Annotated in this window: 54 protein-coding genes (1 of these 54 running past the window's edge); 35 read left to right on the forward strand and 19 right to left on the reverse strand. The window is 31.8% G+C overall.

From position 1 onward, the window contains the following. Nucleotides 1-97 precede the first annotated feature (97 nt). From RMN92_RS13250 to RMN92_RS13275, 6 genes are all read right to left on the reverse strand, one after another. Nucleotides 98-634, reverse strand: a complete 537-nt coding sequence (locus tag RMN92_RS13250) for a hypothetical protein (protein WP_309609912.1) — start codon at nt 632-634, stop codon at nt 98-100. Then, a complete protein-coding gene (locus RMN92_RS13255; RefSeq protein WP_309609913.1) occupies nt 621-1766 on the reverse strand; it encodes a site-specific integrase in 1146 nt (381 codons plus the stop codon). Before RMN92_RS13255 ends, RMN92_RS13250 begins: the two co-directional genes overlap by 14 nt. A 6-nt stretch (nt 1767-1772) precedes the next feature. After that, complete coding sequence (locus tag RMN92_RS13260; protein WP_309609914.1) at nt 1773-2207, reverse strand: helix-turn-helix domain-containing protein; 435 nt, start codon at nt 2205-2207, stop codon at nt 1773-1775. A 368-nt stretch (nt 2208-2575) separates the two neighbouring features. After that, complete coding sequence (gene mnmE / locus RMN92_RS13265; RefSeq protein WP_309609915.1) at nt 2576-3967, reverse strand: tRNA uridine-5-carboxymethylaminomethyl(34) synthesis GTPase MnmE; 1392 nt, start codon at nt 3965-3967, stop codon at nt 2576-2578. 195 nt (nt 3968-4162) lie between these two features. Continuing rightward, nucleotides 4163-4927, reverse strand: coding sequence for a TIGR02757 family protein (locus tag RMN92_RS13270; protein WP_309609916.1), 765 nt, complete (start codon nt 4925-4927; stop codon nt 4163-4165). A gap of 4 nt (nt 4928-4931) precedes the next feature. After that, a complete protein-coding gene (locus tag RMN92_RS13275) occupies nt 4932-5627 on the reverse strand; it encodes an ABC transporter ATP-binding protein (RefSeq protein ID WP_309609917.1) in 696 nt (231 codons plus the stop codon). A gap of 228 nt (nt 5628-5855) precedes the next feature. Between RMN92_RS13275 and msrA the strand changes: the two genes are divergently transcribed. Genes msrA through RMN92_RS13290 form a run of 3 tightly spaced genes read left to right on the forward strand, consistent with a single transcriptional unit; the run spans nt 5856 to nt 7432 of the window. Continuing rightward, nucleotides 5856-6404 (forward strand): peptide-methionine (S)-S-oxide reductase MsrA, encoded by a 549-nt coding sequence (gene msrA, locus RMN92_RS13280; RefSeq protein WP_309609990.1) that lies wholly within the window; start codon nt 5856-5858, stop codon nt 6402-6404. A 2-nt stretch (nt 6405-6406) separates the two neighbouring features. Beyond that, nucleotides 6407-7078 carry a GTP cyclohydrolase I FolE gene (folE, locus tag RMN92_RS13285; protein ID WP_309609918.1) on the forward strand — a complete coding sequence of 224 codons (672 nt, stop codon included), beginning with the start codon at nt 6407-6409 and terminating at the stop codon, nt 7076-7078. A 51-nt stretch (nt 7079-7129) separates the two neighbouring features. Continuing rightward, nucleotides 7130-7432, forward strand: a complete 303-nt coding sequence (locus tag RMN92_RS13290) for a hypothetical protein (protein WP_309609919.1) — start codon at nt 7130-7132, stop codon at nt 7430-7432. A 40-nt stretch (nt 7433-7472) separates the two neighbouring features. On the opposite strand, the gene RMN92_RS13295 is transcribed toward RMN92_RS13290, so the two are convergent. Genes RMN92_RS13295 through RMN92_RS13305 form a run of 3 tightly spaced genes read right to left on the reverse strand, consistent with a single transcriptional unit; the run spans nt 7473 to nt 13189 of the window. Continuing rightward, nucleotides 7473-10205 carry a DNA gyrase/topoisomerase IV subunit A gene (locus tag RMN92_RS13295; protein WP_309609920.1) on the reverse strand — a complete coding sequence of 911 codons (2733 nt, stop codon included), beginning with the start codon at nt 10203-10205 and terminating at the stop codon, nt 7473-7475. Further along, a complete protein-coding gene (locus RMN92_RS13300; RefSeq protein ID WP_309609921.1) occupies nt 10206-11312 on the reverse strand; it encodes a PDDEXK nuclease domain-containing protein in 1107 nt (368 codons plus the stop codon). It lies immediately after the preceding gene. A gap of 20 nt (nt 11313-11332) precedes the next feature. After that, the gene (locus RMN92_RS13305) at nt 11333-13189 is read right to left on the reverse strand and encodes a DNA topoisomerase IV subunit B (protein ID WP_309609922.1); all 1857 of its coding nucleotides are present in this window, start codon (nt 13187-13189) and stop codon (nt 11333-11335) included. A gap of 486 nt (nt 13190-13675) precedes the next feature. Between RMN92_RS13305 and RMN92_RS13310 the strand changes: the two genes are divergently transcribed. Both RMN92_RS13310 and RMN92_RS13315 read left to right on the forward strand, forming a co-directional pair. After that, nucleotides 13676-16444 (forward strand): TonB-dependent receptor, encoded by a 2769-nt coding sequence (locus RMN92_RS13310; RefSeq protein ID WP_309609923.1) that lies wholly within the window; start codon nt 13676-13678, stop codon nt 16442-16444. A gap of 75 nt (nt 16445-16519) precedes the next feature. Then, the gene (locus RMN92_RS13315) at nt 16520-17260 is read left to right on the forward strand and encodes a class I SAM-dependent methyltransferase (RefSeq protein ID WP_309609924.1); all 741 of its coding nucleotides are present in this window, start codon (nt 16520-16522) and stop codon (nt 17258-17260) included. Nucleotides 17261-17298: 38 nt separating this feature from the next. Here RMN92_RS13315 and RMN92_RS13320 read toward each other — a convergent pair whose 3' ends face one another. The 3 genes from RMN92_RS13320 to RMN92_RS13330 form a co-directional block, all read right to left on the reverse strand. Continuing rightward, nucleotides 17299-17985, reverse strand: a complete 687-nt coding sequence (locus tag RMN92_RS13320) for a TIGR02117 family protein (protein ID WP_309609925.1) — start codon at nt 17983-17985, stop codon at nt 17299-17301. 294 nt (nt 17986-18279) lie between these two features. Then, nucleotides 18280-19374: a redox-regulated ATPase YchF gene (gene ychF / locus RMN92_RS13325; RefSeq protein ID WP_309609926.1), complete on the reverse strand. Its 1095-nt coding sequence runs from the start codon at nt 19372-19374 to the stop codon at nt 18280-18282. Nucleotides 19375-19541: 167 nt separating this feature from the next. Beyond that, the gene (locus RMN92_RS13330) at nt 19542-20969 is read right to left on the reverse strand and encodes an L-serine ammonia-lyase (protein WP_309609991.1); all 1428 of its coding nucleotides are present in this window, start codon (nt 20967-20969) and stop codon (nt 19542-19544) included. 253 nt (nt 20970-21222) lie between these two features. Here RMN92_RS13330 and RMN92_RS13335 point away from each other — a divergent pair, with 253 nt between their 5' ends. Next, the gene (locus tag RMN92_RS13335; protein WP_309609927.1) at nt 21223-21504 is read left to right on the forward strand and encodes a hypothetical protein; all 282 of its coding nucleotides are present in this window, start codon (nt 21223-21225) and stop codon (nt 21502-21504) included. Nucleotides 21505-21554: 50 nt separating this feature from the next. Here the strand turns inward: RMN92_RS13335 and purL are convergent, their stop codons facing one another. The 4 genes from purL to RMN92_RS13355 form a co-directional block, all read right to left on the reverse strand. Then, nucleotides 21555-25229, reverse strand: coding sequence for a phosphoribosylformylglycinamidine synthase (gene purL, locus RMN92_RS13340; protein WP_309609928.1), 3675 nt, complete (start codon nt 25227-25229; stop codon nt 21555-21557). Between the two features lie 145 nt (nt 25230-25374). Next, nucleotides 25375-26550, reverse strand: a complete 1176-nt coding sequence (locus RMN92_RS13345) for an endonuclease (protein ID WP_309609929.1) — start codon at nt 26548-26550, stop codon at nt 25375-25377. Between the two features lie 235 nt (nt 26551-26785). Next, on the reverse strand, nt 26786-27892 hold the full coding sequence (locus RMN92_RS13350) for an endonuclease (RefSeq protein WP_309609930.1): 1107 nt from the start codon (nt 27890-27892) through the stop codon (nt 26786-26788). A gap of 11 nt (nt 27893-27903) precedes the next feature. After that, complete coding sequence (locus RMN92_RS13355) at nt 27904-29118, reverse strand: methyltransferase domain-containing protein (RefSeq protein ID WP_309609931.1); 1215 nt, start codon at nt 29116-29118, stop codon at nt 27904-27906. Nucleotides 29119-29397: 279 nt separating this feature from the next. Here RMN92_RS13355 and lpdA point away from each other — a divergent pair, with 279 nt between their 5' ends. The 4 genes from lpdA (at nt 29398) to RMN92_RS13375 (ending at nt 32493) form a co-directional block, all read left to right on the forward strand. Then, nucleotides 29398-30786, forward strand: a complete 1389-nt coding sequence (gene lpdA, locus RMN92_RS13360) for a dihydrolipoyl dehydrogenase (RefSeq protein ID WP_309609932.1) — start codon at nt 29398-29400, stop codon at nt 30784-30786. 25 nt (nt 30787-30811) lie between these two features. Further along, complete coding sequence (locus RMN92_RS13365; protein ID WP_309609933.1) at nt 30812-31201, forward strand: hypothetical protein; 390 nt, start codon at nt 30812-30814, stop codon at nt 31199-31201. Nucleotides 31202-31301: 100 nt separating this feature from the next. Then, nucleotides 31302-31886, forward strand: coding sequence for a hypothetical protein (locus RMN92_RS13370; protein WP_309609934.1), 585 nt, complete (start codon nt 31302-31304; stop codon nt 31884-31886). 55 nt (nt 31887-31941) lie between these two features. Next, nucleotides 31942-32493 carry a hypothetical protein gene (locus RMN92_RS13375; protein ID WP_309609935.1) on the forward strand — a complete coding sequence of 184 codons (552 nt, stop codon included), beginning with the start codon at nt 31942-31944 and terminating at the stop codon, nt 32491-32493. 79 nt (nt 32494-32572) lie between these two features. Here the strand turns inward: RMN92_RS13375 and RMN92_RS13380 are convergent, their stop codons facing one another. From RMN92_RS13380 to RMN92_RS13390, 3 genes are read right to left on the reverse strand one after another with little or no spacing between them, the layout of a single operon-like run. Next, entirely contained in the window at nt 32573-32851 is a 279-nt protein-coding gene (locus tag RMN92_RS13380) for a hypothetical protein (RefSeq protein ID WP_309609936.1), read from the reverse strand. 1 nt (nt 32852) lies between these two features. Next, complete coding sequence (locus RMN92_RS13385; RefSeq protein WP_309609937.1) at nt 32853-33095, reverse strand: hypothetical protein; 243 nt, start codon at nt 33093-33095, stop codon at nt 32853-32855. Nucleotides 33096-33112: 17 nt separating this feature from the next. Continuing rightward, entirely contained in the window at nt 33113-34549 is a 1437-nt protein-coding gene (locus tag RMN92_RS13390) for an NADP-dependent isocitrate dehydrogenase (protein ID WP_309609938.1), read from the reverse strand. Nucleotides 34550-34641: 92 nt separating this feature from the next. Here RMN92_RS13390 and RMN92_RS13395 point away from each other — a divergent pair, with 92 nt between their 5' ends. From RMN92_RS13395 to RMN92_RS13515, 25 genes are all read left to right on the forward strand, one after another. Beyond that, nucleotides 34642-35565, forward strand: a complete 924-nt coding sequence (locus tag RMN92_RS13395; RefSeq protein ID WP_309609939.1) for a LysR family transcriptional regulator — start codon at nt 34642-34644, stop codon at nt 35563-35565. A gap of 91 nt (nt 35566-35656) precedes the next feature. Further along, nucleotides 35657-36493 (forward strand): serine acetyltransferase, encoded by an 837-nt coding sequence (locus RMN92_RS13400; RefSeq protein WP_309609940.1) that lies wholly within the window; start codon nt 35657-35659, stop codon nt 36491-36493. 3 nt (nt 36494-36496) lie between these two features. Then, nucleotides 36497-37411: a cysteine synthase A gene (gene cysK / locus RMN92_RS13405; protein ID WP_309609941.1), complete on the forward strand. Its 915-nt coding sequence runs from the start codon at nt 36497-36499 to the stop codon at nt 37409-37411. Between the two features lie 185 nt (nt 37412-37596). Further along, on the forward strand, nt 37597-40272 hold the full coding sequence (locus RMN92_RS13410) for a T9SS type A sorting domain-containing protein (RefSeq protein WP_309609942.1): 2676 nt from the start codon (nt 37597-37599) through the stop codon (nt 40270-40272). Between the two features lie 525 nt (nt 40273-40797). Then, nucleotides 40798-41607 (forward strand): outer membrane beta-barrel protein, encoded by an 810-nt coding sequence (locus tag RMN92_RS13415; RefSeq protein WP_309609943.1) that lies wholly within the window; start codon nt 40798-40800, stop codon nt 41605-41607. A 530-nt stretch (nt 41608-42137) separates the two neighbouring features. Further along, nucleotides 42138-43601 carry an OmpA family protein gene (locus tag RMN92_RS13420; protein WP_309609944.1) on the forward strand — a complete coding sequence of 488 codons (1464 nt, stop codon included), beginning with the start codon at nt 42138-42140 and terminating at the stop codon, nt 43599-43601. 171 nt (nt 43602-43772) lie between these two features. Further along, nucleotides 43773-44828: a pesticidal protein Cry7Aa gene (locus RMN92_RS13425; RefSeq protein ID WP_309609945.1), complete on the forward strand. Its 1056-nt coding sequence runs from the start codon at nt 43773-43775 to the stop codon at nt 44826-44828. Next, the gene (locus tag RMN92_RS13430; RefSeq protein WP_309609946.1) at nt 44818-47205 is read left to right on the forward strand and encodes a glycosyltransferase; all 2388 of its coding nucleotides are present in this window, start codon (nt 44818-44820) and stop codon (nt 47203-47205) included. The genes RMN92_RS13425 and RMN92_RS13430 overlap by 11 nt, the downstream gene beginning before the upstream one ends. A gap of 74 nt (nt 47206-47279) precedes the next feature. Then, on the forward strand, nt 47280-47420 hold the full coding sequence (locus tag RMN92_RS13435) for a hypothetical protein (RefSeq protein ID WP_309609947.1): 141 nt from the start codon (nt 47280-47282) through the stop codon (nt 47418-47420). Between the two features lie 23 nt (nt 47421-47443). Beyond that, nucleotides 47444-47944, forward strand: coding sequence for a response regulator (locus tag RMN92_RS13440; RefSeq protein WP_309609948.1), 501 nt, complete (start codon nt 47444-47446; stop codon nt 47942-47944). Between the two features lie 103 nt (nt 47945-48047). Next, nucleotides 48048-48257 (forward strand): BON domain-containing protein, encoded by a 210-nt coding sequence (locus tag RMN92_RS13445; protein ID WP_309609949.1) that lies wholly within the window; start codon nt 48048-48050, stop codon nt 48255-48257. 167 nt (nt 48258-48424) lie between these two features. Continuing rightward, nucleotides 48425-48697, forward strand: a complete 273-nt coding sequence (locus RMN92_RS13450) for a DUF892 family protein (RefSeq protein ID WP_309609950.1) — start codon at nt 48425-48427, stop codon at nt 48695-48697. Between the two features lie 97 nt (nt 48698-48794). Further along, the gene (locus RMN92_RS13455) at nt 48795-49268 is read left to right on the forward strand and encodes a DNA starvation/stationary phase protection protein (protein ID WP_309609951.1); all 474 of its coding nucleotides are present in this window, start codon (nt 48795-48797) and stop codon (nt 49266-49268) included. Nucleotides 49269-49408: 140 nt separating this feature from the next. Further along, nucleotides 49409-49822, forward strand: a complete 414-nt coding sequence (locus RMN92_RS13460) for an OsmC family protein (protein ID WP_309609952.1) — start codon at nt 49409-49411, stop codon at nt 49820-49822. A 179-nt stretch (nt 49823-50001) separates the two neighbouring features. Next, nucleotides 50002-50223, forward strand: coding sequence for an SHOCT domain-containing protein (locus tag RMN92_RS13465; protein WP_309609953.1), 222 nt, complete (start codon nt 50002-50004; stop codon nt 50221-50223). A 175-nt stretch (nt 50224-50398) separates the two neighbouring features. Then, complete coding sequence (locus tag RMN92_RS13470; protein WP_309609954.1) at nt 50399-50755, forward strand: hypothetical protein; 357 nt, start codon at nt 50399-50401, stop codon at nt 50753-50755. Between the two features lie 268 nt (nt 50756-51023). Then, the gene (locus RMN92_RS13475) at nt 51024-51533 is read left to right on the forward strand and encodes a pyridoxamine 5'-phosphate oxidase family protein (protein WP_309609955.1); all 510 of its coding nucleotides are present in this window, start codon (nt 51024-51026) and stop codon (nt 51531-51533) included. Nucleotides 51534-51561: 28 nt separating this feature from the next. Then, nucleotides 51562-52266, forward strand: a complete 705-nt coding sequence (locus tag RMN92_RS13480; RefSeq protein ID WP_309609956.1) for a type 1 glutamine amidotransferase domain-containing protein — start codon at nt 51562-51564, stop codon at nt 52264-52266. A gap of 131 nt (nt 52267-52397) precedes the next feature. Next, nucleotides 52398-52970 carry an NAD(P)H-dependent oxidoreductase gene (locus tag RMN92_RS13485; protein WP_309609957.1) on the forward strand — a complete coding sequence of 191 codons (573 nt, stop codon included), beginning with the start codon at nt 52398-52400 and terminating at the stop codon, nt 52968-52970. Beyond that, the gene (locus RMN92_RS13490) at nt 52967-53356 is read left to right on the forward strand and encodes a hypothetical protein (RefSeq protein ID WP_309609958.1); all 390 of its coding nucleotides are present in this window, start codon (nt 52967-52969) and stop codon (nt 53354-53356) included. Before RMN92_RS13485 ends, RMN92_RS13490 begins: the two co-directional genes overlap by 4 nt. A 330-nt stretch (nt 53357-53686) precedes the next feature. Beyond that, the gene (locus tag RMN92_RS13495; protein ID WP_309609959.1) at nt 53687-54781 is read left to right on the forward strand and encodes an AI-2E family transporter; all 1095 of its coding nucleotides are present in this window, start codon (nt 53687-53689) and stop codon (nt 54779-54781) included. Nucleotides 54782-54808: 27 nt separating this feature from the next. After that, nucleotides 54809-55723 carry a YihY/virulence factor BrkB family protein gene (locus tag RMN92_RS13500; protein WP_309609960.1) on the forward strand — a complete coding sequence of 305 codons (915 nt, stop codon included), beginning with the start codon at nt 54809-54811 and terminating at the stop codon, nt 55721-55723. 191 nt (nt 55724-55914) lie between these two features. Next, nucleotides 55915-56385 (forward strand): PA2169 family four-helix-bundle protein, encoded by a 471-nt coding sequence (locus tag RMN92_RS13505; RefSeq protein ID WP_309609961.1) that lies wholly within the window; start codon nt 55915-55917, stop codon nt 56383-56385. Nucleotides 56386-56510: 125 nt separating this feature from the next. Then, a complete protein-coding gene (locus RMN92_RS13510; RefSeq protein WP_309609962.1) occupies nt 56511-57002 on the forward strand; it encodes a TspO/MBR family protein in 492 nt (163 codons plus the stop codon). A gap of 23 nt (nt 57003-57025) precedes the next feature. Next, nucleotides 57026-57671, forward strand: the 5' portion of a protein-coding gene (locus RMN92_RS13515) for an ABC transporter permease (RefSeq protein WP_309609963.1). Its footprint extends 113 nt past the window's final position; the window shows 646 of its 759 coding nt (coding positions 1-646); it begins with the start codon at nt 57026-57028; the stop codon falls past the right edge of the window.

Below are 57671 nucleotides of genomic sequence, written 5' to 3' on the forward strand. Positions count from 1 at the left end.
AGTTTTTCTGGATTTTTTCCCAACATATTTGCAAGGTTTTAAAGCTCTAAAATACAAAATTCTGCAAGAAAAAACAAATAAATTAATCATTAAATAATTAACAATCAATGCGATAAGTATGGTTTAAGGAGCAACTAATTAACAAATCGATATAAACTTTTGAATCTCTAAAATCAATAGGGTAGTAGTCTTTAATTTCAAACAAATCTAAATAATCATTATCATACATCATTTTAAATAAATCAGAATGATTACTGAATAATCTTGAAAATTCATTTATTGCATTACGTATAGCTAATTCTTTTATGAATGATTCATAGGAATAATTATTTTGAATATCTAAAGAAAGTTTTAAAAAACCTTTTTTCACTTCGTTTTTTAATGCTAATTCAATTTCATTTTTTGAATAATTGCGCAAAGAATTTTGATAAACATGTTTGAGTTCAGAAAGTTGATGTTCCTTATTAATTGAAAAATTTTTTTCAAAATTTTCAATCAATTCTCGTATAATATTGAAAGCTTTGCCAAAGGATAAAGTTTCTTTGCTAAATTGGATTAATTTATGTTTTAAAAAACTTTCTCCAATTCTATATGCCTTATTGTAATTTGAATTATAAATATTAAGATAATCCATCCAGTTCAATGTTTATTCGATTAGCAGCTTCAATTTTATTTTTGTCCATTACTTTGGTATAAATCTGTGTTGTAGAAACGTTTTTATGACCTAACAATTTTGATACGGTATATATGTCTGTTCCATTTGCAAGTTGTAAGGTTGCGTAACTATGTCTAAAATTATGAAATGAAATTTTCTTTTTAATACCTGATTTTTTTATCCATTCTTTCAAAGGTCTGGTTATTTGATGATATTGAACTCCTCCAAATACAAGTCCAACATCAGTTTTTTGTGTTTTTAATATATTATATGCAGTATCAGAAATAGGATGATTTTTTATTGATTTTGTTTTCTCTTCTTTTAATGATATGTAATAGCCTTGATGTATGTCTTTAAATAGGTTTTCCCAATTAAGATTATTTATATCTACAAAACGTAAACCACTCAAAGCTGAAAATACTGCCATATATTTAACTTTTTCAATTTTAATTTCAGTTTTCCATAACAAAGAAATTTCTTCTTCGGTTAAGTACTCTCTATGTGTTTCCTCTTCTTTAATATATTCTGCATCTTCAGCTAAATTTTTTTCGATCAAATTTTGTTTATATGCAATCTTTAATACAGAGATAAAATTTTTAAAATAAGATGAAGCAGTATTTTTTGTTATCTTTTTCTCAACTTTTGAATTTCGTGTGCTTTTTGCGTTTAAAAGATAAGTTCTGTACTTTTTTATATAATCGAGAGTTAAATTATTAGTTAGTATTGTACCTCCACTAAAATTTTCTAAATGATTTAAAGAAGCTTTCCACGAATTGTGATTTGATTTACTGCCAGTATTAAAATACTCGTTAACCACATTTTTATAAAGAGTTATAAAATTAACATTCAACACTACATTATCTTTAAAACCAAATTCTTTATTTTTAAGTTGGACGTTTCTTTTGGATCTGATTATTTCTGCAAGGTCAAAATTTTCTTTGTTGTGCTTTTTTTCTTCTGCTGTTTTTGGATTGTCAAATAAATATAACTTTAAAAATTCTCTACGGCTTTCGGTTCCATTTTTAGGATTTATGATAGGAGGGTAGTAGTCTAAATAAAGACTTATTTTTCCAGTATTCAATATTTTTTCTCTTAATGTTACTTTGCTCATAATTGATTATTGAAAAATTTTATTTAAATCTTCCTTTTTTACTAATGTATATTTTCCATATTTCTTTTTTGGAATATTATGTCTTTTAATAATGTTATATAATGCACCATTTGAAATATTAAATTTTTCAATAGCTTCATTAATGGTATAAGAATTATTTGGGTTGATTTCACTTTCTCTATTAGGGTTCACATAATCAGGACTTATCAAATTATTTTCAAAATAACTATCAATATCTTTTCTCCTGATTAATGTTTTTCTAACGGAAAAGTTGAAAGCATTTAATTCCTTTTGTTCTATTAATCTATAAACAGTTTTGGAAGACATATTTAGTAATATTGATGCTTCTTTAACGGTTAAAAAATCTTTTGAATTTACATCAACTACGTAATTAGAAACTTTTAATTTTGTTTCTTTATCGCTTGCATCAATTTTTTTCATTTTTTGATTTAACTTATAATCTTTTTTATTACAAGTTCGTGAGCAATATTTAGTTTTTGTTGTTTTGGCATCAAAGACATTTTTGCAATAATCACAGATTCTTTTCACGATAATATTTGAACTCATATTATTCAGGTATTAAAAAGTTATAAGATGACTTAAGTAGAAATAAAGGTAAATAAGAGACATAATTTCTCTTTAAATTTCAAATATATAAAAAATATATTTATGAAGTACAAAAATGGTACAAAAAGTAACGAAAAATAACAAAATATCGCAAATTGAAATCTTGTTAAAAATATCTACATCCTTTATTTAAAAGGTTTTGTTATATTATTTTTTGTTTTGATTTGTGATGTTTTAGTGAACTACTTCCCGATACAAAAATTCGCAAAAATATTACCCAGCAATTCATCATTAGTTACTTGACCTGTAATTTCTCCAAAATAATAGAGCGCTTGTTTAATATCTATAGACATCAAATCCGAAGACAAATTGGTTTGCATTCCAAATTTTACTTTTTGAATTTCTTCTAATGCTTTAAGCAATGAATCATAATGTCTGGTATTTGTTACAATGGTTTCATTATTCCGCAAGGCACCAGTATTTACAAATGAAAGTAATTTATTTTTTAAATCCTCCACACCGTTATTATTTTTGGCAGAAATTAATAAAATGTTTGGAATTTTAGATTCTAAATCCAGAATTTCTATTTTAGACAATAAATCTTTTTTATTCCCAATAATGACCAATGGCTTCAATGGAAATTGATTTTTAATTTTTTCAATTTCAATATTTACAGTTTCTAAATTAGTTCTTGAACATTGAACACTATCAACTAAAAATAAAACTACTTGCGCTTGTTCAATTTTCTCAAAGGTTTTTTTAATTCCAATACTTTCTATTACATCTTTTGTTTCTCGTATTCCGGCCGTATCTATAAAACGAAAACCAATACCACCAATAACTATTTCATCTTCAATAGTATCACGTGTTGTTCCAGCAATTTCAGATACAATGGCACGTTCTTCATTTAGTAAAGCATTCAATAAAGTCGATTTTCCAACATTGGGCTCTCCAACAATAGCTATTGGAATTCCGTTTTTAATCACGTTTCCAACAGCAAAGGAATCAATCAATCGTTTGAGTACAAATTCTATTCTATTCAATAAGTCTTTAAATTGTGTTCTATCTGCAAATTCAACATCTTCTTCAGCAAAATCAAGTTCCAACTCAATAAGGGAAGCAAAATTCAAAAGTTCTTCACGAAGTTTAGCTATTTCGTTGCTAAAACCGCCACGCATTTGTTGCATCGCAATTTGATGTGCGGCTTCATTGTCTGACGAAATCAAATCGGCAACAGCTTCAGCTTGCGACAAATCCATTTTACCATTCAAGAAAGAACGCAAGGTAAATTCTCCTGGCTGAGCAGTTCTACATCCTTTTCGGAGAGTTAATTGTATAATTTGCTGCTGAATATATGTGGAACCATGGCATGAAATCTCAATAGTATTTTCGCCAGTGTATGAATTTTTCCCCTTAAAAATAGATAGTAAAACTTGGTCTAAAATTTTATCATCATCTACAATATGACCCAAATGAAGTGTGTGTGACTTTTGTTTGGAAATATCTTTTCCTGATACCGATTGAAACATGGAAGCAGCAATCGTGATGGCTTCTGAACCAGAAATCCTAATCACAGCAATGGCTCCAGCACCAGATGGTGAAGCTAAAGCTACAATTGTATCGTTATATATCATGAATTTATTTTGGAAGTTTAAATGTTGCAAAGTTACAAAGTTTTTTTACAAAGTTTGAAAATGTAATTATCAGTTGTGAGTTGTCCGTTGTGGGTTGTGAGTTGCGAATTGTAAGTTGTTAGTTTGATGACATATTTTTGATTATTGGTTTTATAGAAGATTAAAGCATTAATTTTTAAAACCTATAACCCATAACTAGAATCCTTCAAAAACGCCCAATCCAAACAATGCAAAATCATATTTTACAGGATCTTCTGGATCAAACAGTCTAAGATTATTGTCTAATTCCTGTAATGCTTTTGCATCATTTTGCTTTCTGATTAATAAATTCAATTTTCGGGCTACATTTCCAGAATGTACATCAAGCGGACAAGATAGGGCAGAGGCTGGAATGGTTTTCCAGATTCCAAAATCGACACCTTTATTATCCTGTCGAACCATCCAACGCAGAAACATATTGATTCTTTTGGCAGCAGAACCATTCATTGGATCAGAAATGTGTTTTTGTGTTCTTTGAGAATCACTTACTTCAAAAAATATTTTTTTAAAAGCCGAAATACTGCTTTGGGTTGAATTGGATGTTATATTTTTTGAAAAAACATTTTCCAACCCACCATTATTTTTATAGATATGTTGTAGACTTTTTATAAACTGACTAAAATCTTGACCATTAAAAGTTCGATGAACAAAATTTTCTAAAGTTTCCAATTGTGTTTCGGTATGCGACATGACAAAATCAAAAGGTGAATTCCCCATAAGATGCATCATTTTATGAGAATTTTGAATAATCATTTTTCTATTTCCCCAAGCAATGGTAGCACTCAAGAAACCAGCAATTTCAATATCTTCCTTTGTCGAAAACAAATGTGGAATCTGAATAGGATCAGTTTCTATAAAATTGGGATTGTTATAAATTTCAACTTTTTGATCGAGAAAAGATTTGATTTCTTCAGGATTCATAAATTTAAAGTCTTACCTCCAAATCATTCGCGTTCACTAGCGAATCTATATTTCCATCTACCATAATTAATTTTCGATCGGCCATATTAGCCAATTCTTCGTTGTGGGTAACTATAACAAAAGTTTGATTAAACTCATCTCGAAGTTTGAAAAACAATTGGTGCAAATTTTCTGCCGTGTGCGTATCCAAATTCCCCGAAGGCTCATCGGCAAAAATAATAGCTGGTTTGTTTATCATGGCTCTTGCAACGGCTACACGCTGTTGTTCTCCACCTGAAAGTTCATTTGGTTTGTGGTTTATTCTATGAGAAAGCCCTAAATAAGTGAGCAATTTTTCTGCTTCAATTTCTGTATCATGTTTGTTTTTATTTGCAATAAATGCAGGAATACAAACATTTTCAAGTGCCGTAAATTCGGGTAATAATTGGTGAAATTGAAATATAAAACCTAAATTCAAATTTCTGAATTTAGATAACACTTTATCGCTCATTTCTAAAATATTCTCGCCATTTATTTCGAGTTTCATACCAATTGATTCAGTTGGAGTGTCGAGGGTTCCTAAAATTTGTAATAAAGTTGTTTTCCCAGCACCAGATGCACCAACAATTGAAACTATTTCTCCTTTTTTAATATGCAAATCAACTCCTTTCAAAACCTGAAGCTCATCGTAATATTTTTGTATGTTTTTGGCTGTAATCATTAGGGGTAATTTTCACAAAGAAACAAAGAAATTGTATTAATTTCAAATAAAATTTGGATTGTCAATTTATAATTTTTAGTTAAATAGAATGTTTTGTTTAATTTTTGACTACTTTTGTTAAACAAATATAATTTAATGAAATCAATTATCATTGCTTTGGTATTATTATTAGCAAATAATAGTAAATATAAATTACCAGAGAATTTAAAAAATACGAATGTAAAAAAAATGGAAGCAGAAAAAAATAGTGAAATTGCAATATTTGCAGGAGGTTGTTTTTGGTGTACCGAAGCAGTTTTTCTGCAACTTGAAGGAGTAGAAAGTGTATTTCCCGGATACATTGGTGGCAAAGAAGCAAATCCAACATATGAAGAAGTTTGTTCTGGATATTCAGGTCATGCAGAGGCAGTTAAAATTGTATTTGATCCAAAAAAAATAAATTTTGAAGATTTGATCGAAGTATTTTTTGCCACACACGACCCAACTACAATAAATAGACAAGGAGCTGATGTTGGTTCCCAATACCGAAGTGAAATTTTTTATACTACAGAAAATCAGATGATTAAAGCAAAATCATATATTGAAAATTTGAATAATCAAAATACGTTTGGTAAAAAAGTAGTGACTAAAATTTCTAGTGCTACACAATTTTTTGTGGCTGAAAATTACCATCAAAATTATTACAATCAGAATAAGGACAAGTCTTATTGTTCTTATATGATTACTCCAAAAATAGAAAAAGTAAAAAAAGAATTTAAAGAAAAACTGAAAAAATAAACATGAGTACACTAACGGACAAAGAAATTATTGAAATTTTAGGCGATAACCATCAAATGACTTCAGCCGAATCTCCAATACGATCTGATGCTTTTATGAAAACAGATCACGAAAAGATGCAAAATATTGAAAAATATTTTTATCATATTATGGATGAGTTGGGACTTGACATGACCGATGATAGTTTGCAAGGTACACCGCACAGAGTTGCCAAAATGTTTGTAAATGAAATTTTTAATGGGTTAGATCCAAAAAATAAACCAAAAATTTCAACTTTCGAAAATAGTTATCAATACGATAAAATGCTTGTTGAAGCCAACATAAGTTTTAATTCAACTTGTGAGCATCATTTTTTGCCTATATTTGGGAAAGCCCATATTGGTTATATTTCGAATGGCAGGGTTATTGGTTTGTCAAAACTAAATAGAATTGTAGATTATTTTTCTCGAAGACCGCAAGTTCAAGAACGTTTGATTATGCAAATTTTCAATGATTTGAAATTGGCTTTAGATACAGAAAATGTAATAGTAGTCATGGAAGCCAAGCACTTGTGTGTTTCTAGCAGAGGAATTAAACACGAATCGAGTTTTACATCTACTATACAATACGGTGGAATTTTCAATGATAAAGAAAACAGAAATGATTTTTTTAATATGGTGAATTCTGAAAAATAAATTTGGCACTAATTTTGTACATTTATATTTTGTAATTTAAATTAATTTAAAATGTCAAACGAAATACAAATTGAAACAACATCGCGTTCAGATTATAAAATAGGAAAACTTGTTTTGGGAATTGTATTGGATCTTGTTGGAATGTTGTCATACCTGATTCCTGTAGCTGGAGAATTTGCCGATATTATTTGGGCTCCAATTGCTGCTTTTACTTTGGCAAATATGTACAAAGGTTCGGTTGGTAAAATAGGTGGTATAGTAACTTTTATTGAAGAAATTGTGCCAGGACTGGATTTTATTCCAACCTTTACATTGACTTGGATTTATGAATATTATATAGCCAAGAGAAAATAAATTTTTAAGCAAAAACTCCAGAAAATTTCTGGAGTTTTTTTTAATCTAAGCTTAAAGTTATTTGACCATCGTCATCTAGTTCTGTTTGTATATCTTCAGAAATATTTTCATCACCAGAGACTTCCAAATCTTCAGCAATAACCTCAACAGGCTCTTCAAATGGAAGCGAATCTAACAAATTAACTTGTTTTAATTTGTCCGATGTCAATTGATTTCCAATGGCTTTTATTCCTTTTATTCCAATAAATTGTTCTAAATCGATGGTTTGATTTTCTTTTTGAATACCTTTTATTTTGGTAAATATTATTTCTGCAACCGGACGCCAATCTGTAGAAACTATTTCTAGTTGCGATTTTTCATGTTCAGTAATAAAAATAGTTGCATTGTTTTCATTTTCAACCAAAAAGCGTTTCACAAAATATTTTTCTTTTTCGCCATCAAAATAAATGGCTGATATTGGTTTTTTGGGATGCCATTTTTCAAGAACAACCATATCTTCATCAAAATGTGTCGTCAATTCTGGAATAATTGTTTTCAATTTCCCTGATTGATTAATGATTAGCAAACGATCATTCGGACGAAATTCCCCCAACAATTCGCCTCTTCCATCCACATTTAAACGTTGGACAGTGTCATCGAACCATATTTTTCTTGGTCGCAAAGTTGAAATTCCTTTTTCTTTGAGCTCAATTTTTTTAATTGGATATTTGGATACTGTATTTCCTTTACTCACACGACCTTTTATGGCAATTTCAGCAAAATCGATATCCCATTTTAATTTCTTAATACTTCCTACTTGACGCAGTAAAATGGTCACCACTTCGGCTTCACCATTAGGATTATGTGAAAAATACAATACTTGCGAACCAGCAGTTCCATTGGTCAAATCATAAGCTTTATCTCGGGTTACACCAGAAACATTGAAACGTTTTATAAAAGAAGAACCATTTTTACCGTCACGATAAATCATATTGTAAATGGTGCGTTTGTCATTCTTGTCGAAAACTGCAATATGAATAATGTCTTTACCAACAAATTTTTTGTCATCAACTTTAGAAATCATGAGTTTTCCATCTCGAAGAAAAACAATTACATCATCAATATCAGAACAATCGGCTACATATTCGTCTTTCTTTAAACCAGTTCCAAAGAAACCTTCTTCTTTGTTTACATACAATTTTGTATTTCTTAAAACAACTTTTGTGGCTTCAATGGTATCAAAACTTCTGAGTTCGGTTTGGCGTTCGCGACCTTTTCCGTATTTTTCCTTCAATTTTGTAAAATAATCAATAGCAAAATCAATTAGGTTGTCTAAATGATGTTTCACTTGTTCGATATCGCCTTCGAGAGATTCAATTTTATCTTGTGCTTTATTGCTATCAAATTTAGAAATACGCATAATTCGTATGTCTAACAACCGAAGAATATCATCTTCTGTGACAGCACGTTTTAGCTTTTTTGTAAATGGTTTCAAACCATCATCAACCGCTTTGATAACATCTTCTCGTGTAGTTTTGTCTTCAATGTCACGATAGATTTTGTTTTCGATAAAAATACGTTCTAACGAAAGGAAATGCCATTGTTCTTCAAGTTCACTTAACTGGATTTCAAGTTCGCTTTTTAATAATTGAACCGTTCTCTCGGTCGAAATCTTCAACATATCAGAAACACCAATAAATAAAGGTTTGTTGTCTTCAATGACACAACCTAAAGGCGCAACAGAAGTTTCGCAACCTGTAAAGGCATATAAAGCATCAATCGATTTATCAGGAGAAACACCAGGATAAAGATGAATTAATATTTCAACTTCGGCAGCAGTATTGTCTTCAATTTTCTTGATTTTGATTTTCCCTTTTTCGTTGGCTTTCAAAATACTATCAATAAGTGTTGATGTATTTGTAGAAAACGGAATTTGGGTAATTACTAATGTTTGCTTGTCTAGTTGCGAAATTTTAGCACGAACACGAACACGTCCGCCACGCAAACCATCATTATAATTAGAAATATCAGCAATTCCAGCGGTTTGAAAATCAGGGAAAATAGTAAATGGTTTTCCCTTCAGAATTTTTATCGAAGCATCAATGAGTTCATTGAAATTGTGAGGCAACACTTTCGTGGATAAACCTACGGCAATTCCTTCGGCACCAGAAGCTAACAATAATGGAAATTTTACAGGAAGATTATTTGGTTCTGCACGCCGACCATCGTAAGACATTCCCCAATCGGTAATTTTAGGAGAATACAATACTTCTAAAGCAAATTTCGAAAGTCGTGCTTCAATATATCGTGAAGCTGCAGCACTATCGCCAGTGAGAATATTCCCCCAGTTTCCTTGACAGTCTATAAGTAATTCTCTTTGACCAATTTGTACCATGGCATCGCCAATACTGGCATCACCGTGCGGATGATACTGCATCGTGTGACCTACAACATTGGCAACTTTATTGTAACGACCATCATCTAATTCTTTTAAAGAATGCATGATACGACGTTGAACAGGTTTGAAACCATCTTCAATTGCAGGAACAGCACGCTCGAGAATTACATAGGAAGCGTAATCCAAAAACCAGTCTTTGTACATTCCTGTAACTTTGGTAATGGTATCTTCTGGATTTTCATCGTTTTCGTAAAAGTGTTGACCTTCAAAGTTTTTGGCATCCACTTTTATAATATCATCATCATTTTCCACTTGATTGTCATCAATTGATTGGTCATCATCTGAAAAATTTTCTTCAGAATTTGAGTTGATGTTTTCTTCTTCTTCGTCTTTCATTTATATTGATTCCGAAATTAATTTTATTAAATCTTCTCTACTTGGCAAAATTGTTTTGTATTTACTAGCAAAAATTTGTTCGTTATTTTCTGGTAATGTGTATTCTACAACCAATTCACTTTTATTCTGGCAAAGCACAATTCCAATGGTTTTGTTTTCGCCTTCCAATCGCATTTCTCTGTCATAATAATTGACATACATCTGCATTTGTCCTAGGTCCTGATGTTTTAATTCGCCTATTTTCAAGTCTATTAAAACAAAGCATTTTAAAACTCTATTGTAAAAAACCAAATCAATTCTAAAATGTTTATCGTCAAATGTGATTCTTTTCTGACGTGCCACAAATGCAAAACCATCGCCAAGTTCTAAAAGAAAATATTCTAATTTATTGATGATTTCTTGTTCTAAATCTGACTCAGAATATTGATGCAATTCTGGCAATCCCAAAAATTCTAAAATATAAGGATCTTTGATAATATCTTTTGGTTTTTCAATAATTTGACCTTTTTCCGATAATTTTAAAATTCCTTCTTTGTCTCTACTTAAAGCCAAACGAGTATATAATGCGCTATCGTATTGGCGTTTTAGTTCTCGAACACTCCAATTATACTTTTCAGATTCGATTTCATAAAAACTTCTTTCTTTTTCATCATCAATTCGCATCAAAAAAGTATAATGCGACCATGTTAGTTTAAAAAATGAAATTAGAGTTTGAAAATCAATATTCTTGAATTTCGCAGACAGTGTTTTCTTTTTAGTATTTTGCAATTCCGCAGACAGTGTCTGCGTATTTTGAATTTGTAAAATCCGAGTCAATGACTCGGATTTTGAATAAATTAAATAAAACTGTCTTATTTGTTCTAAATTTCTCAACGAAAATCCTTTTCCAACCTCACTCGTTAATTGTTCTGAAAGTCCTTTTAAAACTTGTTTTCCATATTCCGCACGGTCTTTTCCGTTTTGTTCTTCTTCAACAATCATTCTACCTATTTCAAAATAAGTATAAGTCATTGTTGAATTTACGGTACGCAAAACTTGCTGTCGGGCATTTTGCAATAACGCAACAACTTGTTTAAATAAAATTTTATTTTGAATATCTTTTGACAAAAAATTTAATTTAAATAATTTTAACCTGCTTCCACCACATCCAATTCCACTTTTAAATTATTGATAATAAAAGTTTGTCTATCTGGCGTATTTTTTCCCATATAAAACTCCAATAATTTTTCTATGGAAGTTGCTTTGTCTAACATTACAGGATCTAATCGAATGGTTTCACCAATAAAATTCTTGAACTCATCGGGCGAGATTTCTCCCAATCCTTTAAATCGTGTAATTTCTGGTTTTGGTTTCAGTTTTTCGATGGCATCACGACGCTCTTGTTCAGAATAACAATAAATGGTTTCTTTTTTGTTACGAACTCTAAACAAAGGGGTTTGCAAGATATACAAATGTCCTTCTTTAATCATTTCTGGGAAAAATTGCAGGAAAAAAGTAATTAGCAGCAAACGAATATGCATTCCATCAACATCAGCATCAGTAGCAATTACAATATTGTTGTAACGCAAATCTTCCATGCTTTCTTCAATATCAAGGGCGGCTTGCAATAAGTTGAATTCTTCGTTTTCGTACACAATTTTCTTACTCATTCCATAAGAATTCAAAGGTTTTCCTCGTAAACTAAAAACCGCTTGTGTATTCACATCGCGAGATTTGGTAATAGAACCCGAAGCGGAATCTCCTTCCGTAATAAAAAGGGTGCTTTCTAAACTTCGCGGATTTTTCGCATCGGTCAAATGAACTCGGCAATCACGCAGTTTTTTATTGTGTAAACTCGATTTTTTAGCTCGGTCTTTGGCCAATTTTCTTATTCCAGAAAGTTCTTTACGCTCGCGTTCGGCCTGAAGAATTTTTCGCAAAAGCAAATCAGCAGTCTCTGGATTTTTATGTAAAAAATTATCCAGTTTGGTTTTTATAAAATCGTTTACAAAAGTTCGAACCGATGCTAAATTTGGTCCCATATCTGTAGAACCTAACTTAGTTTTGGTCTGACTTTCAAAAACGGGCTCTTCGACACGAACTACAATTGCCGAAACAATAGATTTTCGAATATCGGAAGCTTCAAAAGGTTTGTTGTAAAATTCTTTAATCGTTTTTACAATTGATTCTCTAAAAGCACCCAAATGTGTTCCTCCTTGCGTTGTATTCTGACCATTGACAAACGAATAATATTCTTCTGAATATTGGGTTTTACTATGTGTAATGGCAATTTCAATATCATCACCCAAAAGATGAATTATTGGATACACCATATCTTCTTCGGCAATGGTTTCTTCTAACAAATCTTTCAGTCCATTATCGGAATAATATTTTTCTCCGTTGTAAATTATTGTTAATCCTGTATTTAGGTAACAATAATTTTTAAGCATTTTGATAATGTACTCATTTCGATATTTGTAATTTTTGAAAATAGCTTCATCAGCCACAAAAGACACTTTGGTTCCTTTGCGTTTTGTACTTTCAATAATATCTTCTTCTAATGTTAGATTTCCTGCAGAGAATTCGGCTGCTTTTTGTTGGTTATCTCGAACCGATTCAACTCTGAAATAATGAGACAAAGCATTGACAGCTTTGGTTCCCACTCCATTTAAACCAACCGATTTTTTAAAGGCTTTCGAATCATATTTTCCACCGGTGTTCATTTTAGAGACTACATCGACAACTTTTCCTAACGGTATGCCACGACCATAATCGCGAACGGTGACCAATTTGTCTTTCATGGTGACTTCGATGGTTTTTCCAGCGCCCATAACAAACTCATCGATACAGTTGTCGAGCACTTCTTTTAATAAAATATAAATTCCATCATCGGGCGAAGAACCGTCACCAAGCTTGCCAATGTACATTCCTGGACGCAAACGAATGTGTTCTTTCCAGTCGAGCGAACGAATATTGTCTTCATTATATTGATCTACTTCTTGCATTTTAAAAATTATCGATTTTATGCTAATATATGTGAAATAGATTTCAAATAAAAACACTTTGCAGAAAGTTATTGACAAGTTATCAGTCAATACATGTTCATTTAATTAGCCTGTTGGGTGTAATTAATGTTAGTCGTCTGTTCTAGTATTTTTTGTGTAGAGAAACGGAACAAAACTTCTCGATACGCTATGCTACTCGAAGTGACGTGTATCGAGAACCGTTTTTAATCTAATTTTTATTGTTCTCAATTAGATTTTTTACCAAAAATTACTAGAGCTAAAGAAATATTATCTTTAAAAACCAATTGCACCCAACGGGCTTAATTATTATGATTTGCTAAATAAAATCAAATTACATATTTGTTTTAATGGCGCTAAAAAATTTAAAATACATGTTAAAAAAATATAAAATTATTATTATTTTTAAGTTAAAAAATTACTATATTGCATCAACCAATTAAATTTTAAATTAATAACCAATTAATTATGAAAAAAGTAATATTATTTTTGTTTTTAACACACGCTAGCTTTCTTTTTGCACAAAAAGAAATTACTGGTAAAGTCACAGAAAATTCAGGAACAGCTTTACCTGGAGTCAATGTTTTAGTCAAGGGAACGTCAGTAGGCGTTTCAACAGATTTCGAAGGTAGTTTTAAAATCGAAGCTAAAGAAGGTGAAACTTTAGTTTTTAGTTATCTAGGTTTTGGAACAGTTGAGAAAATGGTAGATCAAGGAAATGTTATTGATGTTATTATGTCAGATGGCGGTGGCGGTCAAGTTCTTGAAGATGTTACAATTGTAGGTTCAAGAGCAGCGCCAAGAAGCAATGTTACCTCTGCGCTACCCATCGATGTTTTATCTTCAAAAGATTTGGTTTCAACAGGTCAAAATACGTTTGACAAAGCATTGCAATACAAAATTCCCTCTTTTAATACAGTTCAAACGCCTGTAAATGATGCGACTTCATTATTAGATCCGTATGAAATTAGAAATATGGGACCCAGTAGAACGCTGATACTTATTAACGGAAAACGTAAAAACATGAGTGCGTTGGTGTATACGCAAACTTCTCCTGGACGTGGGGAAACAGGTGCAGATATCTCCGCCATTCCTACGGATGCAATTGAAAAAGTCGAAATATTGCGAGATGGTGCTTCTGCACAATATGGTTCTGATGCCATAGCTGGTGTAATGAATATTATTTTGAAAAAGAATACCACTTTTGGTTCAGCAACTTTAAGAACTGGAATTACATCAGAAGGTGATGGTGAAATGTATGGTATTAGTTTAAACAATGGTTCTACAGTCGGACAAAAAGGCTTTATCAATTATACTGTAGATTTTTCTAAAGTTAATTTGGCTAATAGACCAGGTATTTTGAATGTAGCTGATGAGGTGGGTTTCTGGGGTGCAACGGAAACTGAGGTAAAGACATTTTTAGATAAAAGACCAGATGGCGGAAATGTAAACGGTTCTCCTGAAACTGCTGCTGCAAAATTTTTAATTAATGGTGGGTCGGATGTTAGCGAAAACACACAATTTTATTATAATGCTGCCTATGTTTATAAAAAAGTAAATTCTTTTGCCAATTATAGAGCTCCTTATTGGAGATCAGCTTCTTCAATGCCTTATTTGTCTAGTTTATACGGAAATGGTACGCTTGCTTCATATGAAGGATATGGACCAACATTTATTGGAGATTTAAATGATTATAACGCAACATTGGGATTTAAATCAAAAATGAATGGATGGATTACTGATGTTAGTTTAACTACAGGTGGAAATTCTCAAACATATACTGTTACCGATTCACAAAATAGATCATATACTGATACTAATGGAAATGGAAGACAAGATGATTTTGTTACTGAACCGTTTATTTATGCAGCTGACCCAAATGTATATACAGGTCAAACGAATTTCAAACCAGGAGGAACAACTTTTAACCATTATGTCGGAAACTTAGATATATCAAAAGTATTGTCTGATGAAATAAGTATTGGTTTTGGTTCTGAATTTAGAAGTGAAAATTTTGAAATTTTAGCTGGTGATGAAGCTTCATACATTGGAAGCGGAGCTGATTCTTTTCAAGGGAATAGACCTGAAAACTCAGGAAAATTTAATCGATACAATTTAGGATTTTATTTTGATGTGGCTTATGACGTCACTAAAGATTTCCTAGTAAACGGTACGGTTCGTTATGAAAATTACAGCGATTTTGGAGATGCAACTGTATGGAAATTAAGTTCTAGATATAAACTTTGGGGCGACAAATTAACCTTTAGAGGATCTGCTTCTACTGGTTTTAGAGCACCCTCTTTGCATCAAATTTACACAGAAAAATCTCAATCAACATTTTCTGGAACAAATATAGTTGTTACAGGAATTACGAGCAACGTTTCCACAACAGCAAGAAGAATTGGAGTTCCCAAATTAACATCAGAAAAATCTACAAATTATACTTTAGGTATTGGATTTAAACCAGTTAAAAACTTTAACTTAACAGTGGATTACTATAATATTAAAGTAACAGACAGAATAGTTTTAGGAAATCTTATCGACTTCGGAGCTACTGGACAACAAGCATTTTTTGTAAATGCTATAGATTCTAGAACTGAAGGAATTGATTTTGTAGCTGGATATAGAAACATTATGTTAGGATCTGGAAAATTAGCCTTAAACTTATCTGGTAATTACACTACTGTAAATAGAACTGCGGGTACAATTCGTAATCCAGCAGGTGTTCAAAATCTTACAGGAACTTTAGCTGGTCAATCTGTATTTAATTCAACTCAAAATGCATTAATGTTTACTTCTAGACCAAAATTTAAATATATTTTTGGTGGAGATTATGAAATAAATAAATTTATTTTCTCTCTTAACAATACTGTTTTTGGTCCAACTAAATTTAATAATAATGATTATTCTTCTACTGATACTGCCGTAGACATTAGAACCAATGACTTGAGAACGGTATTTCTTACTAAACTTGTAACCGATTTGGGAATAAGCTATTCTGCATCTGAAAAGTTAACATTATCACTAAATGTAAACAATTTATTAAATGTTTTGCCAGAATATAAAATTGAAGCTAACACTCCAGAAGCACAAGCTTTGATTGATAATCCAGCAAATCTTAAAAGAATACAACAAAATATTACTTTCAACGGTCGATATTCTCAAATGACTTACGATGGCTATCATTTTAGTCAATTGGGTACGATGTTTAATTTATCACTAAATTATAAATTTTAAAAATTGATTAATAATTTTCAAAAGAGCTATCAAATGATGGCTCTTTTTTTTACTTTTAATGTAAAAAATATAACTATGGCAACATTATATGAAGGAAAAATGGCAGAAATTTACGATGCCATGTATCAAACTTTTGTCAATTACGACGAAGAATTCCTATTTTATTCCAATATTTTAAAAGAAAATAACTGCAATAGTGTTCTTGAAATAGGGAGTGGCACTGGAAATTTAAGCAAACGCTTTGCAACAAGTAATATAAATTACATAGGTTTGGAATACAGCAACAGCATGATAGAAATTGCCAAAAATAGAAATCCAACTTGTGATTATATTTTAGCAGACATGAGAAATTTTAACCTAGAAAATCCAGTAGAATCAATAATTATTACGGGAAGAACCACCAGCTATTTGATAACAAATGCAGATATTAAGAATACTTTTTCTTCAATTTATAAAAATCTTTCAAAAAATGGAATTGTATGTTTTGATTTTATAGATGCCAATAGGTATATTCCATATGCACTCGAAAATCAGTTAATTGAACACACTGCGGAATACGATGGTGTAAAATATTACAGAGAAGGAAATTGGCAGGTTGCACCGCTAGAAAACTTTATGTTGAATTGGACAGCAAAATATTATACCTACAATGATGGAATTAAAAACTTGATAAGTGAAGATTTTTCTACAGTTAGAGTATTTACATTAAATGAAATACAACTTTTTTTGCATTTAAATAACTTTGATATCATTCAAACCATAGACAGGAAAACCTATGCGTACGATACTTTTGTAATTGTGGCAAAAAAAAGATAATGACATTGTAATTTACTTATAAATTACATCAATATTTTTTAGTTATAATGACAAAAAATACCACCATCATAAGGTGTCCAAAAAGCTGCCTTTTGATTGGATTCTTTCAATGTACTATTTGCCCAAGAATTGCAGGTTTTAAATAAACTATAACTTCCAATAGCGTTATAAAAAGCATCGTTTTTAGCATAGCTATGACCAGAAATCCATTCGATATTTTGGTTTAAGTCTCTTTTAAAACTATTTGAAATGTAGGCAGTCATTTTTTTATAGTTTTCCTTGGAGATTTTGATTTTTTTGCAACTTGTATTTTCAGTAATGGTTTTGTAAAATGTAGTATGCATAGCTGTTGTGCTCAAACCTGTGGCTGCTTTTAAGGCTGTGCTAACTTTTAAATCTGACCATTCTGGCGTGTCGAGATAAAAACCTTTGTCTCCCCAACCAAAGGCTAGATAATTCATAATTGAATCTTTGGATTTTGTATGTTGAAATTGGATTTCAGAAGACCAATCTTTGATTTCGTTTTTTATGGGAACTATAATATCGGTATGAACACCATTGGTTTTAATGAAAATTTCAATTTCTTGCTTTTGACTTTGACTCACTTCCTCGTTTACAGTTATTTTTGAGAATAAGAAACCAAACACGATATAAACTAAAATAAAAGCTACAAATGCTAATATTGAATTGAATAAAAATTTTAAGGTTTGTTTTGTGGTATTCATTTAGATATTTTTTTTAAAATCATTTCAAATATCAAGCCAAATATCTAAAATACTGTTAAAATTTTAAATACTACCTGCCCCGGATTGCAACGAAAAGCATTTTGATATTTTGTTGTATTTTTTCTTGACGAAAAAGAGCGACGATAGAAGCTCCTTTTTTGTTTTAGAAAAACACAACAAAATGAAAAATCTTGAAGTGAAAAGCTGGAAATAGGCACAAAAAAACCGCAAAATTTCTTTAACGGCTGTTTTTTATAAAATGCACTTCGACAAGCTCAGTGTGACAAACGTGTTTTAAACGTTGAAACGGAAATGCATTACATCGCCATCCTTGACAATATATTCTTTGCCTTCTACTTTAAATTTTCCTGCTTCTTTGGCCTTGGCTTCCGTACCATAATGAATATAATCTTCGTATGAAATAACTTCGGCGCGAATGAATCCTTTTTCGAAATCGGTGTGAATAACCCCAGCCGCTTGCGGTGCAGTTGCACCAATATTGATTGTCCAAGCGCGGACTTCTTTGACACCTGCCGTGAAATAGGTTTGTTGTTTTAATAATTTATAAGCGGCACGAATCAAAACTGATGCGCCAGGCTCAGTTAATCCCATATCTTCTAAGAAAACTTGGCGTTCTTCGTAGGTTTCAAGCTCGGTAATATCGGCTTCTGTTCCTACGGCAAGGACAATAACTTCGGCATTTTCATCTTTTACCAATTCGCGAACTTGCTCAACATATTTATTTCCAGTTGCTGCAGAATCTTCATCGACGTTGCAAACATACAATACTGGTTTTGAAGTAATTAATTGAAATGTTTCAAATAATTCTTCTTCTTCATAACCTTTTGGTGTTACAGTTCTTGCCGATTTTGCTTGTAGTAATGCTTCACGAATTCGGTTTAGCAATCCTTGTTCTGTTTGTGCTTCTTTATTTCCAGTTTTTGCTGCGCGATTTACTTTTTCCAAACGTTTTTCAACGGTTTCTAAATCTTTTAATTGCAACTCAATATCAATAGTTTCTTTGTCGCGAATAGGATTTACATTGCCATCTACATGGATAATATTGTCATTGTCAAAACAACGCAAAACATGAATAATAGCATTACATTCTCTAATATTTCCAAGAAATTGATTGCCTAGTCCTTCGCCTTTGCTGGCACCTTTTACCAATCCAGCAATATCAACAATATCAACAGTTGCCATTTGAACGCGTTCTGGCTTTACCAATTCTTCTAGTTTTTCAATTCTTGGATCTGGAACGTTTACTACGCCAATATTTGGCTCAATAGTACAAAATGGAAAATTGGCACTTTGCGCTTTGGCATTTGATAAACAATTGAATAAGGTCGATTTTCCTACGTTTGGTAATCCTACAATTCCTGCTTTCATCGTATATAATATTATTTTTATCTGATATAAATCCAAAATAGCTTCCTTTAAAGAAATTAATTTTGGAATGTTATTATGACTTTATTTTAAAAGTGTGCAAATATAGTATTAATATTCATGGAATAAAACCTATATGTTTTTTATGTTTTGTAGAAGTGATTTAAATGCTAACAATCTGCCATATTTACAGCAATCGCCAATCCACCTTCGGAAGTTTCTTTGTATTTTGAATTCATGTCCTTGGCAGTTTGCCACATAGTGTCAACCACTTTGTCTAGAGGAACTTTTGCATTTTTAGCATCGGTTTCCATAGCCAATTCGGCAGCATTTATAGCTTTTATCGCGCCCATTGTATTTCGTTCAATACAAGGAATTTGAACCAAACCACCAATAGGATCGCAGGTTAAACCCAAATGGTGTTCCATGGCAATTTCTGCCGCCATTAAAACCTGATCTGGAGTGCCACCCATGACTTCGCAAAGTGCTGCTGCAGCCATAGCTGAGGAAACGCCAATTTCTGCTTGACAGCCACCCATAGCGGCGGAAATTGTGGAGCCTTTTTTGAAAATGCTACCAATTTCACTCGCTACCATTAGAAATTGCTTGATTTCTTTTTCGCCAGCCTCGTGGTTTTCAATACACAAATAATACATTAAAACGGCGGGTATTACACCTGCGCTTCCATTGGTTGGAGCTGTAACTACACGTCCCAACGCAGCATTTACTTCATTTACTGAAAGGGCAAAACAGGATACCCATTTCAAAATTTGTCGAAATTTAACTTCAGTTGTTCGGATGCATTCCAACCATTCTTGAGGATTTTTATAGTTGGCTAATCCGATAAGGTTTTGGTGCATATCAAAAGCACGTCTTCTTACATTGAGTCCGCCAGGCAATATGCCTTCAGAATGGCATCCAATATACATGGATTCTAGCATAGTATGCCAAATTCTCATCAATTCTGTGTGAATTGTAGCTTCAGAACGCATCGATTTTTCATTTTCATATACTATTTCAGAAATCAATTTATTTTCCTGAATGGTATAATTCAATAACTCTTCGGCTTTGTTAATAGGAAATGGAAAATCACATTTTATTTGAATTTTCTTTTTGGCATTGACTCTTTCTTCTTTCACAACAAAACCGCCTCCAATAGAATAAAATGTTGAAATGTACTCAGTTTTATCTAACAAATAAGCAGTAAATGTTAATCCGTTGGCATGAAAAGGAAGGAAATTTTTATTGAAAATTATGTCTTGTAAAAAGTAAAAAGGGATCTCAATTTTATTTGCTAAATAAATTTCATTTTTATCTTCGATTTCTTTGATAATTTTTGAAATATTCTCAACAGGAATATATTCTGGGTCTTGACCGCTTAAACCCAACATAATAGCCAAATCTGTGGCATGACCTTTTCCAGTTAAAGATAGCGAACCATATAAATCGACTTTTATTCGAACCGTTTTTTCTAAAATATTTTCTTCCTTCAATTCTTTTAAAAATCGTTCCGCTGCACGCCATGGTCCAAGAGTATGTGAACTCGAAGGTCCTACACCAATTTTTAACATATCAAAAACAGAAATACATTCTTCCATAAAACTATATCGATTAAGTATGGCAAATATAGTCAAAAACTGGTTTTTAAAACTTCAATCAAATTAGATATAAATTGGGATTATAAGTTTATGATATTTAGATGTTTTTCAAATAATGTAAAAGGGTGTTTTTAGATAAAAAAAACAGGAAAAACCCCTGTGAATTAATATGTTGGTGTTTATAAATTTGTAGTGATTAGAATATGCGTAAGCCGAAAAGCAAAAGAGTAGGCAACATTTAAAATTTACAATTATGGGAACTGCTTTTTATTTAATGATGGGTTGGTGTGGTACAAAATATCCAGGATGGTGGAAAGATCCAAATCCTCCAGGACCAAATCCAGAACCTTGGAGAAAATATGGTGTTACTACAATTATTGGAATTGTGGCCGGTATAGTTGGAGGTACATTATTCAATAATGCCATTGCTGACAGTACACTTTTTGCAGGACAAGGTATTATTGCTTCTGGACTGGCCGCTTTTGCAACCTCTGGAATTGCTACCGAAATTGTGGGGAATGTTGGTAGAAGATAGAACATTTAATTGAAACAATCCCTTGAATTTTTAGGGATTGTTTTATGTTTCTATTTGTTTTTTTCTTCAATCCATTTTCTAGCATTTACAAAACCTTCCAACCAAGGAGATACTTCGTCTTTTCTGTCTTTTGGATAATATGCCCAATTCCATGGAAACGTGGAACGCTCAATATGTGGCATCATGACCAAATGTCTACCAGTTTTATCACACATCATGGCAGTATTATAATCGGAACCATTTGGATTGGCTGGATAGTTTTTGTAGGCATATTTTGAAACAATGTTGTAATTTTCTTCAGGCAATGGCAAGTCGAATTTACCTTCTCCGTGTGAAACCCAAACGCCTAAAGTTGTTCCTTCCAAAGAAGATAACATCACAGAATTATTTTTTTGAACCGTAACTGATGTAAAAATGCTTTCATGTTTGTGACTTTCATTGTGAAGCATTTTTCCATGAATTTCATGTTCTGGATTGACCAATTCGAGCTCCATGAACAACTGGCAACCATTACAAATTCCAACCGATAGTGTATCTTCTCTTTTAAAGAAGTTCTTCAATGTCAAATTTGCTTTCTCATTGTATAAAAATGCACCAGCCCAACCTTTGGCAGAACCCAAAACATCAGAATTTGAAAATCCACCCACAGCTCCAATAAACTGAATGTCTTCTAGATTTTCTCTACCAGAAATCAAGTCGGTCATGTGTACATCTTTAACATCAAAACCTGCGAGGTACATGGCGTTTGCCATTTCACGTTCAGAATTGCTTCCTTTTTCACGAATAATAGCAGCTTTTGGTTTTAGTATGGTTTTTAATAATGGTTTTTTTCCATCGAAATAACTTGGAAATTTGTAGTTTAAGGGTTGATTTTTGTAATTGTTATAACGTTCAATAGCTTTTCCATTTCTGGATTGTTTGCTATCCAATAAATAAGAAGTTTTGAACCATGTATCTCGAAGTTGTGGAATGTCAAATGTCAAATTTCCTAAAGTCAATGAATTTGAAGTTGTGATATTTCCAAGTTTGAAAAAGGTAACATTATTTAAATTCAGTTTATCCTCAAAAACAACATCTTCTTTGGCTTGCAATACCAACCCAATATTTTCAGAAAATAAAATCTTTACTAGATCTTTTTCTTCAAAAGCATTGAAATCTATTTTTGCACCTAGATTATTTTCTGCAAAACACATTTCCAACAAAGTGGTAATTAATCCGCCACTTCCAATGTCGTGTCCAGCCAAAATTTGTCTGTCTTTGATTAAATTTTGAATGGTATTGAATGCATTTTTGAAAAAATTTGAATCTTTAATTGTAGGTGTTTCAGTTCCAATTTTATTTAAAGTTTGAGCAAATGAACTTCCGCCCAACTTAAAATCATCTTGAGATAAATTAATGTAATAAATAGAGCCACCATTTTGTTGCAAAACTGGTTCTACCACTTTTGTAATGTTTGAGCAGTTTCCTGCCGCAGAAATAATTACTGTTCCTGGCGCAATAACTTCGTCGTTTGGATATTTTTGCTTCATAGAAAGTGAATCTTTTCCAGTTGGGATGTTAATTCCCAATTCAATAGCAAAATCGGAACATGCTTTTACAGCTTCATACAATCTAGCATCTTCTCCTTCATTTTTGCATGCCCACATCCAGTTTGCAGATAATGAAACCGATTTTAAATTGTCTTTTAATGGTGCGAAAACCAAATTTGACAAGGCTTCTCCGATGGCATTTCGAGTGCCTGCCACTGGATTGATTAATGATGAAATAGGAGCGTGGCCAATAGATGTCGCTATTCCTTCTTTTCCATTGTAATCCAAAGCCATTACACCACAATTGTTTAATGGTAATTGTAAAGCGCCAACACATTGTTGTTTGGCAACTTTTCCACCTACGCATCGGTCTACTTTGTTGGTTAGCCAGTCTTTACAAGCTACGGCTTCCAGTTGTAAAACTTGGTTTAAATAAACAGCAATTTTATTTATATCATATTCTAAATCATCATATTTTCTACTGATGGTTTTGTCTGTCATTATTGTTTTTGGAGCACTTCCAAAGAAATCTTTCAAAGCATAATCCATTGGTTTTAGACCAGTTGATTTTGATTGAAATGTAAACTGGTGATTGTCAGTTACATCACCTACGTCATACATTGGAGAACGCTCTCTGTCTGCAATTTTTTGTAAAATAGCTATATCTTTTTGACCAATAACCAATCCCATTCGTTCTTGGCTTTCATTGCCAATAATTTCTTTGGCAGAAAGTGTTGGATCGCCAACAGGCAGTTTGTCTAAATCAATTAATCCGCCCGTTTCTTCCACCAATTCTGAAAGACAATTTAAATGTCCACCAGCTCCGTGATCGTGAATAGAAACTATAGGATTATTGTCGTTTTCTACCATACCACGAATAGCGTTGGCAGCACGTTTTTGCATTTCTGGATTGGAACGTTGAATGGCATTAAGCTCAATACCTGAACCAAAAGCACCTGTATCTGCTGAAGAAACTGCGGCTCCACCCATCCCAATTCTATAATTTTCGCCACCTAAGATTACAATTTTATCGCCTACTTGAGGTTTTTTCTTAATGGCTTGATCCAGTTTTCCGTAACCAACTCCACCTGCTTGCATAATGACTTTATCGTAACCTAATTTGCGAGCTTGTGCTGAGCTTATCGAAGCGTAATTGTGTTCATCATGTTCAAATGTCAAAATTGAGCCTGTAATTAATGGTTGCCCAAATTTATTACCAAAATCGGAAGCTCCGTTGGAAGCTTTAATTAAAATATCGATTGGTGTTTGGTAAAGCCATTTTCGCTCTTCAAAACCTAATTTATTTTCTTGCAAACGCGAATAAGAAGTCATATAAACTGCTGTTCCAGCAAGAGGCAGCGAACCTTGTCCGCCAGCCAAACGATCACGAATTTCTCCGCCAGACCCCGTTGCGGCTCCGTTGAAAGGCTCTACAGTTGTTGGAAAATTGTGTGTTTCAGCTTTTAATGAAAGAACTGAATCAAAATCTTTTTCTTCATAAAAATCAGGTTTGTCTGCACTTTTTGGTGCAAATTGTGTTACTCTTGGTCCTTTAACAAAAGCCACATTGTCTTTGTAGGCCGAAACAATATCGTTTGGATTTTCGGACGATGTTTTTTTTATTAATTTGAAAAGTGAAGTTGGTTTTTCTTCGCCATCAATCACAAAATTTCCATTGAAAATTTTATGCCGGCAATGTTCTGAATTCGCTTGTGAGAAGGCAAAAACTTCAGAATCGGTTAATTTTCTATTGAGTTTTTGGGATAAATCATTCAAATAAATTACTTCTTCATCGTTCAAAGCCAAACCTTCTTTTGTATTGTAACTGCCTATATCATCAATTTCCAAAATAGGTTCAGGTTTAATGTTAATGCTGAAAATATCTTGATTTAATTGGGTGTATTTCTGGGAAAGCATTGGATCAAAATCAGTAAAATCAGGTGAAACTTTTTCAAATTCTTCAATTCTTATAATTCCTGTAATTCCCATATTTTGGGTTATTTCGACAGCATTGGTGCTCCAAGGTGTAATCATTGTGGCACGTGGACCAACAAAAAAATCCTCGAGTAAGGATTTTTCAATTTTATAAGCGTTGGCAAAAAGCCAATTTAATTTTGATATGGTTTCAGTAGATAATAAATTTTGCGTTTGTACAGCAAAAATGGTATTGGTTTTATTTCCAAAGAAAGAAATCATAGTGTTGTTGTTTTATTCCGATGCAATCCAAAAAATTTGGGTTTGACTCGGTTGTAGTTGTAGTTGCAAATTTAATTATTTCAAATCAATTTTTGAATAAAAAAAAGCGACAATTACTGTCGCTTTTTGGATTTTTATTAAAAACTTAGTTTATGACTAATTTCTTTGTAATTGTATCTTCGTTTTGATTTACTTTAATTAAATATATTCCAGTTTTTAAATTTGAAATTGAAATTAATTTTTTTTCATTGTTCATTGATTCAAAAACTTTTTCGCCATATATAGAATAAATTTCTACAGAATTTTTTATTTTTGAATTATCCAGCTGAATATCAAAATTACCATTTGTAGGATTTGGATAAACATTAAAGTCTTTAATAGCTTGTGAAACTAAATTCTCTTCAAAATCCAATTGGTATTTTTCTTCGAAACTTTGTTGGTTAAAATCCAAATTAACAACATCGTTATTTTCTATAATAAGTTCTTTATCAAAAATAGAATTTTTAGCAGTTGAAATAGCTCCCCAAATTTTCGAAACATATTCTGGATGGTCAATGTATGGATTTCTGTTGCCTTGACGAGCATAAATAGCATTGTTACGAGCAATTTCTCTTGCGCTTACAGGATCATTTGCATGCCAAGTTTTGAGCATATTTAAAAAAGCGGGTTTAAATACTTGATTGCTAGTACCATTAAACATGGCAAATCCTGTATAACTTGCTACTGTATTTTCATATCTAGTAGCAAAATATAAATACATTCTAGCAATATCGCCTTTGAATTCGTTTATAGGTTCAAAAACTGTTCCATTGTAACCAGAAACACCGCTGGTACCTAACTTACTTCCATTTTTAGTTATAATTGATGCAACTGCAACTTTTCCATGTGGATAGTTGGAACGAATTCCATTAACTTTTCCATCGGTTGGAGGTATATGATGTGCATCAGAAACCATTGGTGCAGATGAATTAAAAGAAGACTGAGGCACAACATGTTCTCTGTTATAACAATTTCCTTCCACACTGTAAGTACCACATTGGTTTGTGTTTAATGTGTATTTATATGGATCTGCTCCTGTAGGATTTTCAGAATAAATATCCATGATTGAATTGTCATTTTCATATTGGTTGTCTCTATCAGACGTAGCATAAGTAGTCCAAAGACCGTCGTAACCTTTGTCAGTGTGTCCTTTAATTTTATTGTAAAGTTGTGTTTTTAAGGTATAACCTGTTCCAGTTGCGGTGCTGTAATAGCCGGATGGAATTTGTCCGAATGTGTAAATTGAGCATAATAATGCAATTAGTAATAGCTTTGTTTTCATAGATGTGTTGTTGTTGTTGTTGTTGTTGTTGTTGTTGTTGTTGTTGTTGTTGTTGTTGTTGTTGTTGTTGTTGTGTAATAAGTGTTAGTGATTTTTGCATTCAAAATTCATTGGCAAATATATTTATTGATAATTTAAAATTATGTTATTAATATTATTAAATTGTTATGATTAATAATTGAAATTAATGTCCAAAACTACATATAAAAAAAGCGGCAAATTTGCCGCTTTTAAATTAGTTGATAACAATCTTTTTAACAATTGATTTATTTTCTGAACTTAGTTTGAGAAAATAAAATCCTTGTGGTAAATTTTCTAAAGTGTATTTATTTTGATTTCTAACTGGTTTAGAAATTTGCTGCATAATTTGACCGTTTATGTTTATAACTTGAATTTGGTCTAGCTCATTTTCGGTTTCAATATTTATTTTTTGATCTGAAGTTGGATTAGGATAAACATTGATATCTGCAATTAATTCGAAAGAATTAGTAGATAAAAATACTGATGGCCAACGATTTTCGGCAGCAGTTCCACCCCATATTATGGTTGCTAAATAAGGATTATCGATAAAAGGATTTCTATTTCCTTGTGCATAAGTCCCATTAGAATCATGATAAATATTTCTGTTATCTTCAAATTGAGAAACTGGGTCTTCTACATTCCATTGTAAAAAAAGGTTAAGCATATTTGTATCTGATATTGAAGAACTTCCAGTACCAACTCCAGTTGGTAAACATTGGTTGCCATATCTTAAGTACATATACATCATCATTCTAGCAATATCTCCTTTCCATTCATCTCCTGGATACCAGCCAGCAGCTACATCGCCAGAATTTCCTAAGCCTGCTGCAAATTTTTTATTTCCTCTTTGTGAATTCCATTGTACGTCAGCTGGACGTAAATGATGCGCATCTTCCCCAGCATCGCTACTAGAATTGTTTGCTGTCCCACCATCTAAAAGAACGGGTGTTCCTAGAGATTTTGCATAAACATGTTCTCTATTCCAATTGCCATTATTCCCGCCTTGAGACAATTTACTTCTTGTTCTATCATTTGTAACCAATGCATCGGTACCATTTTCGAAGCCATAAACCAAAATAACATTCGCGGAATTTAGAGGATCTAAATCCGTAATTTTAGATGCTTCCCAAACCCCTGGAGTATAAGAAAGTAAATTGGTATGTTTTGAAATTGTTATTGTAGATAGTGCATTTTTAAGAGGTGCTCCAGTTAAAGTCCAATCAAATCCTGAATAATAAGGAGTTGCAGGGTTCCCATTTTGTGCCAATGCAGTAATGGTAATAAAAAAAGTAGCAATTATTGAAATGTAATTTTTTTTCATTGTAATTTGTATTAAGTTTTTCTTTCTAATAAAGCCATGTAAAATCCGTCAAAACCCGATTCTGAGGCTAATATTTTTTTCTCGTCGACAAATGTAAAGCTTTTCCCTGTTTCTGTGGCTAAAAAATGTTTAATTTGTTCTTGATTTTCAGATGGTAATATGGAACAGGTAGCATATACAAGCTTTCCGCCGGGTTTTACTATTCTAGAATAGCTTTCTAAAACTTCGGCTTGCACTTTTTTAATATTGTCGATAAATTCTGGTTGGAGTTTCCATTTTGCATCTGGATTTCGTTTTAAAACGCCCAATCCGCTACAAGGAGCATCAATTAAAACTCGGTCTGCTTTTTCAGCCAGCTTTTTGATCACTTTGGTGGAATCTATAATTTTATATTCAATATTAAATGCACCATTTCGTTTGGCACGTAGTTTTAATTGTTTTAGTTTGCTTTCATACAAATCCATGGCAATTAATTGTCCTTTATTTTCCATTAATGAAGCCAAATGCAATGTTTTTCCGCCAGCACCAGCGCAAGTATCTACTACTCTCATGCCTGGTTTTACATCGAGAAAAGCAGCAACCAATTGAGAATTGGCATCTTGAACTTCAAATAAACCTTGTTTAAAAGCATCCGTTAAAAAAACATTGGCTCTTTCTTTGAGTACCAATGCCGATGGTTGATTTGGTAGGGTTTCGGTATCAATATTTAAGTCCATTAAAATAGCACGTAGTTTTTCACGTGTGGTATTTAATGTATTGGTTCTTAAAATGACTTTTGCGGGTTGATTTTGAGCTGAAATTTCAGTAGCCCAAACTTTTTCGCCCAATTCTTTCACGCCCAGTTCATCCATCCAATCTGGGATAGATTCTTTAATAGCTCTGGTTTTTGAAAGTTCGTCGAAACGACCTTTTATTTTGCGTTCAGGAGTTCCTTCAAGTTGTCTCCAATCTGGAATTGGATAACCACGTAGTACTGCCCAAACGGAAAACATGCGCCATAAATTATCACGGTCAAAAGGTTCTTTTACTTCGGCTACTTCGGCGTACAAACGTTTCCAACGCACAATTTCATATATAGTTTCGGCCACAAATTTTCGATCTGAACTGCCCCAACGTTTGTCTTTTTTTAAAGCTCTTGCCACAACCTTATCTGCATATTCGCCTTCGTTGAAAATGGCGTTCAAGGAATCGATTGTAGTGTAAACTAAATTTCTGTGTAATCTCATTTTTTGTAATTGAGGTGCAAAGGTACAATATAATAGTATAAAGTCATAAATTCTAAATATTGAAACTTTAATTCTATGTTGTTCCTAATACGGGTTTTGCGTTCCAGATGGAAGCGGCATCCTTTTGCTTTTTTTAGTCATTGCGAGGAACGAAGCAAACTAAAAGCAAAAGATATAGCGGACAGCTGGTTAAAACGCCATAAAAAAAAGAACGATTATTTTAGTTGTATTTATTATTTGCTTATTTTCGCTATCTCAAATATTAAGAAAAATAAAAAAATGAAATACGATATTATTGTTTTAGGAAGTGGTCCTGGCGGATATGTTACTGCAATTAGAGCATCGCAACTTGGTTTTAAAGTGGCAGTAATTGAGAAAGAAAGTTTAGGAGGTGTTTGTTTAAACTGGGGTTGTATTCCAACGAAAGCATTGTTGAAATCTGCTCAGGTTTTTGATTATTTGAAACATGCTTCGGATTATGGACTTGTCGTTCCTGCATTTGACAAAGATTTTTCTGCGGTTGTAAATAGGAGTAGAAATGTGGCTGGCGATATGAGCAAAGGAGTTCAGTTCCTAATGAAAAAAAATAAAATCGATGTAATTGAAGGTTTTGGAAAACTAAAACCTGGAAAAAAACTAGATGTTACTGATAAAGACGGAAAAGTTGTAGAATATATTGCGGATCATATTATAATTGCTACTGGAGCACGCTCTAGAGAATTGCCAAATTTGCCACAAGATGGAGCAAAAGTAATTGGTTATAGACAAGCAATGACGTTGCCAAAACAACCTAAAACTATGATTATTGTTGGGTCGGGAGCAATAGGAGTAGAGTTCGCGCATTTTTATAATGCCATGGGAACAGAAGTTACTCTTGTTGAATTTATGCCAAATATAGTTCCAGTGGAAGATGAAGATATTTCGAAACAAATGGAACGTTCGATGAAAAAAGCGGGTGTCAAAATTATGACATCATCATCTGTTGAAAAAATTGATACTTCTGGAAAAGGTGTAAAAGCAACTGTGAAAACTGCCAAAGGAGAAGAAATTTTGGAAGCCGATATTGTGCTTTCCGCAGTAGGAATAAAAACCAATATAGAAAATATTGGACTAGAAGAAGTTGGAATTAAAGTGGATAAAGATAAAATTTTGGTCAACGAATTTTCTAAAACCAATATCGATGGTTATTATGCGATTGGCGATGTAACACCAGGTCAAGCTTTGGCTCACGTTGCTTCTGCAGAAGGTATTAATTGTGTGGAGAAAATTGCAGGTTTGCATGTGGATCCAATTGATTATGGCAATGTTCCAGGTTGTACTTATGCCACACCAGAAATTGCATCGGTAGGTTTGACAGAAAAGCAAGCTATAGAAAAAGGATATGAAATTAAGGTTGGGAAATTTCCATTTTCGGCATCTGGAAAAGCAAAAGCTGCTGGAACACCAGAAGGTTTTGTAAAAGTTATTTTTGATGCCAAATATGGCGAATGGTTGGGATGCCATATGATTGGTGCTGGTGTTACCGATATGATTGCCGAAGCCGTTGTGGCCAGAAAATTGGAAACTACTGGTCATGAGATTTTAAAATCTATTCACCCGCATCCTACTATGAGCGAAGCAGTTATGGAAGCTGTTGCCGATGCTTATGGCGAAGTTATACATTTGTAAATTTAAACCCTAAATAACCTACAACATGAAAAAAAGTAATTTTTTTAAATCAGTATTCGTAATATTTTTATTTTTTATAACCTCTACAGAAATGTTTTCTCAAGGATCACCACCATGGGCAAAAGCACACGGTTATAGAGCAAAAACTAGGCATATATATTTTCCAGAACAGAATTTTTATTATGATGTTCAAAAACACAATTATATATATCTATCAAATAACAATTGGGAAGTTTCTGTTGCATTACCAAGTATTTTTGTAGGTATAAATTTAGGAAACGCAGCCCAAGTTGAATTGGATTTTTCTGGAAATAATCCATACAGATACAATGAAGTGCACATTGTAAAATATAAAAAAGAGAAAAAGTATAAAGAGTACAAGCACAAAAAAAATAAATCCAAACACGATCATTAAATTATTAATCCGTTTTGTGAAAGCAAAGCGGATTTTTTTTGTTCTATTGTAACTTTTTGTAAAACTATACGTATAATTAATAATTTAAAAATAAATTGAAATGAAAAAAATAGCGTTATTATTATTCGTGTTTTTTAGTCAATTAAACTTTGCTCAAACCGAAAGCGCAAAAATCCAAACAGATTTTGAGTCGATAATCGATTTTACCAGAAAAAACCAGATAAATAAAGTTATTGATATGACTTATCCTAGATTTGTAAAAGTATTTGGTAATGAAGGGTTAACTGGACTGGCAACAGGAATGCTTACTGGTATGGGAATAAAAACAATTTATGAAGAAAATCCTATTAATCTTAAAATTAGTAAAATTTCTAAACTGAAAGATGGATTTATCTGCATGGGAGAATACGATAATAGTATGATTTTAGAGTTTAAAGACGAAAAGATGACCGATTTTTTTGCCATGGGTAATTCTAAAGAACAAAAAATAGAAAAAATAAATTCTAAAAAGGTTAGAATGAAAGGTAAAGCTTATTTATTGGCCATTAACGATTCTTACACCAACAAAACATGGAAATATCTTAATTATACTTCCGAATTGGCAAATTCTCCCCAAGCATCCCAAATTGTATCAAAAGAAATTGTGTTAGAATCAGAAAAACTTAAAGAGAGTATAGGTAAATAAATCTTTTAACATTTAAATAAAAAACATTAATTTTACACTAACAAATTATATAAACATGAAAAAATCAATTATTGCAATTACATTATTAACTGGAATTTTAGTTTTAAATTCTTGTAAAGGAAAAGATCAAGAAACTACAACTTCAGAAACCGCAACTCCTGTTGAAGTAGTTCCTGCAACTACCGAAACTGCAGCTGCTTCGGAACCAAAATCGTATACTGTCAATGTAGCGCCAGGAACTCCAGAAACTATTTTACTAGGAAAAAACAAAGAAGCAAGTTTGAAAATTTTAAACTTGAAAGCAATTGATTTATCAGATCCTGATGGAAAATCTTTAGGAATTCAATTGTCTTACCAATTAGAATTAACAAATAAAAATCCAATTGGTGGTAGTTATGTTCAAATTGATCCATCAAAATTCAGACTGGAATTAGATAATGGAACAAAAATATCTCACGATGATTATAGTTCTGTATTGGCTGATGCAGAATCTACAAAAACAACCACAGAAGATTGTATATTTAAATTACCAGCAGGAACCAAACCAGTAGCTTTAAATTTGTTTTACGATGAAACTCGTGTAAGTGTAAAATTGGAAATGAAATAATATTTTTAAAATTTAATAAAAACCCGATTTGAAAATTTTCAAATGGGGTTTTTTGCAAAAAATAACCAAATAAATATTTTTATTTTTTTAAAATAATTTGAATATTTCCAACAATTTCAAAATGATATTTATTTTCAGATGCTTCTTTTATTAAATCCGATAATTCTTCGGAAGCATTTTTTAAATATTGAATCCTTAATTTTGAATGTTCAACATTTCCATCAGATCTTTCTTGTGCACTAAATAACTCCAAATTATGATAATTAATTTTACTATTCAGCAATGAAAATAAAACTTTTCCAGCTTCGCTTGGCTGAAAACTTCCTTCTATTAATTTAATATTTACTTGATTCTTCATTTCAATTATTTAAAAAAATTTCGCTTTCTAGATTGATAATTTGCTCGGTTGCAATATAATTTCTGGCTTCAAATAAATCTTTTTGCAAGTGTTTGATCTTTCTTTCTCGCATTTTAATATCTTCTTCACTACAAGTGTTTGTAATTCTACTTTCGTGAAATTTTATTTTTGCATTGATCATTTTAGAAATCAGTTCCAATGCATCTTGTGCAATAAATTGTCCATGTATAAGTTGTATTTTCATATTTTATTTTTATAAAATTATTGCCCTTGACCTAATGAAAATCCTGCTTTGCCATCAAAATTATACAAGTTCTCTGTTTTTATGGTATCAATGTTTTGGTCAATCGCGTCGTTTAAAATTGAGATAATATTATTTTTTTCAATTTCATTTCCAGTTGTCGGTTTAAATCTGCATCTCCAATGATCGGTACAAAACGTTTCTTCAAAACCATCTGGCCAAACTTTAATGCCGCGATTTGTAATCATTGTAAGTTTGATTTTTTCTGAGTTTAATTTTTGAATTTTAATTGCCAATTCATTAGGATCTGTTCCATTCCAATGAACAAAAACATCCACACCAACCAACTCTTTTTTCTTTGGTGCTTTTCTACTATATTTTGGCAAGTTTAAAGCGGCACCATTGGCGTAATTTACGGGTTGCAAAGTTCTTGGTTTATTTCCCAGATTTGCAATTACTGCATGTGCGAATTCTTTGGTTCCTACTTTTTGTGTACTCACTCCTTCTTTAAAAATATCGTATGTATGAATACCATCCTCAATAGTTTTTAACCATGCATTTTGAACTTTTTCTGCAGTTTCAGTTTGCCCAATATGGTTTAGCATCATAACTGCACCTTGCAAAAGTCCAGATGGATTGGCTAAATTCTGTCCTGCTCTTCTTGGTGCCGAACCATGAATGGCTTCAAACATGGCACATTCTTCGCCAATATTTGCCGATCCAGCCAATCCTACCGATCCAGCAATTTGTGCGGCAATATCTGAAAGTACATCGCCATATAAGTTTAAGGTTACAATTACATCAAAAACTTCTGGCGTGTCTGCCATTTTTGCAGCTCCAATATCAATAATCCAATGTTCATTTTCTATTTCCGGATATTCTGATGCAATTTCATCAAAAACTTGGTGAAATAAACCGTCGGATTGTTTCATAATATTGTCTTTGGTAAAACACGTGACTTTTTTTCTACCATATTGTTTGGCATACTCAAAAGCGTATCTAACAATTTTTTCGCAACCAGGACGACTTATAATTTTCAAACATTGTACCACTTCATCTGTTTGTTGGTGCTCAATTCCTGCGTACAAATCTTCTTCATTTTCACGAACAATTACAATATCCATTTTTGGATGTTTTGTTGCCACAAACGGATGCAAACTCATACACGGACGAACATTCGAATACAATCCAAGAAATTTTCGGGTAGTGACATTCAAACTTTTATAACCGCCACCTTGAGGGGTTGTGATGGGTGCTTTCAAGAAAATTTTATTCTTGCGAATAACATCCCAAGATTCATTTGCAATTCCAGAAGTATTTCCAGAAAGATAAACTTGTTCGCCTACCTGAATTTCGTCAATTTCAATTTTTGCGCCTGCGGCTTTAATAATTTCTAAAGTAGCATCCATAATTTCTGGACCAATTCCGTCTCCTTTTGCAACTGTTATTCTTGTCATTTTTTTGTTTTTATGATTTGATGGTGCAAAACTAATTCCAATAATTCATAAATTTTTATTTATATTTGTAATGATATACATAAAAATATTTTATGAACTATACTTTACATCAATTGCATGTTTTTCTAAAAGTAACACAGTTAGAAAGTATTACAAAGGCCGCAGAAGAGCTTTTTTTAACCCAACCAGCGGTTTCTATTCAATTAAAAAATTTTCAAGATCAATTTGAAATTCCGCTCACAGAAATTATTGGAAGACAGCTTTATGTAACAGATTTTGGAAAAGAAATTGCCCTAGCAGCAGAAAATATCTTGAATGAAGTTTATGCCATAAATTATAAAACTTTGGCTTACAAAGGTCAACTTTCAGGAAGATTAAAAATATCGATAGTATCCACAGCAAAGTATATAATGCCTTATTTCTTGACAGATTTTCTAAAAAATAATAGCGATATCGAATTAATTTTAGATGTAACCAATAAATCTAAAGTATTGGAAAGTTTAGAAAAAAATGAAGTAGATTTTTCATTGGTTTCCGTTTTGCCAGAGAACTTGATGGTGGACAGAGTCGAATTGATGCAGAATAAATTGTTTCTGGTTGGAAATAATTTAGAAAAATTCAATAAGAAAAAATACAACAAAACAATTTTTGAAAATTTACCTTTAATATATCGAGAAAAAGGTTCTGGTACAAGATTGGTCATGGAAAAATTTATTGAACAAAACAATTTGCCTGTTCATAAAAAAATGGAATTAACGACCAACGAAGCGGTTAAACAAGCTGTAATTGCTGGGTTAGGTTATTCAATTATGCCTTTAATCGGTATAAAAAACGAATTAAATAGTGGACTTTTACAAATAATTCCTGTATATGGTTTTCCAATTATATCAACTTGGCATTTGATTTGGCATAAAAACAAAAAATTTTCTCCTGTTGCTAAGTCTTTTTTAAATTATATCCAAAATGAGAAAAATAATATCATTAAAGAAAAATTTGATTGGATAAAAGGATACTGAATTATTTTTAACAATTATTTATAAAAAAATCCTTCATTAAATCCAGAATTGGTTATTACATTTGTATATACATCTATTAATATTTTCACAGATGATTCAAAAAAATAATTCTTTCTTCGAAACTTTAAACAAAATTCAAAGTGAAAATTGGGTAAGATCTATTAATTCCTCCAAAATTATTAATTGGATTGATGATTTATTTTTAATTCTTTTTCCTGAAAAAACATTAAATTCAGAAACTATTGAGAATCTCTGGAATATAAATAAATCAAATCTAATTGCTTTCTTGTTAGATATTGAAAAAGATAAATCCAAGATTCAAATAACTGAAATAGCAGATCAACTTTACAATTTAATTCCAGAGTTATATTATAATCTTCAAAAAGATGCAAAAGCATTGTTGGATACAGACCCAGCAGCCAATTGCATTCAAGAAATTATTAATTCATATCCTGGTTTTACGGCCATTGCAATATACAGAATTGCCAACGCAATTTCAAAACTTCATGTGGTCATGGTTCCTAGAATTTTAACCGAATATGCACACAGCAAAACAGGTATAGATATTCATCCAAAAGCTACTATTGGTGTGCCTTTTGTAATTGACCACGGAACAGGAATTGTAATTGGAGAAACTACTATTATTGGAAAAAATGTTTGTATATATCAAGGTGTAACTTTGGGTGCGATGCAAGTCGAAAAATCGATGGAAGAAAAAAAACGCCATCCAACTGTGGAGGATAATGTTGTTATTTATGCCAATGCAACCATTTTGGGCGGAAGTACTATTATTGGAAATCACAGCATCATTGGAGGAAATACTTTTGTCACCAAAAGTGTAAATCCATATTCATTTGTCATGCAAGCTTCAAAAAATACAGTTTTAAATCAAATAGAAATCAATAATATTAACTCGTTTAACATTTAACTTATGAAATTCAACAACATACTAGAAACTATTGGCAATACGCCACATGTGAAAATTAATAAACTCTTTGGCGACAATCATTCTGTATATATTAAGTTAGAAAGAGCCAATCCTGGCGCAAGTATCAAAGATAGAATTGCGTTATCTATGATAGAAGATGCGGAACAACAAGGGATTTTAAAACAAGGAAGTACTATTATTGAAGCCACTTCTGGAAATACTGGAATTGGTTTGGCTATGGTTGCTGCTGTAAAAGGATATAAACTAATTTTGGTAATGCCAGAATCTATGTCAGTAGAGCGCCGACGTTTAATGAGTATTTATGGAGCAGAATTTGTACTCACACCTCGCGAAAAAGGAATGAAAGGTGCTATTGAAAAAGCCGCTGAGTTAATCCAAGAAATACCAAATTCATGGGCACCACTACAATTTGAAAACCCGTCTAATATCGAAATTCATAAAAAAACGACAGCACAAGAAATTATCAATGCATTTCCTGACGGATTGGATTATTTGATAACTGGTGTTGGAACAGGTGGACACATTACAGGTTGTGCAGAAATTTTGAAAAGACATTATCCAAACTTACAAGTGTATGCTGTAGAACCAGAAGCTTCTCCGGTTATAAGTGGTGGCGCGCCATCTCCACATCCTATTCAAGGTATTGGAGCAGGCTTTATTCCTGTAAATTTGCATAAAGATTTATTGGATGGTGTAATACAAGTGAGCAAAGATGATGCTTTTGCCTACACTCAAAGAGCAGCAAAGGAAGAAGGAATGCTTATTGGAATATCATCTGGAGCATCTCTAGCAGCAGTTGCCAAAAAATTGTCTGAAATACCAGAAAATTCAAAAGTACTTACTTTTTGTTATGACACTGGCGAAAGGTATTTAAGTATTGAAGGTTTGTTTGTTTAAACATCTGACATTATTCCTCAAAAATTCATAATTAATTCAAATCCCAAACAAAAATTTTATTGTTTGGGATTTTTTCTTACAATAGTTTTGTATATTTACATAATAACCTAGAATTCATAATGTTATAAAATTTCATAAAACTCCCTATTTTATTATTTAAACAAACAACTAAAAAAGGAAATAGAATGAAAAAAATTATTATTGCTAGTATTTTATGCTTGTCACAACTATTGAATGCACAAGTAAATTGGAAAAATGTTTCGACTCTCGGAATGGGTTATGTGGATGGATTGTCTATAAATCCGATAAATAATGCAAAATATATTCGAACCGATGTTGGTGGAATTTTTAGGTTTGATGATGTAAATCAAAAGTGGATTAATCTTTTTGATAATCTAATAACCATCAATCAAAGAGATATTTCGAGTGTAGAAAGTTTTGCAATTGACAAAACAACTTGGGGAAACAACCAAGTTATTTATGCACTTTCTGGTAATTATGGGTACAAATCGTATCTTTTAAAATCAGTAAACAATGGTCAAAGTTGGACAATCAACCAAGATTGGGACGAAAACAGAAAAGTATTGGGCAATGGTGCTTGGCGTTGTTCTGGCGAAAAATTGGCTATCGATCCAAACAATAGCAACGTAGTTTATTGTGGCACTAGATTCGATGGATTATTTAAAACCACAAATGCGGCAACCAATTGGAACAAAGTAACTTCGTTTACACAAACTGGTGGAAATGGTGGACTACCATTAAATGGAACTCCTGAAAATGGCGGCATTAGTTTCGTAGTTTTCGATGCAAGTAGTAAAATTACAATCAATTCGCAAACGGTTTCTAAAAATATTTATATTGGTTTAATCGACCAAGGTATTTATCGAAGCAACGATGGTGGCGTGTCTTGGTGTTTTTTATCTAACGGTTTCAATATTAATGTATACAATCCAGTTCGTGCAACATTTGAAAACAATCGTTTAATTATAGCATTAATTGCTGATAATGATGATTTTATCGGAGAAGTTTGGGAGTTTATTCCAAATTCTACAAATTGTTCAGGTACTTACACTAACAAAACGCCAGGTTTGGCAAATAATTTCAATTGTCCATTTTACAGCAAATACAGATTCAATGCTATTGGCATCCGGCCAGGTTTTCCAAACACAGTTTACGTTGCAGTTCGTGGAACTACGCCTATAAAAATATTTTATACAGAAAATTTCGAATCCACTTCACCGAACTGGAGAATTTTAACAACGGAACCCATTTCTGGTTACCAAAGTTGTATCCCTAATTACAAACAATCAATTTATACAGCACCAAATAGTTGGATAAATACTGATGGTTATGATTGGGTTGGCGATATTTCATTTGATGCAATAGACAATAAAAAAATATGGATTACAAGCGGAAATGGCATATTAAAAGTTGAAGATATTACAGCAAATCCTGTAATTATTACGGGAAACAATGTAATGAAAGATTTAGAAATTTTATGTGTCAATTCCATGATTTCGCCACCATTGCCCAATACAACTCCTTTGTTTACTAGCGTTATGGATGTTATGGCATTAAAATATCAAAATTTAGACAATGCAGGTTTTAGTAAAGTAGATGCATCATTAGGATTTGGAGCTTCGGTAAGTTTAGAATATAGTTTTCAAAATCCAAATACAATGGCAATCATTGGTCAAAATAATGATAATCCTGTAAACGAAAAAAGAATCATAAAAACCAATGATGGTGGCGCAAACTGGCAAAATATAAATACACAATTTGAAGATTGTTCGAATGCACCTTGGGGCGGAAACATTGCTATTTCTGCAACAAATATTAATAATATGGTTTGGGTTCCAAATTTTACCAGTAGTTTGCCAAATTGTGCAACACCCATAAAAAATCAACCAAGATTTACAACCAACGGTGGTAATTCTTGGAATTATTGCAATGATATAAATTACAGCGAAGGCAATTTTCCGTTTACACTCAATTCATCTTATTCAATAGGAAAATCACTTGAAAGTGATAAAGTTAATGGCAATAAATTTTACTATTACTATAATAGAAGAGTTCCAATTTCTGGAACACCAAATTTTAATTTTATTGTAGAATTAAGACAATCCACAAATGGCGGACAAGATTGGCAAATTATGAGTACAGGTTCATTGCCAATTTCAGGAAATGCACAATTAAAAGCCAACCCGTTTCTGGAAGGCGATATTTGGTTTGTACCATTTAATAATTTTATTTTGCAAAACGATACCAATCCTGAATCTCGAAAATTATTTCATTCTACAGATGGTGGAGCAACTTTCAATTCTTTAACTTCAATTCAAGAAGTGTATGCTTTTGGATTTGGTATGAAAAAACCAGGCACCAATGTGGCGTCTTTACTTGTATATGGAAAAATAGGAAGTTTAGAAAGCATTTTTGTTTCCTATGATCTAGGTTTAACTTTTACTGATTTGGGAACTGTAAATATCCCAGAAGGAATTGTTGGCAATATAGAAGGCGACATGAAAGTTCAAAACAGAATTTATGTTTCTACAGGTTGTCGTGGCGCTTGGTATGGCGATGTGAATACGAGTTTATCAACTACTCAGGTTCAAAACGATTCGAATAGATTATTTATCTATCCAAATCCTGCAGAAAAATCCTTTTCTGTAAAATTACTACCGTTTATAGGTACAAAAAAAGTTAAAATCGAAATATTTGATACTTTAGGAAGAAAAGTTAAAGAAGTTATTCTAGAAAATAATTCTGATATGATAAATGTTAACGATTTGAAAATAGGAACTTACATTGTTCAAACTAACTTTAAAGAAACCAAATATTCAAGTAAATTAATAATAGAATAAATTCTTAAAATAAAATTTAAAAGTCCCAATCAATAATTTTGATGAGGATTTTTTTGTAAACAATAGGAAGACATTACTCCATTGGGTTCAATTAATTAAATTAAGTGAAAAATCAATTTTTTATTTAAAATTTAATTCATTAGAATCAAAGTATCTGTCCTAGCATAGCTTTTGCAAACGAAGGATGTTAAAGACCCAATTAAAAGACACTTTACTTCATTCATCAGCAAAAGCTAAGCTCAGTGTGACAAAACTGTAAAAATTAGATATAAAAATAATTATACCCAATGGATTAAAGATATTTTATGCAAAATTGTAAATTATTAAATTATCATTTTTTTTGGATTTATAATTCATTAATAAACCAATTACACGCTAGTTTAATACGTATTTTTTAAAATAATATTAATAATGAAACACTTACCTCAAAACTTGATTATGAACTGTTAATTTTAACATTTTTTTTAGTTTAACTTATCGAACTATGTTTATTTTTGCAATATATTTTAACAAATAAAATCAAAGATGAAAAAATTATTTACAGTTGCTGCGATTTCAATTTTCGCAATTTCAACTTACGCACAGGATGATAAAGTAGGTGGTTACAAGCCTTGCGAAGGTTCGGTTACTACAGAAGTAGGTTTAACAGGTGGTTTAAACAATTCTGGTTACGATCTTAACAACGGTACATTAGGTGCTGCTCCAATGTTAAGATTCAGGTACTTCATAAAAGAAGATTTAGGATTAAGAATAGGTTTTTCTGCATTCAGAAATGCTAGTGAAGGTACGCCAACATTTACAACTGTTACAGCTCCTACACCTACACCACCTACACCTAATCCAACTTCAACAACCTCATTCATCAGACAATCATCTTTTGATGTGAATATTGGTGTTGAGAAACATTTTGCAGGTACAGACAGATTGTCAACTTATGCAGGTGCAGATTTAGTTTTTGGAACTTCGGGTAACAATGAAGAAGAAACTGACAATCCATCTGGGGATTATACAAAATTAAAAAATGCAAATAGACCTTTTTCAGCAGCAACAGTTGGACCACCTGCAACACCAGAAATACCTGCTCGTTTTGCTGAAACTTATTTTGGTGTTCGTTTAATAACTGGGGCTGATTACTATATTGCTAAAAAATTATACTTAGGAGTAGAAGTTGGATTGGCTTTCTTATCTACAACTCAAAAGGATACTGTTTTAAGCTCTCAAACTACAACAGGTAGTGTTGTAAGTACAAGTGAAACTACAATTTCTCCAGACAATAGTGGATTTGAATTTTCTCCAAGATTATCAGGTGGTGTTAGATTGGGTTACCAATTCTAGTATTCATTTTTATTATACCCAAAACCCGTTTCAGTAATTGAAACGGGTTTTTTGTTTTATTATTACCTAGTAAATACTCAGCATCACACTCAATGTTATTAAGTTAAAGCTATATTGTCTATGAATTTGTCATTTCGAGGAACGAGGAATCTCACCAGCTGCTACATTCGTTGGTCAAGATATGAGATTCCTCGTTACTCGAAATGACAAAAAAAGCATCACACTTTTATACTCAGGTTGCTTAGTTTGATACTCTAGCATCCCACTTTCGTACTCAGGATACTTATTTTTATACTCAGGCATCCTATTTTTTTACTCAAACTATTTACTTTTATACTCTGCCTCACTACTTTGCTTCTCTAACAGCCTACCTGTATACTCTGGCAACCTACTTTATATCTCAACACAATTACCCACAACTCACAATCCATCACCAAAAATGTGAATCTCGCAAAAAAATCTAAAAGTTATGTAACAAACATCATCTGTTATTGTATGAAATTTGTACCAACAATAAAATATTAAAACAAATGAAAAAATTATTATTTCTATGTATATGTATCGGGTTTACATTTACATCAAGATCACAAACAGAAGAAAAAAAATGGAATATAGGTGTTCATGGTGGTGTAACACAATATCATGGTGACCTAGGTAGAAGTTTCTACAAAACAGACCAAGCATTTTACGGCTTCGGCGGATTATCAGTATCTAGATATTTGGGGAAACTTTTCGATGCTAACTTATTATTATCTAAAGGTACAATTGGTTACGATGGTAGCAATGGTACAAATGGCGGTTTCAAAAGCGACTTTAATGCTGCATCTTTAAATTTAAGATTTAACATTACTGCGCCAGAATACATAATAAGACCTTACGTTTTCGCTGGAGTTGGTGCTATCCTTTTTGATAATGATGTAAATTTTCATCAAGAAAAAATTGATTATATGTTGCCAACTGCGGGTGCTGGTATCAATTTTAGATTATCACCATGGGTGATGTTAAACCTACAAGAAACTTTTTCTTTTGCAAACAAAGATAGAAGAGATGGTGTGGTAGATGGTGAAAAAGATTCATACTTATCACACATGGCTGGTTTAACTTTCAATTTAGGAAGCAAAAAAGATGCTGATTTAGATGGTGTTTCCGATAAAAACGATGAATGTGCAGACACGCCAAGTGGTGTTGCTGTAGATAAAAAAGGTTGCCCAGTTGATAAAGATGCCGATGGTGTAGCAGATTATTTGGATACCTGTCCTGATGTTGCTGGAACCAAAGCTTTGAGTGGCTGTCCTGATAAAGATGGCGATGGTGTTGCTGATAAAACTGATCGTTGTCCTGATGTAGCTGGAACTGCAGCTTTAAAAGGTTGTCCAGATGCAGATAGAGACGGTGTAGCGGATTTAGATGATAAATGTCCGAATTCAAAAACTGGTGCTCGAGTGGATGCGAAAGGTTGTCCAACAGATTCAGATAAAGATGGTGTAATGGACGATGAAGATAATTGCCCAGATGTAGCTGGTGTAGTAGGTTTGAAAGGTTGTCCAGATGCTGACGCCGATGGTGTAGCAGATAACGAAGACAGATGTCCAAATGTAAAAGGAAATATATCAAACAAAGGTTGTCCAGAAATTGCTAAAGAAGATGTGAAAAGAATCACCTTTATTGGAAGTAAACTTTTCTTTGAAAGCAATAGCAATAAATTGAAAGTAGCTTCACTATCTCAATTGGATGAATTGGCTAAAATATTGTATAAATATGATGGCGCAAATCTAGTAATTGAAGGTCATACAGATAGTCAAGGAGAAGAAAATTTCAACATGGATCTATCTCAAAAAAGAACGGAATCTGTAGTTGAATACTTAATTGGAAAAGGAGTTTCAAAATCAAGGTTAACAGGAATAGGTTATGGAGAATCAAAACCCGTAGCAAGTAATAAAACAACACTCGGACGTGCAAAAAACAGAAGAGTAGAGTTGAAAACAAATTATTAATAAAATTAAGGTTAGTTAGTTTAGTTTTGTTTTTTGTTAGAGAGGGCTGTTTGTTTTATACAACAGCTCTCTTTTTTTATATGTGAATCATATAACTTATACGAAAAGTTATATAACTGTATTACAGTCAATAAACTGACCTTTATGATTCAATAATATAAATAAAACGCTATGTTAGAATCAAAACTCGAAGTAAAAAAAGAAGGTATAATTCTGCAAAAATCTGGTCTTGGTTTCGAGGTTGAGGGTGTTTTGAACCCTGGCGTGATTCACTACGGCGATTTTATTCATATTTTTTATAGAGCAGTTGGAAAAGGCAATTATTCGACCATTGGATATTGCAAAATGAAAACTCCTTTTGAAGTGGCAGAAAGATTTGATATTCCTGTTATTTTTCCTCAATTTGAATATGAAGTTCATGGTGTAGAAGATCCTCGAATTGTAAAAATTGATGATTTATTTTATATTTCATATTGCGCATACGATGGTGTAAATGCATTGGGCGCTTTGGCTACTTCTACAGACTTAATTCACTGGGAAAAAAAAGGCATAATTGTGCCTCAAATTGGATATGACGAATTTGCTAGATTGGCTCAAATTAAAGGCAAAATCAACGAAAAGTATTTGCGCTACAACGAACACGAAAAAATAAAAGAGAAAAAAGGTAAAAAAGTTTTAGTGTGGGATAAAAATGTGGTTTTCTTTCCAAGAAAGATACATGGCAAATTTCATTTTTTGCATCGCATAAAGCCGGATATTCAAATAGTAGCTGTTAAAGATTTGGAAGAGCTAACACCAGAATTTTGGCAAAACTATTTTTTGCATTTAAAAGAGTATATCGTGCTTTCTCCAAAACACAAACATGAGGTCAGTTACATTGGTGGTGGTTGTCCGCCTATTGAAACAAGTGTGGGTTGGTTAATTATTTATCATGGTGTTTACGATACTGTCAAAGGATATGTTTATTGTGCATGTGCAGCACTTTTGGATATCAATAATCCTCAAAAATTAATTTCTAGATTGCCTTATGCTTTGTTCAAACCCGATCATGAGTGGGAATTAACTGGTGAAGTAAACAATGTTTGTTTTCCAACGGGCGCTATCGTTATCGAAGATACATTGTATATATATTATGGCGCTGCCGATGAACAAATTGCTTGTGCTACCGTAAAATTATCTGAATTACTAAACGAATTAATATCAAATACCACACATCATGATAAATAAAATTGCCTATAAAAGAAGAAACACTTCAAGTGTTGAAAACCAAATTAAAGTTATTTCTTTAAATAAAAAAAATGGTTTTGAAAGCAGTCGAAAAACTACTGAAATTCTATTTATGACCTCTTTTCCACCAAGGGAATGTGGTATTGCAACTTATTCACAGGACTTAATTTTGGCTATAAATAACAAGTTTAAAAAATCATTCGATTTAAAAATTTGTGCCTTGGAATTGGAAAATGAAATCCATGTTTATCCAGAAAACATTGAATATACATTGACAACAGATGATTCTAATTCTTATATTGAATTATTGGAAAATGTGAACAACAATGCAAACATTCAAATGGTATTGATTCAACATGAATTCGGTTTTTTTAGAAATAACGAAAAAGATTTCCATCAATTTCTACAAAATTTAAACAAACCATTTGCGATAGTTTTTCACACAGTGTTGCCCAATCCAAATGAGATTTTAAAATTAAATGTCCAACAAATTGCAGGACTTGCAAACAAAGTTGTGGTTATGACAAATTCATCAGAAAAAATATTAATTGATAATTATGGCATTATGGAAGATAAAATTACTGTAATTCCTCACGGAACTCATTTAGTAGAGCATACTAACAAAGACGTTCTGAAAGAAAAATATAATTTATCAGGAAAAAAAGTATTGGCTACTTTTGGACTTCTAAGTTCTGGAAAGTCTATTGAAACAACTATAAATGCTTTAAGAAGTATTGTGAAAGTTAATCCAGAAACTATCTTCTTAATTATTGGAAAAACGCATCCTAATGTAGCGAGAGAAGAAGGTGAAAAATATAGAGAAACACTTCAAAATAAAATTAAAGCGTTGCAACTTCAAAACAATGTTCGGTTTGTAAACGAATATTTGAAATTGGAAAGTTTGTTGGAATATTTGCAATTGACCGATGTTTATTTGTTTACCTCCAAAGATCCGAACCAAGCCGTGAGTGGCACATTTTCTTACGCTATGAGTTCTGGTTGTCCAATAATATCAACACCGATTCCTCATGCATGCGAAGTTTTGAAAGATGATACAGGCATTATTATCGATTTTGGAAACTCATCACAATTAAGCGAAGCGGTCATTAAACTCCTAAATGATGAAGCACTTCGTAATCTAATTAGTGCCAACGGATTGCACAGATTGGCGCCTTCTGCTTGGGAAAATTCTGCTATTGCACATGCAAGACTATTTGAAGAAATAACAGAAAATAAATTGTCATTGAAATATAAAGTGCCAAAAATTAATTTGAACCATGTCAAAAATTTAACCACCAATTTTGCTATGATTCAATTTTCTAAAATCAACCAACCAGATATTGATACTGGTTATACTTTAGACGATAATGCCAGAGCATTGGTGGCTATGTGTCAGCATTTTGAATTGTACCAAAACCAAGACGATGTTCAGTACATTACCAAATATTATAATTTTATAAATTTCTGTTTGCAACCTGAGGGTCATTTTTTAAACTATGTAGATGTCAATAAAAAATTCACTAAACAAAATAGCGAAAATTTGGCCGATTCAAACGGAAGAGCCATTTGGGCATTGGGTTATTTAATTTCGATAAGCCATTTGTTGCCAGAAACTTTAAAAGTTAAAGTAGAAAAAACTATGCATATTGCACTTTCCAATGTGCACAAAATTCATTCTACAAGAGCTATGGCTTTTATAATTAAAGGTGTGTATTATAGCAATTTGCAAACTAAATCGCTTCAAAATTTATCGTTAATTAAGCATTTGTCAGACCGTTTGGTTCAAATGTACAAACACGAATCGAAACCAGATTGGCAGTGGTTTGAAAGCTATTTGACTTATGGAAATAGCATTTTACCAGAAGCCATGCTTTGTGCACATTTGGCAACAGGAGAAACTGTTTATAAAGAAATTGCCAAAACATCCTTCGACTTTTTACTATCGAAAATATTTGTAGATGATAGTATTAAAGTTATTTCAAACAAAGGTTGGTTAAAAATTAACGAAAAAATTGATGAGAAAAAATTGGGTGGCGAACAACCCATTGATGTTGCGTACACCATTTTGGCTTTAAATAAATTTTATAACTTTTTTGAAGATGAAAATTATTTTAAAAAATCTGAAATTGCTTTTTCATGGTTTTTGGGCAACAATCATTTGAATCAAATTATTTATAATCCTTGTACTGGCGGATGCTACGATGGTTTGGAAGATACTTATGTGAATTTAAATCAGGGAGCAGAATCCACAGTGAGTTATTTAATGGCAAGATTAACGGTTGAGAAGAATAGTCAAAACATTAGTTCTAGCCAAACAAACTTAAATCCTTTTTTATCTATCAGTCAAATGCAGAATCAAAGAGTGCAAATACAATAATTATAAAATCGCCATAATTCAATATTGAAGAGTGGCGATATCATATCTTTTCAACAAATTAATACCAATTTTAAATGAAACCTCCAAAAGTACAAATCATAACCCCAAAAAAAAGCGATGCCAAAAAAGCAGCGGCTTTAAGTTCGAAATCTAAAAATACACCAAGAACCATCAAAAAGAAATTGAATGAATTTGGCGATTCAGACGCTTTATAATCTAAAAACAAAAAATAAAATAAATGACTCATATTATACAAAACTTATACATACTAGAAGACGATGTTTTTACATCCAACCAAATTGCGGATTTTCTGGAGAATAAATTTCCAAATTCGCTAAAAATAACAACATTTACAGATGCTCAGGCGATGTTGAAAAGTATAGATTACAATACCGCCATTGTAATTATCGATTATGATTTGAAAGGAGAAAAAGCAAATATATTATTGTCTGATATTAAAAAAATAAGTTCCAAAACAGAAGTCATTATTTTATCTTCTAAAGAAGATATTGCAGAAGCAATTGCTGCTTTGAGAAGTGGTGCAAAAAAATATGTGATCAAGGGCGAAAATTCTCAAAGAGAAGTATTTTCGTTAGTATATAGAATATTGAATTATCCTGTTAGAATATTAGTAGAACGATTTAAAATCAGCAAAATTTTAGCCATTTTTATTTCGTATTTTATTATAATTGGTATCGTAGTTTACATTGGAATGCGTTTTTTAAAACCTAATTTCTAAGGTTAAAAATACTGTAAATTTTATAAACCTATTGCATATTTATGTAACAGTTTTATTATTTAATATAATCAACTTTACTTTTCAATAAATAAACAAAACGATCATGAATGAGAATGGAATTTTGCAAGAAAAAATTGAAAATACAATAGACTCAAATTTTAGCAATATCAAAATTGATGTTTCAGGATGTAGCGTAACTATCAAAGGCACAGTAAATTCGTTCGAAGAAAAAACCCAAATCGAAAACATCACCTGGAACACATTTGGGGTAGAATTTGTAAATAACGAGCTAGATATAGCTTACAGATTTTAGCTATTATTGAAACCTGAAAAGCTTAGCTATTAATTTGAAGCTATTAATATTTAATTGTAAAATAATTAATTAGCAAATTTGGAGGCAAACAATTTCATGCATCAAAAAACCGAATTTTAATAAAAAATAAATAACAATCATTGATATAAACTTTATTTCAAACCAAAATGATAACAACCAAAAACAACCAACCAAATCAAAATAAAACCGATAATTCGTTTCAAAAGCATATTGAATCAAAAAATTGCAATGCATTTCTAGATGAGCTTATTGATATTTACAATTCTGAAAAAAATTTGAATGTCACTCTGCCAGAAATGATAAAAAATGCGCATGATACAGAAACTGAAAAAGCATTAACAACACATTTAAAGTTCACACAAGAACATATAAAAAGACTTGAGGATTTTTTTGTATCTATAAATCAACCGGTTAATTAGGATTACGAATTAAAAATTACGAATTACGAATTAAAAATTACGAATTAAAAATTAAAAACAAATAACAAATAACCAATAACCAATAAAAAATAAAAATATGACACCAAAAATTGGCATTACAGAAGCACATCTAAAAAGCAGTATCGATTTATTATCGGTAGTATTATCTGACGAAATGATATTGTACATCAAATACAGAAAATTCCATTGGAACGTATCGGGCGAGAGTTTTATGGAATTGCACAAACTGTTTGAGGATCACTACAACCAGTTAGAAAAAGTAATCGATGAGGTTGCAGAGCGCATTAGTAAACTAGGTGGAAAAACTATTGGAACTACAGTAGAGTTTGCAAAACATTCACGTCTAAAAGAAACCCCAAATAAATATCCGAACCAAAAAGATATGATGAGCGAGTTGCTCGCAGACAACGAAACCCTAATTGCAGAAATCCGAAAAGATATTGACACTTGCGCAGATGACAATCATGATGCGGGAACAGCAGATTTGCTTACCAGAATTCTGCAACAACATGAAACCATGGCTTGGATTTTGAGAAGATATTTGAGTTAAAAAATTCAACACAAATTGCACAAATTTTCACCAATATATTATTTTTATAATATTTAATAGAGTTAACAAATTAGTGACAATTAGTGACAATTAGTGAAATTTGTGTAAAAATAAATACAAACCAATTAAAAAACAACAGTATGAAACGCACCGCAAAAGCACATTGGTCAGGAAATTTAAAAGAAGGCAAAGGCAATTTATCCACAGAAAGTGGCGTCCTAGAAAATACAAATTACAGCTTTAAAACCCGTTTTGAAGAAGGCGAAAAAGGCACAAATCCAGAAGAATTACTAGCTGCAGCGCACGCAGGCTGTTTCACTATGGCAGTTAGCTCCATGTTTACTCAAAAAGGAATTAGCGTTACCAATCTGGACACCCAAGCCACACTCACCATGGAAGGATTAACCATTACAGGCATACATTTATCAATATCTGGCGAAGTTCCAGATACCAGTGCAGCAGATTTTGAAACCATAGTCAAAGATGCCGAAAAAAACTGCCTCATATCCAAAGTATTAAATATCCCCATAACTTCCGAGGCACATTTTAAATAATCTTTTGGGCGTGACCCTCCATTGCTTCGTCGTTCCTCCTCGCAACTTCGGGTCGTGCTATACGCTACAATCTTTTTAACACCTGACAGGTTTTGAAAACCTGTCAGGTCTCAAAAAGGATTTCCGCTACTATCACTCACGCATTATAATAGAATATTAACAACTAAAACTCAAACATTATGGATTATAATAATTATTATTTCGGCATGAACATCATTTGGTGGGCCATTTGGATTATTTTACTTTTCTGGATATTCGCCATACCTTATAGTATTCCAGGACAACGCCGCAGAAAAGATTCTGCTTTCGACATACTTCAAAAACGCTATGCCAACGGTCACATTACAGAATCTGAATATCTTGACAAAAAAAGAATATTGGAAGAAGAGTTGAGAAAGTAGTTTTTAACCTTTTCTAAACCCAACAAACTGCCATCAAAAACCAAAAGTTTATAATGGCAGTTTTTTTATGCAACAAATTGAAATCATATAACAATATCAATTAGTTGTGTAAATAATTTAATATCAATTATTTGAACTTTGTATTATTATAAAAAATCAAATAAATAATTTTAAGATGGAAAGTAAAGAAAAAACCAGCGAAAAGAATTACGGTACACAAATCGATTCAACTGTAAAAACAATTGAGGATCATGTGGAGAAAAAATCTGGAACAGGTTTGACTACAGTGATCAGCAAATGGATTGATACCTTGGAAGACCACAAAGAATTGAAAACAGTAGCTTCCAACTTGAAAAAATTGAAAGAAGCTATTGACGATAAAGACACTAAAAAAGCAGTGACTTTATTGGAAACTTTGGGCGAACAAACTACCAAAGCTGCTTCGGAAGCTGAAGGAACTGAAGCTACCAAAATTAAAAGTTTAGGTAAAGCTTTAACCAGCGCATCAAAAGCTATTGCAAAATTTATGTAATAAATTTTGAATGAAAAAAGAATTTCCCAATTCTTTTTTCATTTTAAATTTTATAAAAACTTGCGCCATGACAAAAAGAAGATGGAGACTTTCTACATTATTTTATTTTTATTTGAATTTTTAAAATAGTAAAAAGTATGAAAAAGGTAGCAGATCCAATAGATAAATCTTGTTGGAAAGGATATAAAAAAGAAGGAACCAAAACCAAAAATGGTAAAAAAGTGAATAATTGTGTTCCAAACAAAAAGAAATAACAAAACGGAAAAATATGAGCAATTCAGAAAAAAATATTGAAAATGAAGGTGTAAAAAAATTAATTGAGCTGGTTGATAATATAACTATCTGTTTTTTTTGTACAGATTTAAAAGCTGGCGATGGCGCAACTGCCACACCAATGAGCGCACAAAAGGTGGATGAAGAAGGAAATATTTGGTTTTTTAGTGGAAAAGACAGCGACAAAAACAAAGAAATTAGTAAAGATAAAGATGTTCAATTATTTTTTTCGCATCCAGGTAAGAGCAGTTATGTTGTTGTAAATGGTGAAGCAGAGATAGTAACCGATATCGAAAAAATCAAAGAATTATATACACCTGCTATTAAAATTTGGTTCAAAGAGGGTGTAGAAGATCCAAATATTTCACTTATTAAAGTAGCCACTAAAAATGCTTACTATTGGGATACTGTAGGTGGCATAGCTATAAATTGTATTAAAATGATAGCTTCAGTAGTTACAGGAAAAAATTTAGTAGAGGGAGTTGAAGGAAATATTACTGTATAGTAGAACTTAATTATTAAAACATAAAAATATGAAAATCTTAATGGTATTAACATCGCACAGCAAGTTAGGAAATACTGACGGCAAAACTGGTTTCTGGATTGAAGAATTTGCAACACCTTATTATTTATTTAAAGAAGCAGGTGTACAAATTACTTTGGCATCTCCAAAAGGTGGTCAGCCACCAATTGATCCTACAAGCGATGCTCCAGAAAATCAAACGGAAGCCACTGTAAGATATAAAAATGATTCCCAATTATTATCGCTTATGGCAAATACAAAAGTGTTGTCTGAAGTAAGCTCTGATAATTTCGATGCTATTTTCTATCCAGGTGGTCATGGTCCTTTATGGGATTTGACAAACGATATTTATTCCATAAAACTCATTGAAGATTTTTGGGAAGAAAACAAACCAGTAGCCACAGTTTGCCATTCGCCATCAGTGCTTTTAAAAGCAAAAGATGTGGATGGAAATTTAATTATAAAAGGCAAAAATGTAACCGGTTTTAGCAATGAAGAGGAAGATGCTGTTAAACTTAGAGACGTGGTACCTTTTTTATTGGAAAATGAATTGATGTCTAAAGGTGGATTTTATTCCAAAAAAAAACCATGGGAATCTTACGTTGTTAAAGACGGATTATTGATTACTGGTCAAAATCCGCAATCATCGGAAGCTGTGGCAGAAGAATTGATATTGTTGCTTCAAGAGTCTCCAGAACTTGAAAATATAATATAATTTCTATTCCGATTAAATTCAAATTAATTAATTTTACCACAGATACACAGATTTTTAAAATACAATTTAAAATGTGTATCTGTGGTAAAAAATTTACTATAATACACAAAACATGTCTAAGTTACATTTAAATGAAAACTATGTATAATATTTCCATTATATCATCAAGTGTTAGAACCGATCGCAAAAGTCACAATGTTGCTTTATATTTCCAGCAGTATTTAACTGAAAATGATTTGGCAAACGCTGAAATTTTAGATTTAAAAAAATATAATTTTCCTATTTTTGAGGAACGATTTAAAAATCTTAAAAATCCAGATAACGATTTGAAAGATTTTGTATCTAGAATTACAAAATCTGATGGCATTATTATTGTAACACCAGAATATAATGGAAGTATTCCTGCTGGTTTAAAAAACGTCATCGATTTATTATATGAAGAATGGCACCGCAAACCGATTTCATTTTCCACAGTTTCGTCAGGAGAATTCGGAGGTTCGCAAGCCTTAATACATTTACAATTTATATTTTGGAAATTAAGAGCTTGGACTTTTACAGCCAATTTTCCAGTTTCCAAGGTACAGGATAAATACACAGATACAGGATTGGCTATAAATAAACTTGAATCTGATAAGTTTGCCAAAATTTTTATCAACGAATTTTTCAACTGCATTCAAGCCAGTAGAAATAATACTGAAATATGATGGTTTACAATCAATTATTATGGCTTTTCATACTTTCAATTCCAATTGCTTGCATTTCTTGGACTGTAACACACGAAGAAATTTTCAAAGAACCAAGAGATTTTTGTATCGATAAAAGTCTGCATTGTGGAAAACTCTATCAAAGAAAATTCTTTTACTTATTTACTTGCGAATATTGTTTTAGTCATTATATAACCTTATTCTTTTTAATATTTACTGGTTATAAATTATTGATGGACAATTGGTTTGGCTACGTAATTGCTGAATTCTCCTTGGTCTTTATAGCCAATTTTTATATGAGCTTGTTTGCACTCCTTCGGCAAGAAATCAAAAAAGAAAAAGCGGTAATTGTTCAGATCGAAAAAGAAGTTGAGCATAAAAGTTAGTTTCAATTGTAATTTATGTAATAACAGCCCTTTGGGTGCAATTATTTTTTATAGCTAAATTATTACGATTTTGTCACACTGAGCTTGTCGAAGTGTCTTTTAAATAGGGTCTTTGCTTCCTTCGTCAGCACAAGCTAAGCTCAGACTGACATTTTCGCTTTAATAGATTATATGTTTTGTAAAAAATCATTTTTTAGTTAATTTAAGTAATTGCACGCCATGGGTTAATCATAATAATTTCTGGTGTAAATCTTGCAATACTATTATATAATTCTATAACAACCTTTATGACATTTTATGTGAATTTTATTTGTTAATAATATAACAAATATGACCACAACAAATACTTCAGTTATAAAGAAATTATTACTAATTTTTTTGATTTTTTCGGCACTTTATTTTGCCAAACAATTTTTAATGCCACTATTTATAGGAGGAATATTAGCCACTTTATTTCTACCATTTTCAAAATGGATGGAAAGTAAAAAAATCCCAAGATCACTTGCTGTATTTTTTTGTTTGCTGGCATTGTTGTTAACTATTGCTTTGCTTATTAGTGTTTTGGGATGGAAAATGTCTGAACTTTTCACAGATATTGACATGATTAAAGAAAAAGCAATTCAGAAGAGCCAAGAAATCCAAACCTACATATTTAATAATTTGAACATTTCTATTAAAGAGCAAGATGCTATTTTAAAATCCGAAAAACCATCGGTTTCAAATATTATGGAAATGATGTTTGGATCTATAGCTTATGTTTTTTCAACTCTTATTTTGGTTTTAGTTTATTATGTTTTTTTACTTTATTATAGAACCCATATCAGAAATTTTTTCTTGAAAGTTTCAGCCAGGTCAGAACGAGAAGAAATGGAACAAATGATTGACAGATCCACCCATATTTCACAACAATATTTGCTCGGTTTACTAAAAATGATTGTGTGTCTGTGGATTATGTACGGTATTGGTTTTAGTATTATTGGAGTAGAAAACGCCATTTTTTTCGCCATACTTTGCGGTATTCTTGAAATAGTTCCTTTTGTTGGAAATATAATTGGAACCACAATTACCGTTTTGGTTACATCCATAAATGGAGGCGATACTACATTGTTAATCGGAATTATTGCAACCTATGGAATTGTACAATTTATTCAAGGTTGGGTTCTAGAACCACTAATTGTAGGCGCACAAGTAAAAATAAATGCACTGTTCACTATTATTGCATTAATTATTGGGGAATTAATTTGGGGAATTCCAGGCATTATTTTGGCTATTCCACTTACCGCTATTTTTAAAATTATGTGCGATCATATTGAATCTTTAAAACCTTATGGATTTTTAATAGGTGAAGTAGAAACCAGAAAGTCAAATAAATCAACTTTAGACGATATAAAAATTAGACTTTCAAATTTAGGGAAAACAAAATAATTTAAAAATAACAAACAAAAACATACAATGAATACAAAACACACATTAAAAAATTTAGGGAAATTATTTAAGATTACCTTCAAAGAGTGGAACGAAAAAGATCCGTTTAGGCAAAGTGCAGTCATTGCTTACTATGCCATATTTAGTATTCCAGGATTATTGGTTTTAATTATTACAATTGCTGGATATTTTTTTGGAAATGATACTGTAAACGAAGATATTCTAAGTCAAGTATCTACCACGTTGGGTTCGGAAACTGCTTTACAAATTAAAGATATTTTAGAAAAATCGAGTCAATCAAAATCAACGCTATGGGGATCTGTAATAGGTATTGTAATTTTGCTTATTGGTGCTACTGGAGTATTTGTAGAACTTCAAAAAACACTGAATTTAATTTGGAATGTTAAGTTAAAAAAACAAAATGGAATCATTTTATATCTTAAATCTAGGATGTTTTCCTTTGGATTAATTTTGGCAATTGCATTTTTGTTAATTATTTCTTTGGTTATTTCAACGGCTTTGGCTGCCATGAGCGATTGGGTGAAAGTAGATACTTCGGCGTTCATGATTTCGGTATTCAACATCCTAAATTTTATAATTTCCTTAGCTGTTATATCCATGCTTTTTGCGATGATTTTCAAGATTCTGCCCGATGCTAAAATTAAATGGAAACATGTTTGGTTGGGATCATTGGTTACAGGATTGCTATTTACCATTGGAAAAACTGCATTGGCATACTACTTCGGTCAAGCAGAACCGGCCTCTATTTATGGCGCTGCAGGTTCAGTAATTTTAATTTTACTTTGGGTTTCCTATTCATCAATGATATTATTTTTTGGTGCAGAATTTACAGCTGCCTATGCAAAAATGTATTCTGGCATAATTCCTCCTACAGAAATTGCGAAAGTCGAAATTCCAACAAAACTCGAAAAAACTTTGTAAAATATTGTTACCACTATAATTTAAACTGTCATTAAATGATACTGTCATAAAATCTTAAAATCTTTCAATCCTACAATCTTTTAATTTAATGAAATGATATAACGAATTTACAAAAATGTGTAACAATTTCTGACACTAAATTATTGAATTTTACCATTATATAAATCATTATAAATTTAAACCAAATAAAGATGGACAACGAAAAAACAATTGAAGTATTAAATTCATTAATCGTAATTAATAACGATAGAATTGAAGGTTACGAAACAGCATCTAAAGAAACTGAAGCAGGAGATTTAAAATCATTATTTTCAGATTTTCAACAAACTAGTTTTACTTGCAAATCTGAACTTGTAGCCGAAGTGAATAGGTTAGGAGGAACTCCTGATGAAGGAACTAGAGTAACTGGTAAATTTTTTAGAGTTTGGATGGATGTTAAAGCTGCTTTAACAGGAAACGACAGAAAATTAATCTTGGACTCATGCGAATATGGAGAAGATGTAGCATTAGAAGCTTATGAAAATGCATTAACCAAAGATGGAATATCTACAAACAGTGGTGCAAAAGACATGCTTAGCAAACATCATACTGCATTGAAAGCAGACCATGATAAAGTTAAACAAATGCGTGATGCTTCGAAACAAGAAAAAGAAACAATGTAATTATTAGTTAGTTTTTTTAAATATATCAATGTTGTTTAGTCAAGAGAAGAAATTTTAAATTCACCAAAGCTTAAGAAGCAACCTTTGGTACTAGCTAAACGGCATGATATTTTAAACTAAAATATATGATAGAAAAAAATACACTTTCTCCACAGTGGAAATTATTTATTTGCATAGTCATATGTCAAGCCATTGGCATTATTTCTGGATTAATTGCTGCAACAAACAATAATGTTTGGTTTGAATCTTTGCAAAAACCTTCTTGGAATCCACCAGGGTATTTATTTGGTCCTGTATGGACATTTTTATATTTGCTCATGTCTATTTCACTTTGGATAGTTTGGAAAAGTAATATGAATGAAAAAATCAAAGACCAAGCAACATTAATCTTTGCATTACAATTGTTTTTAAATTTTTGGTGGTCTATTTTATTTTTTAAATTTCAATCGCCATTGTTTGCATTTATTGATATTATTTTTATGATTATTTTAATATTCATATCAATTTCGCGATTTTCAAAGTTCTCTAAATTGGCAGCTTGGTTGCTGGTGCCTTATATTTCATGGGTATGCTTTGCAGCAATATTAAACTATAAAATTATGGTTTTAAATAATTAAAATAACCCTTAAATTTTAAAATTTTGAATACCTATTTAAAAAATACTTTTGAGAATACTGGTAACGTTTCATTATTCACCTTAAGGTTTTTCAAAGAAATTTTGAAACCACCTTTTCAAATAAATGAATTTTTAAGACAATGCTATGCTATTGGATATAAAACCTTGCCATTGGTTAGCATCACTGGGTTTATTATGGGTTTGGTTCTTACAATTCAATCCAGACCAACCTTGGCAAAATTTGGTGCCGAATCATGGATTCCAGGCATGGTAGCGCTTTCACTAATTAGGGAAATTGCACCTGTAATTACAGCATTAATATGTGCTGGAAGAATTTCCTCTGGTATTGGTGCAGAATTAGGCTCCATGAAAGTGACAGAGCAAATAGATGCTATGGAAGTTTCGGCTATAAATCCTTATAATTATTTGGTAGTAACTAGAATTTTAGCCACTACTTTAATGGTTCCAATATTGGTTTTTTATGCAGATTTGGTTGGCGTTTTTGGAGGATATGTTGGTGTAAATTTACATGGCGATATTAATATGACAAGGTATTTTGCACAAGTATTAGAATCAATAAAATTTATGGATATTTTACCAGCTACAATTAAAACTTTTTTCTTCGGATTTTTTATAGGAATGATAGGCTGTTACAAAGGTTTTAATGCTG

The sequence above is a fragment of the Flavobacterium sp. genome (genome assembly GCF_031363805.1).
Lineage (GTDB): Bacteria > Bacteroidota > Bacteroidia > Flavobacteriales > Flavobacteriaceae > Flavobacterium.

Excerpts from the sequence above, each read along its gene's own strand:
- RMN92_RS13320 (WP_309609925.1), bottom strand. The coding sequence starts at position 17,985 with ATGAATACCACAAAACAAACCTTAAAATTTTTATTCAATTCAATATTA.
- RMN92_RS13255 (WP_309609913.1), bottom strand. The coding sequence starts at position 1,766 with ATGAGCAAAGTAACATTAAGAGAAAAAATATTGAATACTGGAAAAATA.
- RMN92_RS13500 (WP_309609960.1), top strand. The coding sequence starts at position 54,809 with ATGAATACAAAACACACATTAAAAAATTTAGGGAAATTATTTAAGATT.
- RMN92_RS13475 (WP_309609955.1), top strand. The coding sequence starts at position 51,024 with ATGAGCAATTCAGAAAAAAATATTGAAAATGAAGGTGTAAAAAAATTA.
- RMN92_RS13510 (WP_309609962.1), top strand. The coding sequence starts at position 56,511 with ATGATAGAAAAAAATACACTTTCTCCACAGTGGAAATTATTTATTTGC.
- RMN92_RS13485 (WP_309609957.1), top strand. The coding sequence starts at position 52,398 with ATGAAAACTATGTATAATATTTCCATTATATCATCAAGTGTTAGAACC.
- RMN92_RS13440 (WP_309609948.1), top strand. The coding sequence starts at position 47,444 with ATGACTCATATTATACAAAACTTATACATACTAGAAGACGATGTTTTT.
- RMN92_RS13290 (WP_309609919.1), top strand. The coding sequence starts at position 7,130 with ATGTCAAACGAAATACAAATTGAAACAACATCGCGTTCAGATTATAAA.
- RMN92_RS13410 (WP_309609942.1), top strand. The coding sequence starts at position 37,597 with ATGAAAAAAATTATTATTGCTAGTATTTTATGCTTGTCACAACTATTG.
- RMN92_RS13395 (WP_309609939.1), top strand. The coding sequence starts at position 34,642 with ATGAACTATACTTTACATCAATTGCATGTTTTTCTAAAAGTAACACAG.
- RMN92_RS13375 (WP_309609935.1), top strand. The coding sequence starts at position 31,942 with ATGAAAAAATCAATTATTGCAATTACATTATTAACTGGAATTTTAGTT.
- RMN92_RS13450 (WP_309609950.1), top strand. The coding sequence starts at position 48,425 with ATGATAACAACCAAAAACAACCAACCAAATCAAAATAAAACCGATAAT.
- RMN92_RS13350 (WP_309609930.1), bottom strand. The coding sequence starts at position 27,892 with ATGAAAAAAAATTACATTTCAATAATTGCTACTTTTTTTATTACCATT.
- RMN92_RS13420 (WP_309609944.1), top strand. The coding sequence starts at position 42,138 with ATGAAAAAATTATTATTTCTATGTATATGTATCGGGTTTACATTTACA.
- RMN92_RS13365 (WP_309609933.1), top strand. The coding sequence starts at position 30,812 with ATGAAAAAAAGTAATTTTTTTAAATCAGTATTCGTAATATTTTTATTT.
- ychF (WP_309609926.1), bottom strand. The coding sequence starts at position 19,374 with ATGAAAGCAGGAATTGTAGGATTACCAAACGTAGGAAAATCGACCTTA.
- RMN92_RS13370 (WP_309609934.1), top strand. The coding sequence starts at position 31,302 with ATGAAAAAAATAGCGTTATTATTATTCGTGTTTTTTAGTCAATTAAAC.
- RMN92_RS13490 (WP_309609958.1), top strand. The coding sequence starts at position 52,967 with ATGATGGTTTACAATCAATTATTATGGCTTTTCATACTTTCAATTCCA.
- RMN92_RS13305 (WP_309609922.1), bottom strand. The coding sequence starts at position 13,189 with ATGCAAGAAGTAGATCAATATAATGAAGACAATATTCGTTCGCTCGAC.
- RMN92_RS13250 (WP_309609912.1), bottom strand. The coding sequence starts at position 634 with ATGGATTATCTTAATATTTATAATTCAAATTACAATAAGGCATATAGA.
- RMN92_RS13470 (WP_309609954.1), top strand. The coding sequence starts at position 50,399 with ATGGAAAGTAAAGAAAAAACCAGCGAAAAGAATTACGGTACACAAATC.
- msrA (WP_309609990.1), top strand. The coding sequence starts at position 5,856 with ATGGAAGCAGAAAAAAATAGTGAAATTGCAATATTTGCAGGAGGTTGT.
- RMN92_RS13260 (WP_309609914.1), bottom strand. The coding sequence starts at position 2,207 with ATGAAAAAAATTGATGCAAGCGATAAAGAAACAAAATTAAAAGTTTCT.
- RMN92_RS13380 (WP_309609936.1), bottom strand. The coding sequence starts at position 32,851 with ATGAAGAATCAAGTAAATATTAAATTAATAGAAGGAAGTTTTCAGCCA.
- RMN92_RS13270 (WP_309609916.1), bottom strand. The coding sequence starts at position 4,927 with ATGAATCCTGAAGAAATCAAATCTTTTCTCGATCAAAAAGTTGAAATT.
- RMN92_RS13400 (WP_309609940.1), top strand. The coding sequence starts at position 35,657 with ATGATTCAAAAAAATAATTCTTTCTTCGAAACTTTAAACAAAATTCAA.
- lpdA (WP_309609932.1), top strand. The coding sequence starts at position 29,398 with ATGAAATACGATATTATTGTTTTAGGAAGTGGTCCTGGCGGATATGTT.
- RMN92_RS13425 (WP_309609945.1), top strand. The coding sequence starts at position 43,773 with ATGTTAGAATCAAAACTCGAAGTAAAAAAAGAAGGTATAATTCTGCAA.
- RMN92_RS13335 (WP_309609927.1), top strand. The coding sequence starts at position 21,223 with ATGGGAACTGCTTTTTATTTAATGATGGGTTGGTGTGGTACAAAATAT.
- RMN92_RS13445 (WP_309609949.1), top strand. The coding sequence starts at position 48,048 with ATGAATGAGAATGGAATTTTGCAAGAAAAAATTGAAAATACAATAGAC.
- RMN92_RS13355 (WP_309609931.1), bottom strand. The coding sequence starts at position 29,118 with ATGAGATTACACAGAAATTTAGTTTACACTACAATCGATTCCTTGAAC.
- purL (WP_309609928.1), bottom strand. The coding sequence starts at position 25,229 with ATGATTTCTTTCTTTGGAAATAAAACCAATACCATTTTTGCTGTACAA.
- RMN92_RS13345 (WP_309609929.1), bottom strand. The coding sequence starts at position 26,550 with ATGAAAACAAAGCTATTACTAATTGCATTATTATGCTCAATTTACACA.
- RMN92_RS13455 (WP_309609951.1), top strand. The coding sequence starts at position 48,795 with ATGACACCAAAAATTGGCATTACAGAAGCACATCTAAAAAGCAGTATC.
- folE (WP_309609918.1), top strand. The coding sequence starts at position 6,407 with ATGAGTACACTAACGGACAAAGAAATTATTGAAATTTTAGGCGATAAC.
- RMN92_RS13415 (WP_309609943.1), top strand. The coding sequence starts at position 40,798 with ATGAAAAAATTATTTACAGTTGCTGCGATTTCAATTTTCGCAATTTCA.
- RMN92_RS13310 (WP_309609923.1), top strand. The coding sequence starts at position 13,676 with ATGAAAAAAGTAATATTATTTTTGTTTTTAACACACGCTAGCTTTCTT.
- mnmE (WP_309609915.1), bottom strand. The coding sequence starts at position 3,967 with ATGATATATAACGATACAATTGTAGCTTTAGCTTCACCATCTGGTGCT.
- RMN92_RS13275 (WP_309609917.1), bottom strand. The coding sequence starts at position 5,627 with ATGATTACAGCCAAAAACATACAAAAATATTACGATGAGCTTCAGGTT.
- RMN92_RS13495 (WP_309609959.1), top strand. The coding sequence starts at position 53,687 with ATGACCACAACAAATACTTCAGTTATAAAGAAATTATTACTAATTTTT.
- RMN92_RS13330 (WP_309609991.1), bottom strand. The coding sequence starts at position 20,969 with ATGGAAGAATGTATTTCTGTTTTTGATATGTTAAAAATTGGTGTAGGA.
- RMN92_RS13385 (WP_309609937.1), bottom strand. The coding sequence starts at position 33,095 with ATGAAAATACAACTTATACATGGACAATTTATTGCACAAGATGCATTG.
- RMN92_RS13295 (WP_309609920.1), bottom strand. The coding sequence starts at position 10,205 with ATGAAAGACGAAGAAGAAGAAAACATCAACTCAAATTCTGAAGAAAAT.
- RMN92_RS13430 (WP_309609946.1), top strand. The coding sequence starts at position 44,818 with ATGATAAATAAAATTGCCTATAAAAGAAGAAACACTTCAAGTGTTGAA.
- RMN92_RS13390 (WP_309609938.1), bottom strand. The coding sequence starts at position 34,549 with ATGACAAGAATAACAGTTGCAAAAGGAGACGGAATTGGTCCAGAAATT.
- RMN92_RS13460 (WP_309609952.1), top strand. The coding sequence starts at position 49,409 with ATGAAACGCACCGCAAAAGCACATTGGTCAGGAAATTTAAAAGAAGGC.
- RMN92_RS13315 (WP_309609924.1), top strand. The coding sequence starts at position 16,520 with ATGGCAACATTATATGAAGGAAAAATGGCAGAAATTTACGATGCCATG.
- cysK (WP_309609941.1), top strand. The coding sequence starts at position 36,497 with ATGAAATTCAACAACATACTAGAAACTATTGGCAATACGCCACATGTG.
- RMN92_RS13480 (WP_309609956.1), top strand. The coding sequence starts at position 51,562 with ATGAAAATCTTAATGGTATTAACATCGCACAGCAAGTTAGGAAATACT.
- RMN92_RS13505 (WP_309609961.1), top strand. The coding sequence starts at position 55,915 with ATGGACAACGAAAAAACAATTGAAGTATTAAATTCATTAATCGTAATT.
- RMN92_RS13465 (WP_309609953.1), top strand. The coding sequence starts at position 50,002 with ATGGATTATAATAATTATTATTTCGGCATGAACATCATTTGGTGGGCC.
- RMN92_RS13435 (WP_309609947.1), top strand. The coding sequence starts at position 47,280 with ATGAAACCTCCAAAAGTACAAATCATAACCCCAAAAAAAAGCGATGCC.